Source organism: Pandoraea sp. XY-2, assembly GCF_004193915.1.
Lineage (GTDB): Bacteria > Pseudomonadota > Gammaproteobacteria > Burkholderiales > Burkholderiaceae > Pandoraea > Pandoraea cepalis.
This window is the reverse complement of record NZ_CP030849.1, coordinates 863,846-920,750: the sequence shown is the minus strand read 5'-3', so window position 1 is coordinate 920,750 and position 56,905 is coordinate 863,846. Positions and strand designations below refer to the sequence as shown.

48 protein-coding genes, 1 other RNA gene and 8 pseudogenes (2 of these 57 cut by a window edge) are annotated in these 56,905 nt (G+C 64.3%); 14 read left to right on the top strand and 43 right to left on the bottom strand.

The genetic code is table 11. From position 1 onward, the window contains the following. The 9 genes and pseudogenes from DRB87_RS24120 to DRB87_RS04175 form a co-directional block, all read right to left on the bottom strand. Positions 1-200 (bottom strand): annotated as a pseudogene (locus DRB87_RS24120) (type III secretion system domain-containing protein) (its annotated part extends 274 nt beyond the left edge of the window); the annotation flags it as partial. Further along, positions 158-940, bottom strand: a complete 783-nt coding sequence (gene sctJ, locus DRB87_RS04210) for a type III secretion system inner membrane ring lipoprotein SctJ (protein ID WP_206100067.1) — start codon at positions 938-940, stop codon at positions 158-160. The gene sctJ and the pseudogene DRB87_RS24120, both read right to left, overlap by 43 nt. Positions 941-996: 56 nt before the next feature. Continuing rightward, the gene (sctI, locus tag DRB87_RS04205; RefSeq protein WP_130024979.1) at positions 997-1,353 is read right to left on the bottom strand and encodes a type III secretion system inner rod subunit SctI; all 357 of its coding nucleotides are present in this window, start codon (positions 1,351-1,353) and stop codon (positions 997-999) included. Further along, positions 1,350-1,772 carry a DUF1039 domain-containing protein gene (locus DRB87_RS04200; protein ID WP_130024978.1) on the bottom strand — a complete coding sequence of 141 codons (423 nt, stop codon included), beginning with the start codon at positions 1,770-1,772 and terminating at the stop codon, positions 1,350-1,352. Before DRB87_RS04200 ends, sctI begins: the two co-directional genes overlap by 4 nt. Beyond that, positions 1,769-1,987 (bottom strand): type III secretion system needle filament subunit SctF, encoded by a 219-nt coding sequence (gene sctF / locus DRB87_RS04195; RefSeq protein WP_130024977.1) that lies wholly within the window; start codon positions 1,985-1,987, stop codon positions 1,769-1,771. The genes DRB87_RS04200 and sctF overlap by 4 nt, the downstream gene beginning before the upstream one ends. After that, positions 1,984-2,784: a helix-turn-helix transcriptional regulator gene (locus DRB87_RS04190; RefSeq protein ID WP_240756173.1), complete on the bottom strand. Its 801-nt coding sequence runs from the start codon at positions 2,782-2,784 to the stop codon at positions 1,984-1,986. Before DRB87_RS04190 ends, sctF begins: the two co-directional genes overlap by 4 nt. A gap of 224 nt (positions 2,785-3,008) precedes the next feature. After that, complete coding sequence (locus tag DRB87_RS04185; RefSeq protein ID WP_130024976.1) at positions 3,009-4,610, bottom strand: FMN-binding glutamate synthase family protein; 1,602 nt, start codon at positions 4,608-4,610, stop codon at positions 3,009-3,011. A 70-nt stretch (positions 4,611-4,680) separates the two neighbouring features. Further along, positions 4,681-5,834 (bottom strand): annotated as a pseudogene (gene mnmA / locus DRB87_RS04180) (tRNA 2-thiouridine(34) synthase MnmA). Next, positions 5,831-6,306 (bottom strand): annotated as a pseudogene (locus DRB87_RS04175) (NUDIX hydrolase). Before DRB87_RS04175 ends, mnmA begins: the two co-directional pseudogenes overlap by 4 nt. A gap of 460 nt (positions 6,307-6,766) precedes the next feature. On the opposite strand from DRB87_RS04175, the gene DRB87_RS04170 reads away from it, so the two are divergent. The 5 genes from DRB87_RS04170 to DRB87_RS04150 all read left to right on the top strand — a co-directional run bounded on the left by DRB87_RS04170 (position 6,767) and on the right by DRB87_RS04150 (position 11,786). Beyond that, the gene (locus DRB87_RS04170; protein WP_130024975.1) at positions 6,767-7,897 is read left to right on the top strand and encodes a Re/Si-specific NAD(P)(+) transhydrogenase subunit alpha; all 1,131 of its coding nucleotides are present in this window, start codon (positions 6,767-6,769) and stop codon (positions 7,895-7,897) included. A gap of 15 nt (positions 7,898-7,912) precedes the next feature. Next, the gene (locus DRB87_RS04165) at positions 7,913-8,239 is read left to right on the top strand and encodes an NAD(P) transhydrogenase subunit alpha (RefSeq protein ID WP_130024974.1); all 327 of its coding nucleotides are present in this window, start codon (positions 7,913-7,915) and stop codon (positions 8,237-8,239) included. Further along, a complete protein-coding gene (locus DRB87_RS04160; RefSeq protein ID WP_130024973.1) occupies positions 8,236-9,678 on the top strand; it encodes an NAD(P)(+) transhydrogenase (Re/Si-specific) subunit beta in 1,443 nt (480 codons plus the stop codon). Before DRB87_RS04165 ends, DRB87_RS04160 begins: the two co-directional genes overlap by 4 nt. A 102-nt stretch (positions 9,679-9,780) precedes the next feature. Beyond that, positions 9,781-10,542, top strand: a complete 762-nt coding sequence (locus tag DRB87_RS04155) for a 5'-methylthioadenosine/adenosylhomocysteine nucleosidase (RefSeq protein WP_130024972.1) — start codon at positions 9,781-9,783, stop codon at positions 10,540-10,542. A gap of 155 nt (positions 10,543-10,697) precedes the next feature. Beyond that, positions 10,698-11,786, top strand: coding sequence for a hypothetical protein (locus tag DRB87_RS04150; RefSeq protein WP_130024971.1), 1,089 nt, complete (start codon positions 10,698-10,700; stop codon positions 11,784-11,786). 81 nt (positions 11,787-11,867) lie between these two features. Here DRB87_RS04150 and DRB87_RS04145 read toward each other — a convergent pair whose 3' ends face one another. The 5 genes from DRB87_RS04145 to edd all read right to left on the bottom strand — a co-directional run bounded on the left by DRB87_RS04145 (position 11,868) and on the right by edd (position 17,807). Continuing rightward, complete coding sequence (locus DRB87_RS04145; RefSeq protein ID WP_130024970.1) at positions 11,868-13,199, bottom strand: class I SAM-dependent RNA methyltransferase; 1,332 nt, start codon at positions 13,197-13,199, stop codon at positions 11,868-11,870. Positions 13,200-13,248: 49 nt separating this feature from the next. Next, entirely contained in the window at positions 13,249-13,782 is a 534-nt protein-coding gene (locus DRB87_RS04140) for a gluconokinase (RefSeq protein WP_017235666.1), read from the bottom strand. A 70-nt stretch (positions 13,783-13,852) separates the two neighbouring features. Next, entirely contained in the window at positions 13,853-15,208 is a 1,356-nt protein-coding gene (locus tag DRB87_RS04135) for a GntP family permease (protein WP_017235665.1), read from the bottom strand. A gap of 103 nt (positions 15,209-15,311) precedes the next feature. Beyond that, positions 15,312-15,938 (bottom strand): bifunctional 4-hydroxy-2-oxoglutarate aldolase/2-dehydro-3-deoxy-phosphogluconate aldolase, encoded by a 627-nt coding sequence (gene eda / locus DRB87_RS04130; RefSeq protein ID WP_130024969.1) that lies wholly within the window; start codon positions 15,936-15,938, stop codon positions 15,312-15,314. Positions 15,939-15,974: 36 nt separating this feature from the next. Then, positions 15,975-17,807 carry a phosphogluconate dehydratase gene (gene edd / locus DRB87_RS04125; protein WP_165385404.1) on the bottom strand — a complete coding sequence of 611 codons (1,833 nt, stop codon included), beginning with the start codon at positions 17,805-17,807 and terminating at the stop codon, positions 15,975-15,977. Between the two features lie 301 nt (positions 17,808-18,108). Here edd and DRB87_RS04120 point away from each other — a divergent pair. Then, positions 18,109-18,953: pseudogene (locus tag DRB87_RS04120) on the top strand (MurR/RpiR family transcriptional regulator). A 63-nt stretch (positions 18,954-19,016) separates the two neighbouring features. Here DRB87_RS04120 and DRB87_RS04115 read toward each other — a convergent pair. The 3 genes from DRB87_RS04115 to DRB87_RS04105 form a co-directional block, all read right to left on the bottom strand. Next, positions 19,017-19,997, bottom strand: a complete 981-nt coding sequence (locus DRB87_RS04115; protein WP_130024968.1) for an NAD(P)-dependent oxidoreductase — start codon at positions 19,995-19,997, stop codon at positions 19,017-19,019. 72 nt (positions 19,998-20,069) lie between these two features. Continuing rightward, positions 20,070-20,690, bottom strand: a complete 621-nt coding sequence (locus DRB87_RS04110; protein WP_130024967.1) for a 2-hydroxychromene-2-carboxylate isomerase — start codon at positions 20,688-20,690, stop codon at positions 20,070-20,072. A gap of 106 nt (positions 20,691-20,796) precedes the next feature. Next, a complete protein-coding gene (locus DRB87_RS04105) occupies positions 20,797-21,213 on the bottom strand; it encodes a CopD family protein (RefSeq protein ID WP_130024966.1) in 417 nt (138 codons plus the stop codon). A 301-nt stretch (positions 21,214-21,514) separates the two neighbouring features. On the opposite strand from DRB87_RS04105, the gene ruvC reads away from it, so the two are divergent. From ruvC to DRB87_RS04090, 3 genes and pseudogenes are all read left to right on the top strand, one after another. Continuing rightward, positions 21,515-22,057, top strand: coding sequence for a crossover junction endodeoxyribonuclease RuvC (ruvC, locus tag DRB87_RS04100; protein WP_130024965.1), 543 nt, complete (start codon positions 21,515-21,517; stop codon positions 22,055-22,057). A 111-nt stretch (positions 22,058-22,168) separates the two neighbouring features. After that, positions 22,169-23,239 carry a Holliday junction branch migration DNA helicase RuvB gene (gene ruvB, locus DRB87_RS04095; protein ID WP_026132306.1) on the top strand — a complete coding sequence of 357 codons (1,071 nt, stop codon included), beginning with the start codon at positions 22,169-22,171 and terminating at the stop codon, positions 23,237-23,239. A 138-nt stretch (positions 23,240-23,377) separates the two neighbouring features. Beyond that, positions 23,378-24,261: pseudogene (locus DRB87_RS04090) on the top strand (oxygenase MpaB family protein). Between the two features lie 40 nt (positions 24,262-24,301). Here DRB87_RS04090 and DRB87_RS04085 read toward each other — a convergent pair. The 4 genes from DRB87_RS04085 to tyrS all read right to left on the bottom strand — a co-directional run bounded on the left by DRB87_RS04085 (position 24,302) and on the right by tyrS (position 27,649). After that, positions 24,302-25,003, bottom strand: coding sequence for a histidine phosphatase family protein (locus tag DRB87_RS04085; RefSeq protein WP_130024964.1), 702 nt, complete (start codon positions 25,001-25,003; stop codon positions 24,302-24,304). 77 nt (positions 25,004-25,080) lie between these two features. Beyond that, positions 25,081-25,707, bottom strand: coding sequence for a YbhB/YbcL family Raf kinase inhibitor-like protein (locus DRB87_RS04080; protein ID WP_130024963.1), 627 nt, complete (start codon positions 25,705-25,707; stop codon positions 25,081-25,083). A gap of 177 nt (positions 25,708-25,884) precedes the next feature. Continuing rightward, the gene (gene dtd, locus DRB87_RS04075; protein WP_130024962.1) at positions 25,885-26,352 is read right to left on the bottom strand and encodes a D-aminoacyl-tRNA deacylase; all 468 of its coding nucleotides are present in this window, start codon (positions 26,350-26,352) and stop codon (positions 25,885-25,887) included. A 52-nt stretch (positions 26,353-26,404) separates the two neighbouring features. Continuing rightward, positions 26,405-27,649: a tyrosine--tRNA ligase gene (gene tyrS, locus DRB87_RS04070; protein WP_017235652.1), complete on the bottom strand. Its 1,245-nt coding sequence runs from the start codon at positions 27,647-27,649 to the stop codon at positions 26,405-26,407. 199 nt (positions 27,650-27,848) lie between these two features. Here tyrS and DRB87_RS04065 point away from each other — a divergent pair, with 199 nt between their 5' ends. Both DRB87_RS04065 and DRB87_RS04060 read left to right on the top strand, forming a co-directional pair. Continuing rightward, on the top strand, positions 27,849-29,219 hold the full coding sequence (locus tag DRB87_RS04065) for a M23 family metallopeptidase (RefSeq protein ID WP_130024961.1): 1,371 nt from the start codon (positions 27,849-27,851) through the stop codon (positions 29,217-29,219). A 93-nt stretch (positions 29,220-29,312) separates the two neighbouring features. Next, positions 29,313-30,461: an anhydro-N-acetylmuramic acid kinase gene (locus DRB87_RS04060; protein WP_130024960.1), complete on the top strand. Its 1,149-nt coding sequence runs from the start codon at positions 29,313-29,315 to the stop codon at positions 30,459-30,461. A 99-nt stretch (positions 30,462-30,560) separates the two neighbouring features. On the opposite strand, the gene erpA is transcribed toward DRB87_RS04060, so the two are convergent. From erpA to rplM, 4 genes are all read right to left on the bottom strand, one after another. Beyond that, positions 30,561-30,926 (bottom strand): iron-sulfur cluster insertion protein ErpA, encoded by a 366-nt coding sequence (erpA, locus tag DRB87_RS04055; protein WP_017235649.1) that lies wholly within the window; start codon positions 30,924-30,926, stop codon positions 30,561-30,563. Between the two features lie 97 nt (positions 30,927-31,023). Next, positions 31,024-32,067 carry an N-acetyl-gamma-glutamyl-phosphate reductase gene (gene argC / locus DRB87_RS04050; RefSeq protein WP_017235648.1) on the bottom strand — a complete coding sequence of 348 codons (1,044 nt, stop codon included), beginning with the start codon at positions 32,065-32,067 and terminating at the stop codon, positions 31,024-31,026. A gap of 183 nt (positions 32,068-32,250) precedes the next feature. After that, positions 32,251-32,646: a 30S ribosomal protein S9 gene (rpsI, locus tag DRB87_RS04045; RefSeq protein WP_010805092.1), complete on the bottom strand. Its 396-nt coding sequence runs from the start codon at positions 32,644-32,646 to the stop codon at positions 32,251-32,253. Positions 32,647-32,656: 10 nt separating this feature from the next. Beyond that, positions 32,657-33,085, bottom strand: a complete 429-nt coding sequence (gene rplM / locus DRB87_RS04040) for a 50S ribosomal protein L13 (RefSeq protein WP_010805091.1) — start codon at positions 33,083-33,085, stop codon at positions 32,657-32,659. 637 nt (positions 33,086-33,722) lie between these two features. On the opposite strand from rplM, the gene DRB87_RS04035 reads away from it, so the two are divergent. Then, positions 33,723-34,145, top strand: coding sequence for an OsmC family protein (locus DRB87_RS04035; protein WP_026132304.1), 423 nt, complete (start codon positions 33,723-33,725; stop codon positions 34,143-34,145). Between the two features lie 88 nt (positions 34,146-34,233). Here the strand turns inward: DRB87_RS04035 and rnpB are convergent. The 3 genes from rnpB to pyrC form a co-directional block, all read right to left on the bottom strand. Then, positions 34,234-34,642, bottom strand: an RNA gene (gene rnpB, locus DRB87_RS04030) — RNase P RNA component class A. A gap of 215 nt (positions 34,643-34,857) precedes the next feature. Next, entirely contained in the window at positions 34,858-35,640 is a 783-nt protein-coding gene (locus DRB87_RS04025; protein WP_130027712.1) for a DUF3025 domain-containing protein, read from the bottom strand. A gap of 44 nt (positions 35,641-35,684) precedes the next feature. Beyond that, the gene (pyrC, locus tag DRB87_RS04020; protein WP_130024959.1) at positions 35,685-36,722 is read right to left on the bottom strand and encodes a dihydroorotase; all 1,038 of its coding nucleotides are present in this window, start codon (positions 36,720-36,722) and stop codon (positions 35,685-35,687) included. A gap of 194 nt (positions 36,723-36,916) precedes the next feature. Between pyrC and DRB87_RS04015 the strand changes: the two are divergent. Further along, positions 36,917-37,746, top strand: a pseudogene (locus tag DRB87_RS04015) (class II glutamine amidotransferase). Positions 37,747-37,821: 75 nt separating this feature from the next. Here DRB87_RS04015 and DRB87_RS04010 read toward each other — a convergent pair. From DRB87_RS04010 to DRB87_RS03980, 7 genes and pseudogenes are all read right to left on the bottom strand, one after another. Beyond that, positions 37,822-38,547 (bottom strand): amino acid ABC transporter ATP-binding protein, encoded by a 726-nt coding sequence (locus DRB87_RS04010; protein WP_130024957.1) that lies wholly within the window; start codon positions 38,545-38,547, stop codon positions 37,822-37,824. Further along, a complete protein-coding gene (gene gltK / locus DRB87_RS04005) occupies positions 38,544-39,224 on the bottom strand; it encodes a glutamate/aspartate ABC transporter permease GltK (RefSeq protein ID WP_130024956.1) in 681 nt (226 codons plus the stop codon). Before gltK ends, DRB87_RS04010 begins: the two co-directional genes overlap by 4 nt. Next, positions 39,224-39,964 carry an amino acid ABC transporter permease gene (locus DRB87_RS04000; RefSeq protein ID WP_130024955.1) on the bottom strand — a complete coding sequence of 247 codons (741 nt, stop codon included), beginning with the start codon at positions 39,962-39,964 and terminating at the stop codon, positions 39,224-39,226. Before DRB87_RS04000 ends, gltK begins: the two co-directional genes overlap by 1 nt. Positions 39,965-40,073: 109 nt before the next feature. Further along, on the bottom strand, positions 40,074-40,982 hold the full coding sequence (locus tag DRB87_RS03995; protein WP_017235638.1) for a glutamate/aspartate ABC transporter substrate-binding protein: 909 nt from the start codon (positions 40,980-40,982) through the stop codon (positions 40,074-40,076). Positions 40,983-41,145: 163 nt separating this feature from the next. Then, a pseudogene (locus DRB87_RS03990) lies at positions 41,146-42,431 on the bottom strand (Glu/Leu/Phe/Val dehydrogenase). A gap of 209 nt (positions 42,432-42,640) precedes the next feature. Next, positions 42,641-43,597 carry a LysR family transcriptional regulator gene (locus DRB87_RS03985; RefSeq protein ID WP_130024954.1) on the bottom strand — a complete coding sequence of 319 codons (957 nt, stop codon included), beginning with the start codon at positions 43,595-43,597 and terminating at the stop codon, positions 42,641-42,643. A gap of 160 nt (positions 43,598-43,757) precedes the next feature. Further along, complete coding sequence (locus DRB87_RS03980; RefSeq protein ID WP_017235635.1) at positions 43,758-45,662, bottom strand: ABC transporter ATP-binding protein/permease; 1,905 nt, start codon at positions 45,660-45,662, stop codon at positions 43,758-43,760. Between the two features lie 213 nt (positions 45,663-45,875). On the opposite strand from DRB87_RS03980, the gene DRB87_RS03975 reads away from it, so the two are divergent. Next, positions 45,876-46,295: an acyl-CoA thioesterase gene (locus tag DRB87_RS03975; RefSeq protein WP_017235634.1), complete on the top strand. Its 420-nt coding sequence runs from the start codon at positions 45,876-45,878 to the stop codon at positions 46,293-46,295. A 98-nt stretch (positions 46,296-46,393) separates the two neighbouring features. Here DRB87_RS03975 and DRB87_RS03970 read toward each other — a convergent pair whose 3' ends face one another. From DRB87_RS03970 to aspS, 8 genes and pseudogenes are all read right to left on the bottom strand, one after another. Further along, complete coding sequence (locus tag DRB87_RS03970) at positions 46,394-47,161, bottom strand: enoyl-CoA hydratase (protein ID WP_130024953.1); 768 nt, start codon at positions 47,159-47,161, stop codon at positions 46,394-46,396. A gap of 170 nt (positions 47,162-47,331) precedes the next feature. After that, positions 47,332-48,531 (bottom strand): acetyl-CoA C-acyltransferase, encoded by a 1,200-nt coding sequence (locus tag DRB87_RS03965; RefSeq protein WP_130024952.1) that lies wholly within the window; start codon positions 48,529-48,531, stop codon positions 47,332-47,334. A gap of 17 nt (positions 48,532-48,548) precedes the next feature. After that, a pseudogene (locus tag DRB87_RS03960) lies at positions 48,549-50,932 on the bottom strand (3-hydroxyacyl-CoA dehydrogenase/enoyl-CoA hydratase family protein). Between the two features lie 77 nt (positions 50,933-51,009). Continuing rightward, positions 51,010-52,797, bottom strand: a complete 1,788-nt coding sequence (locus tag DRB87_RS03955; protein ID WP_130024951.1) for an acyl-CoA dehydrogenase C-terminal domain-containing protein — start codon at positions 52,795-52,797, stop codon at positions 51,010-51,012. A 48-nt stretch (positions 52,798-52,845) separates the two neighbouring features. Further along, positions 52,846-53,439 carry a TetR/AcrR family transcriptional regulator gene (locus DRB87_RS03950; RefSeq protein WP_130024950.1) on the bottom strand — a complete coding sequence of 198 codons (594 nt, stop codon included), beginning with the start codon at positions 53,437-53,439 and terminating at the stop codon, positions 52,846-52,848. Positions 53,440-53,647: 208 nt separating this feature from the next. Beyond that, positions 53,648-54,805 (bottom strand): cardiolipin synthase ClsB, encoded by a 1,158-nt coding sequence (clsB, locus tag DRB87_RS03945; protein ID WP_130024949.1) that lies wholly within the window; start codon positions 54,803-54,805, stop codon positions 53,648-53,650. An 18-nt stretch (positions 54,806-54,823) separates the two neighbouring features. Next, the gene (gene nudB / locus DRB87_RS03940) at positions 54,824-55,288 is read right to left on the bottom strand and encodes a dihydroneopterin triphosphate diphosphatase (RefSeq protein ID WP_130024948.1); all 465 of its coding nucleotides are present in this window, start codon (positions 55,286-55,288) and stop codon (positions 54,824-54,826) included. A 176-nt stretch (positions 55,289-55,464) separates the two neighbouring features. After that, positions 55,465-56,905, bottom strand: partial view of an aspartate--tRNA ligase gene (aspS, locus tag DRB87_RS03935; RefSeq protein WP_130024947.1) — the 3' portion only. Its footprint extends 362 nt past the window's final position; 1,441 of the gene's 1,803 nt are visible here — the last part of the coding sequence; the start codon falls outside the window, past its right edge; its stop codon occupies positions 55,465-55,467.

The window sequence follows — 56,905 nt, the reverse complement described above, 5'->3', positions numbered from 1 at the left end:
ACCAGACCGTCGATGGACGCGCGGCACGCGGCGTGTCGCTGGTAGGTTTCTCGCCAAGGCAACATATCGAACACGTGCCACCAACCGACGTCCATTTGCATGCCGGGCTGCCAGATCAGGCGTGCAAGTTGGGTAGCGCCGCCGGAGTACGCGGGCGTCACGATGCCTTCGATACGCGGGCGCGCAAACGCGGCACCCATGATGCGCGCCGACGCCACGCCACTACCGCGGCAGCGGCCACCCCGATGCACGCGGCCACGACCATGCCCCACGCCACCGTCGGCAGCCCGCGTCCGCGATCCGTCAACGGGCCCGCGGGCGCACCTGTCGACGCGTCGACGGACGCACGAGGCAAGCGATAATCGGCGGGCTGCAACACGATGCTGATGCGCTCGGGCGTCACCCCCGGCACGCTGTCGTGAACCAGGCTGCGAATATCCGTCATACGCTGCGTCATATTGATCTCGGGGCTGTACTTCACGAAGACGGCCACGCCGGGCGGCAAGGTCGTGCGCCCTGCGGAATCCGTCGGCACCTGCGCGATCGAGACTTCGGCCACCATCACACCGTCGAGCGACGCGAGCATGCGCTCGAGTCGCTGCTCCTTGAGATAGATCAGCTTCGCCTGCTCCTGCACAGGCGAACTGACGAGTTGTCCTGGTGGAAAGACATCCTCGACGGACGCGCGCTTCTGGCGCGGCAAGCCGTGCTGGCGCAGCACCTCGACACCGCGCACGAAATCGCTGCGCTCGATGCGAACCGTCATGCCCGCGGTGTCGGCGCGCTTGTCGGCCTGCAGCCCGGACACCAGCAATAGCGCCAACATCTGGTTGGCCTCGGTCTCGCTCAGCGAGCGATGCAGTTCGACCTTGCACCCGGCGAGCGAGATCACGAGCAGGCTGCCCAGCAGCCATCGGCCGCGCCAACGGATTTGTGCCACGGACGGAGTGCGTCTCGCCGATCTCGCCAGGACGTCGACGATGCGACGGCCGCGCGTCATTGCATATGCACCAGCTTGTTCACCCCTTGCGTGGCGGCGCCCGCGACCTTCGCCACGAACTCCAGTGCCAGCACGCGCTCGGTCAGGACTCGTTGCATCGCGAGCATGCGGGCCGGATCGTCCAGCGTGCGCTCGTCGATCGCTACCCGCTCGGCCAGGCGTTCGGTGTTGCCCGCGAGCTTGCCCGCTGCGCTGAGCAGATGATGCTCCGGCAGCGACGGCGCGCTCGCGAGGGCCTGACCGAAATGAACGGCGTCGTGCTCGCTGGCGTTGACCGGTACGAGCGCGGCGTTCGCTGGCGTTGCAATGGCAGACGCGTGCGCAAGTACCGCAGGGATCTGAGAAGTGGTCATGACGAGGGAACGGGAGGAGGAGAGGAGGACGAAGAGGACGAAGAGGACGAAGAGGACGAAGAGGACAACGCGGGCAACGTCGGCGACATCGCGTTGGCGGACTGGCTGGCGTCCATCGCGTCAAGCCAGCGGGCAAGCACGTCGCCCGTCGGGTTGGCGTCATGCCCGGCCGCCACGATCTTGGCGAGGTGGGCGCGCGCCGCGCGCGTATCGCCGAGCGCGATGAGAAGCGCCGAGTGCAGCCATTGACGCGTCTCACGATCCGTCACGAGCGACGGCAAGGCATGCAGGATCACGCGGGCTTGCGAGTGCATGCCGTGATGTGCACCCGCCAGCGCCAGTTCGACGACGATTTGCCGGATCGACGCGTCCAGCCATGAATCGGCGGCGTTGTGCAACACAGGGTCTGCGCACGTCATGCGATCTTGGCGATGATGCCCATCAGCGTGTCCTTGATGAGCTTGAGCGTTGCGCTATGCAGCCCGACCATTGTCGAGAACTGCTGCAACTTGAACTGGACATCGAGCATATCCCGAGGGTCGTCGGCTTTCCCTGCGCGCACGGCCTGCGTCGCTTGGTCCGACAGGCTCCGCACCCCTTCGGACATGCCGCGATGGATTTCCTCGACGTTCATTGCACGCCCCTGTCGGTGAGGGCACCGTGCCCCGCGACCAGATCGGCGCGCATGGCGGCATAGGCATCCGCTTGCGGCATGGCGACACGGCCGCCGCCGCGCTGCGGCGGCGTGCCCAGCCGGATTTCCGTCGGCGCGCAATCGAAGCGCTTGCGGAACGTGTCGGTGAAGTGCGCATGGTTGGTGAAGCCGCACTCAAGCGCGATGTCGAGTACTTTGTGACGCGTGGACAGCAGCAGATCGCGCGCCAGCCGAAGGCGTCGCTCCAGCAGCCACTGCTTCGCGGGCATGCCATACGTTTGCTGGAACAGGTAGCGAAACTTGCGCAGCGGCATGCCAAACTCTTCGGCGAGCCGCCCGACCGGCCACGGCCGGTGAAAATTGGCTTCGACGAAATCGAACAGCGAATGGCTGCCCGCGATCGTCTGACGCAACATGGCCGAGAAGTACCGCTGATCGCGACACAGGCAATAGACGTAGAAGAAACGCAGCATCGCCATGCGGTCGACGTTTTGCAACGTCATGGCCACGTCGACCATGCTGGGCTCGAGAATCAGCGTGCGTGCCGCCTGTCGATGAAAAACGCCGAGCGGACGGCGGTCGAGCAGATCGACGACATCGGGGTACAGCGCCTGCAGGTCGCAGGCGTGAAAATCGTGTGACATCACCGGCCCTGGGGCATCGATCGTCGCATCCGAATGGGTGGCGGTCATGCCGCCGGCCGGCAGCGTGTGTACGAGACCGTTCACATTCAGTTTGATGTCGTGGTGGCTGATCAGAAATCGCACCGTACTCATAGGCTCCTCCTCTGACGACGGGCGGTCGCCGGGATGACAAAGTCGAAGGCCACACCATAGGCGAGTCCGCCCGCGAGCATCATCCGGTGGAGACCTTAATGTGCGATGCCTGACCTCGGCGTTATCGTATTTGGGAAGAAAACTGTCGGGAAACGTAAAAAAACCCGGCGCAGCATCACGTCGGGTTGTGGTGGAAGCCTCTTGCCTGGGCTTGCGCCGTTCGGTCAGGTGACCTCAGCCGGAGAGAAACTGTCGGCGCGCGCCATCGGCCAGTATTTTTCGTAGAGCTGGTAACGGAACTGGCCGCGCAGCAGATCGCCCGGCGCAAGGTACTTGAGCGATTCCGACATCAGGCGAATCTCGTTGGTCGACACACGCTCGACGATGTGATGCGCTCGCAGGTCGGACGGATGCGACAACCCCGCCGCCTGAATCAACTCCTGCAACGCATGCAACGTATGCGCGTGGAACTGGTGCACGCGCTGCGCCTTGTCCGGCACCACCAAGGCGCGCTGACGCAACGCATCCTGCGTTGCGACGCCCGTCGGGCAGCGGTCGGTGTGACATTTCTGCGATTGAATACAGCCGATCGCGAACATGAAGCCGCGCGCGGAATTGCACCAGTCAGCGCCGATCGCCAGCGTGCGGGCGATGTCGAATGCCGTAACGATCTTGCCCGATGCACCGATGCGGATCTTCTCGCGCAACCCGGCCCCCACGAGCGTGTTGTGCACGAGCAGAAGTCCTTCCTGCAGCGGCGCACCCACGTGATCGGTGAACTCGAGCGGCGCGGCGCCCGTGCCGCCTTCCGAGCCGTCCACGACGATGAAGTCGGGCAGGATGCCGCTCTCGAGCATCGCCTTCACAATGCTGAAAAATTCCCATGGATGGCCGATGCACAGCTTGAACCCGGTCGGCTTGCCTCCCGAGAGCGTGCGCAGACGCTCGACGAATTGCAGCAACCCAAGCGGCGTCGAGAACTCACTGTGACGCGACGGCGAAATACAGTCCTGCCCCATCGGCACGCCGCGCGTGGCGGCAATCTCCGGCGTGATCTTGGCCGCGGGCAGCACGCCGCCGTGTCCCGGCTTTGCGCCTTGCGAGAGCTTCACCTCGATCATCTTCACCTGAGGCGTGGTCGCCTGCGCCGCGAATTTCTCGGCGTTGAAGGTGCCGTCGTCGTTGCGGCATCCGAAGTAGCCCGAGGCCACTTCCCAGATCAGGTCGCCGCCCTGCTCCCGGTGATGCGGCGAGATGGAACCCTCGCCGGTGTCATGAATGAAGTTGCCGAGCTTCGCACCGCGATTGAGTGCACGGATGGCGTTGGCCGACAGGGCACCGAAACTCATGGCGGAGATATTGAAGATCGACGCCGAATACGGCTGTGCACGATCCGCGCCAATGGTGATGCGAAAGTCGTGATCCTTCAGGACAGTCGGCGCGAGCGAGTGAGCAATCCATTCATAGCCCGTCGCCTTGACATCGATCTCGGTGCCGAACGGCCGGCTGTCGACATCGCCCTTGGCGCGCTGATAGACAATGCTGCGCTGGGCACGCGAGAAGGGTGTCTCTGACGTATCGTCTTCCACGAAATACTGGCGAATTTCGGGGCGGATGAACTCGAACAGAAACCGGAAGTGTCCCCACAGCGGGTAGTTGCGCAGCACGGCGTGACGCTGCTGCACGATATCCCACACGCCGAGCGCCACCAGCGCCGCGAACGGCAACGGCCAGAGCGGATGCCAACCGTCGAACAGCACGCCCGCCAACGTTGCCAGGAGCAACGCCACGACGAGCCACAGAGCCAGGAATCGGCGCGAGAACATGAAATCTCCTTGCTTTAGGGGGACACTCGCCGGCACGCGGCCGGGGGTCCCCCGGCGAGCGCCGGCGGATTCAATGCGTATTGAGGATGGCGTGTTTGGCGGCCACGGCGGCCTGGGGGTTAGCGCTGCCGGCGTCGGCCGGCGTCGTGGCCGCGATGATGCCGCCGCCCAGACAGACCTCGCCGTCATACAGCACGGCCGATTGCCCCGGCGTGACAGCCCACTGCGCCTCCGAGAACGACAACGTGAGCGCGTCGGCGTCGGCACGCACCACTTCGCATGCGGCGTCGGCCTGCCGGTAGCGAGTCTTGGCGCCGCAGCGCGTGCCCTCGGCCGGCGGCTCGCCCGCGACCCACGACAGGTCTTCGGCATCGAGCGTGTCCGAGAGCAGCCACGGATGATCGTGGCCCTGAACCACATACAACGTGTTGCTCGCCATGTCCTTGCGCGCCACGAACCACGGCTCGCCGGAGCCTTCGCGGCTGCCCCGAGTCCGATGCCCTTGCGCTGGCCCAGGGTGTAGAACGCCAGGCCCACGTGCTCGCCCACGACCGCACCGTCAGGCGTTTTCATCGGGCCCGGTTGGGTCGGCAGGTAGCGATTGAGGAAGTCGCGAAATGGTCGCTCGCCAATGAAGCAAATGCCGGTCGAGTCCTTCTTCTTCGCGTTCGGCAATCCAATCTGGGCGGCAATCTCGCGAACCTTCGTCTTCGGCATTTCGCCGAGCGGAAACATCGTGCGTGAAAGCTGCTGCTGGTTCAGCCGGTGCAGGAAGTAGCTCTGATCCTTGGTGTGGTCGAACGCCTTGAGCAGCTCGAAGCGCCCATCGCGCTCGCGCACGCGGGCGTAGTGGCCCGTGGCGATGGTCTCGCCGCCCAGCGCCACGGCGTGATCGAGAAACGCCTTGAACTTGATCTCGGCGTTGCACAGCACATCGGGATTGGGCGTGCGGCCCGCCGAATACTCGCGAAGGAATTCCGCGAACACGCGGTCCTTGTATTCGGCGGCAAAGTTCACGGCTTCGACGTCGATGCCGACCAGATCGGCGACCGAGACCACGTCGATCCAGTCCTGCCGGGTCGAACAGTATTCACTGTCGTCATCGTCTTCCCAGTTCTTCATGAACAGTCCGACGACGTCATAGCCTTGTTGTTTGAGCAGCCATGCCGTGACCGACGAATCCACGCCGCCCGACATGCCTACCACTACGCGTTTTTGACTCATGTGTTGCCTTGCCCGCCGGTGCTCGCCGGATGGGTCAAAAGTAGAGCGAGGTCGTAACGTACCCCCGCAGGTAATCGTCCATGCAGCGCTCGAGAATCGGCGAGCGATGGCGCGCGCGCTGGGTACGCACTTCGTCCGGTGTCAGCCAGACGGTGCCGACAATGCCGTCGTCGAGCGTGCGCGACGCATCGAAGTCGCCCAGCGTGCCGGTGAACGCGAAGCGCAGATACGCGATGTCGCCGGGGCCGGGGGCGAGATAGATGCCCAGCAGATGCTGGGGCGCGAACGCATAGGCCGTCTCTTCCAGCACTTCACGGCGCACCGCGTCGAGAATCGACTCGCCCGGCTCCAGATGACCGGCCGGTTGGTTGATCAACAGGCCCTCACGCTTTTGCTCTTCGACAAACAGAAAACGGCCGTCGCGCTCGACGACCGCGGCGACCGTCACGTTGGGCTTCCAGCGTGCATTCATGACGCATCCTTGCGGGACGGGGGGACCGGACGGGCCCGATGGACCGTGGCCGGCGGTTGGCCCACGCGGTCGGTCCGAGACGTTACCCCGATAAAAGCAGCATTTTACCGTCTGGCGGGGTTTGGCGCTGAAGACCGGTGAGCGTCGTGACCGTGGCGGGCGAGACGACCGACCGGTCGGTCGGCCACCGCGACCGTGATCCCGGCCCTGTCGGCATATCCATATGCGGTTTCGTGCAATAGGCGCGTCTGTCATCTTCGGGTAAGCTTCCAGCACCAGCAATGTGCAGCATGCAGTGGCAGTACCGCATCACCGGTTTGTGCAGTAGTTCGATTGCAGTGGTTTGTGCAGGACTAATGTCATCAGCGGCGAAACAGGTAATGCGCCTGCCCCGGCAGCGCACGCGCTGCGGCTCCTTGGCCGCTGATGAGATCAGTTCACAAACCCAAGGAGAGACGTAATGAGAATCGGCATCCCCGCCGAAACGCTTACCGGCGAATCCCGTGTCGCGGCCACGCCCGAGACGGTGAAGAAGCTGGTCGCGTCAGGACATCAGATCGTGGTCGGACGCGGTGCAGGAGACGCCGCAAGTGTGCCCGACGCGGCCTTCGAAGCCGCCGGCGCCACATTAGGCAACGCCGCCGACGCCCTAGGTGCAGAACTCGTACTCAAGGTACGGGCCCCCTCCTCCGAGGAACTCGCACTCATCCCGCGCGGCAGTGTCGTCGTCGGCATGCTCAACCCGTTCGATGCGGAGAACAATGCGCGCATGGCGGCCGCTGGCGTGACGGCCTTCGCCTTGGAAGCCGCGCCGCGGACCACGCGTGCGCAAAGCATGGACGTGTTGTCCTCGCAGGCCAACATCGCCGGCTACAAGGCCGTGATGCTTGCCGCCAATCTGTATCAGCGCTTCATGCCGATGCTCATGACGGCCGCCGGCACGGTCAAGGCCGCGCGTCTGGTCGTGCTGGGCGCCGGCGTCGCCGGATTGCAGGCCATCGCCACGGCCAAGCGTCTCGGTGCGGTCATCGAAGCGTCGGATGTGCGTCCCGCCGTGCGCGAGCAGATCGAATCGCTCGGCGCCAAGTTCATCGACGTGCCGTTCGAGACCGACGAGGAACGCGAGATCGCCAAGGGCGTGGGCGGCTATGCGCGCCCGATGCCGGCGGCATGGCTCGCCCGTCAGTCGCAACTCGTGCACACGCGTCTCACGCAAGCGGACATCGTCATCTCCACCGCGTTGATTCCGGGGCGCGCCGCGCCGACGCTCATCGCCGAAGACACCGTCAAGGCCATGAAGCCCGGCTCGGTGATCATCGATCTGGCGGCAGGGCGCGGCGCGAACGGCGGCGGCAATTGCCCGTTGTCGGTGGCCGACGAGGTCGTCAAGGTGCATGGCGTGACGATTGCGGGCTACACCAACCTCGCGGGCATGGTGGCGGCCGACGCCTCGGCGCTGTATGCCCGTAACGTGCTCGACTTCCTGAAGCTGGTGATCGACAAGGAAGGCAAGCTCGTCATCGATACCAACGACGACATCGTCAGTGCGTGCCTGATGTGCCGCGACGGTCAAGTGCTGCGTGCGGCATAAGGGGGAGACACGACCATGGAAATGATCAATCACACGGTGATCAATCTGATCATCTTCGTGCTGGCGGTGTACGTCGGCTATCACGTGGTGTGGAACGTCACGCCTGCGCTGCACACGCCGCTCATGGCGGTGACGAACGCGATCTCGGCCATCGTGATCGTGGGCGCGATGCTCGCGGCCGGGCTCACGGAAGGCGCGCTCGGCAAGACGATGGGTGTCGTGGCCGTGGCGCTTGCGGCGGTGAACGTGTTCGGGGGCTTCCTCGTCACACAGCGCATGCTCGAGATGTTCAAGAAGAAAGACAAGGCGCCCGTCAAGGCGGCCGAGGGGGACAAGCAATGAGTATGAATCTCGTCACGCTGCTGTATCTGGTCGCGTCGATCTGTTTCATCCAGGCGCTCAAGGGCCTGTCGAACCCAAAGATGGCGCGACGCGGCAATGCGTTCGGCATGATCGGGATGGCCATTGCGGCCCTCACCACGATTGCGTTGATCTTTGAACTGCGACGTCTGATGGGCGGGAACTACTCGGGTCTCGGGTTGATTCTGGGTGGGCTCGTGGTCGGCGGTGGCATCGGCGCGTTCGTCGCGCGCAAGGTCGAGATGACCAAGATGCCGGAGCTGGTCGCGGCCATGCACTCGCTGATCGGTCTGGCGGCCGTGTGTATCGCGGTGGCGGCGGTCGCGGAACCGGCGGCATTCGGCATTGTGCCGGCCGGGGAAACGGTGCTGCCTTCCGGTAATCGGATCGAGTTGTTCATCGGTACGTTCGTCGGCGCGATCACGTTCTCGGGGTCGGTCATCGCCTTCGGCAAGCTCTCTGGCAAGTACAAGTTCCGTTTGTTCCAGGGCGCGCCGGTCCAGTTCACGGGCCAGCACACGATCAACCTGCTGCTCGCCATCGCGATGCTCGGCTTCGGTGTCATCTTCTTCCTGTCGCAAAGTTGGCTGCCGTTCGTTCTGATGACGGCCATCGCGTTCGTGCTCGGTGTGCTCATCATCATCCCGATTGGCGGCGCGGACATGCCGGTCGTCGTGTCGATGCTGAACTCGTACTCGGGCTGGGCGGCCGCCGGTATCGGCTTCTCGCTGAACAACCCGATGCTCATCATCGCAGGCTCGCTCGTGGGTTCGTCAGGCGCCATCCTGTCGTACATCATGTGCAAAGCCATGAATCGCTCGTTCTTCAACGTGCTTCTCGGCGGGTTCGGTGCAACGCCGGGCACGAGCCCCGCGGGCGGCGAGCAACAACAACGGCCGGTAAAGTCGGGGTCGCCTGACGACGCCGCGTTCCTGATGAGCAACGCCGAATCGCTGGTGATCGTGCCGGGTTACGGCCTGGCCGTCGCCCGCGCGCAGCACGCCCTGAAGGAGTTGACCGACAAGCTCACCGAGAAGGGGGTGAATGTGCGCTACGCCATTCACCCGGTGGCGGGGCGCATGCCGGGTCACATGAACGTGCTGCTCGCCGAAGCCGAAGTGCCATACGATCAGGTGCTGGAGATGGACGAGATCAACGGCGAATTCGGCCAGACGGACGTGGTGCTGGTGCTCGGCGCGAACGACGTGGTGAACCCGGCCGCGAAGAACGATCCGACGTCGCCGATTGCCGGCATGCCGATTCTCGAGGCGTACAAGGCCAAGACGATCATCGTCAACAAGCGTTCGATGGCGGCGGGCTACGCCGGTCTCGATAACGAGTTGTTCTACCTCGACAAGACCATGATGGTCTTCGGCGACGCGAAGAAGGTTGTCGAAGAGATGGTCAAGGCCGTCGACTAACGCGACACGTTCGTCATCGGCCGCACTGCGGGGCTGCACCGGAAGTATGCGGGCAGCCCCGCGCTACAATGCGCGCTCCTCATTGCTCCCAGGAACCGCGCCATGACGCTCGGCATTGTCGCCGCTCTGCACGAAGAAATTACCGATCTGCTCGCCGAGATGGCGCCCGGCGCGCACGTCGAGTCCGTCGGTATGCGTGAGTACCACGTGGGCAAGCTGCATGGCCATGACTGTGTCGTCGTGCTCGCACGTGTCGGCAAGGTCGCGGCGGCCGCCACGACCACCGCGCTGATTCACCGGTTCGCGATCGACGAGCTCGTTTTCACCGGCGTGGCGGGCGGGCTCGCGCATGGGTTGTCGGTCGGCGACATCGTCGTGGCCGACACGCTCGTGCAGCACGACATGGACGCCAGCCCCCTCTTCCCTCGTTTCGAAATCCCGCTGCTCGGCCGCAACGCCTTCGCCAGCGCACCGCCGCTGCGCGACGCCCTCGCGAGAGCGGCGCGCGACTGGCTCGCCGAGGAGATGGCGACGCAAGTGCCCGTCGCGCTGCGCACCGAATGGCAGATGAGCGCCCCACGCGTGCATGTCGGGCAAATCGCGAGCGGCGATCAGTTCGTCTCCAGCGCGGGCGAGGTCAGCCGGCTGCGCGACGCGCTGCCGCAAACCCTCGCCGTGGAGATGGAAGGGGCTGCCGTGGCTCAGGTGTGCCATGAGTACGGCGTCCCGTTCGCCGTGATGCGCACGCTCTCAGATAGCGCCGACGACACCGCCCACGTCGACTTCCCACGCTTTCTGCGCGAGGTGGCCAGCCATTATTCGCACGGCATCCTGCGCCGCTTCCTGACCGAACGGCGCGCATAATCCGGGGACCCTGCGCGAACACTCCGGGCGCCTCGCCGTCTGCCGCGTCGAGGCGTCCGTCCCCGTTTCGACAATTCCGGCGCACGATCTCGACACCTCGCACCGGACGCCTTCCCGACAATGCCATCTCTTGCATTGTCCGAAGGAGAGTTCCGATGAACGTGGAAAATCATCATGCCGGCACAGTCGCCACGGCGCATCTGAGTACGCCGGCACTCGCGCCGATCTATCGAACGCTGTGCTGGAGCGACGTCATCCAGATTCGCGCGCTCAACCCCAAGTGCAATCCGACGAAGGAGGCGATAACGGTAGCGGCCGAGCACCCGGATTGCGTGTTCGGACGCGAAGTCGCGCCCTATGTCGGCAAGACGGCCATCGGTGAACCGGCACGCAACGCGCAACAGCAAATGGCGCTGCGTCGGCTCGCCGTGCTGGAAGACCATGAGGTGACGATCGATTTGCTGCGGGATACAGGCTTGCCCAGTGCCATTGCCTCCGATCTCGTGCAACGGCTGTGCGCACGACCGATGGGTTGGTCCCTCTTCGAGCGGCTCGTGATCACGCCGACGCTGAACGACTGGGCGCGATCCGTGCTGGAGCGCCACGAGCCCGTGCACGTGGCCGACGATGTGCTGACGCTGCGCATCCTGCAGGCGTTCGGCCATGACGTCGCCGTGCCGTGGACGTTCGATGTCACCAACAAGTGGGTGTATTTCTACAGCGTATCGCCGGGTGACACGGGGTGCCTCACGCGACTCCTCAATACGGCCACGCGCGATCGACCGGACGATAGTGTCCGGCGCGAGGCATGCCGCAAGGCCTATCAGGCGCTGGCGTACACGCACTACGGTGCAGACGGCCAACTCTGGCCGCATTGGGAGGTGAGAGGCGACATCTGGGAGATCTATCCGGATCCGCGCAGCGAAACCTTCCATGACGACATCGTGTCCGATAACGCCGTCACCTGCGAGACGGAGCGTTGGCTCAGAAACGTCACGCCCGTCGGATTCATGAATGTTTCCGGCCACTCGCCGCGCACCGGCCTCGACTACGAGAGCGATCTGTCGGACCCGGACAACGTAACCTGCGATCCTGAGCGCGCGCGCGTCACACCGAGCGAACTGCGCATACGCCTCGCGACCTTGGCTGCGCAGCGACGCGGAGCGACGTCGGCCGCGCTGCCGGCACCGCCCGCCCCAGCGTCAGGCCCGCGTATCGCGTGGTCATCGGCCACCGACCAGTAATCGCGTGGCGCACGTCGCGCACAAAACAAAAGACCGGCAGGCGCCGGTCTTTTTCTTGTAACGTCGAATGCGCAGCGTCGCTTACGCTTGCGGTGCGCCCGCCTCGTCCTTGCCTTCGCCCTTGCCCTCACTTTCTCCGCGCTTGCGCACCGAGCCGGCAATCAGGTCGAAGCGAAACAGACGGCATTCGAGCGCGCCGTTGAACAGCGGTGTGCGACGCGATTCGCGCAGACGCATCTGTCCGGGCAGGCTCATGTCGGCCGTCAGCAGGTAGGCACTCCAGCCCGTGAAGCGCTGCTTGAGCGCGTCGCCGAAGGCGCGGAAGAACGCCGCGTCGACACCGTCCGGCTGATTGCGCTGAAACTGACCGCCACGATTGCCCTGCATGTCCGGCGATTCGTCGCCGTCATCGGCTTCGCGCGATCCGCGACGTCCGCGCACTTCGATACGCTCGCCGTACGGCGGATTCGCGACGATGATGCCGGGTCGATCCACCGGGGGCGACATATCGCGCGCATCCACCTGCTTGAGGCCGATGTCGCCCACGCCCGCACGCTCCAGGTTGGCGCGGGCCTTGGCCAGCATATCGCCCGAGATGTCGCTGCCGAAAATCGTCGGCGGCACGCCGCGCACTCGCGCGTCGCGTTGTGCCTCGGTGGCCTGCACCTTCAGCGTCTGCCACGCCGTGATGTCGTAGCCCTTGAGTTTCTCGAAGCCGAAGCGGCGCTCGGCACCCGCGGGCACGCCCAGCGCAATCTGCGCCGCTTCCGCGAGGAAGGTGCCGCTGCCGCACATCGGGTCGTACAGCACCATGTCGGCCGCCGTGTCGGTGCGCCAGCCGGCCAGACGCAGAATGCCGGCAGCCAGGTTCTCGCGCAGCGGGGCCGCGCCCTTGTCCAGACGCCAGCCGCGCTTGAACAACGCTTCGCCCGAAGTATCGAGATAGAGGGTAGCGTCGGTGGCGGTCAGGAAGGCGAACACCCGCACGTCGGGCTGCGACGTATCGATGTTCGGCCGCGCGCCGGTCTTCTCGCGCAGGCGGTCGCACACGGCGTCCTTGATCCGCAGCGTGACGAATTCGAGGCTGCGCACCGGCGCCTTGATGCCGGTGACGTCCACGCGCAGCGTCTGCTGCGACGAAAACCACTCTTCCCAGCGCTGCGCGAGCGCGAAGGCGTAGATGTCCTGCTCGGTCCGGTAGGGCTGCTGGGCGATGCGAAGCAGCACGCGGCTCGCGATGCGTGAATGCAGGTTGGCGGCCATGCCGGCTGCCCACGGACCGGCGAAATGCACGCCACCGGGCACCTGTTTGCCCACCGACACGGGCGCCAGACGTCCCAGCTCTGCCAATTCGGCGGCGAGCGCCTCTTCCAGTCCGCGAGGACAGGGCGCGAAGAATTCGAAGGAAGCCATTTCGATGCGTACGACCGGCACGCGAAGTGCCGGCGGAGGGAATAAACCGCTATTGTACGCGCGCCGACCCGGCCGGCGTCAGCGCCGCGCCACCGGGGCAGGCGGCGAGTTTGTGCAACAGCGTCTCGACGATGGCGTCGGGCGACTCGCGGATGTCGATCACCAACGCGTCGCGCGGCTCTTCGAGCGTGTCGAACTGGCTTTGCAACAGCGCCGGGTCGAAGAAGTGCCCGCCACGCGACGCCAGGCGCTCGCCGATCACCTCGGGGGCCCCCTTCAGATAGACGAACACGACGTCGCCGTCGTGCTCGCCCAGCACGTCGCGATAGCGCGAGCGCAACGCCGAACACGCGAACACGTGGTGACGCCCCGCCACGCGGCGCGCGACGATCGCCTCGCGAATCGCCGCCAGCCACGGGGCGCGGTCGTTGTCGTTAAGCGCCTCACCGCGCCGCATCTTTTCGATGTTCGCGGCGCTGTGAAACGAATCCGCGTCGGAAAACCCGCAGCCCAGACGCTCGGCAAGTCGTTGCCCGACCGTGCTCTTGCCGCTGCCCGATACGCCCATTACCACGACGATCATGGCTCGCCTCCTTGTAACCGGCTGACTCGCGTCAGCGTATTGACGCTGTTGCACGCCCTGCATCGCTACCTCACACCACCGTGGCGAGGCCGAGCGTCAGCAGCAACGCCACAACCGAAATGATCGTCTCGCACACCGTCCAGGTCTTGAAGGTCTGCGGCACGGTCATGTTGAAATATTCCTTGACCAGCCAGAAGCCGCCGTCGTTGACGTGTGACAGGATCAGCGAGCCCGCGCCCGTGGCCAGCACCATCAATTCCGGTTTCACGGTGGCACCGGCGGCCGCCGCGATCGGCGCGACGATACCGCACGCCGTGGTCATGGCCACCGTCGCCGAGCCCGTCGCGATGCGAATCAGCACCGCCACCAGCCAGCCCAGCAGCAGCGGCGAGAGGTGGGCGTTCGTCGCGACATCGACGATCGCCTTCGACACGCCGCTGTCCATCAGGATACGCCCGAAACCGCCGCCCGCTCCCACCACCAGCGTGATCGTGGCGATCGGCGCCAGACACTCGTTGGTGAACTTCAGGATATGGTCGCGATTGAAACCGCGCTGCTTGCCGAACGTGAAGAAGCTCACGAGCGTGGCGATCAGCAACGCCATCACCGAGTTGCCGATCAGGCGCAGAAATTCGTTGGCAAACGTCTTCGGCGCGAAGAACAGGTCGGCCCAGCTACCGATGAGCATCAGGATCACCGGCAGCAGAATCGTGAACAGCGTGATGCCGAAGCCCGGCAGTTCGTTCAGCGCACGGTCCTTTTCGACGAACTGCGAGAGCAGCGGATTGTCCGGATTGGGCACCACGTGGCGCGCCATGAGCTTTGCGAACAGCGGGCCGGCAATGGCCGCCGTCGGAATGCCGACGATCAGCGCGTACATGATGGTGTGACCGATGTCCGCGTTGTAGGCGGTCACGGCGAGCAACGCGGCCGGGTGCGGCGGAATCAGGCCGTGCACGACCGACAGGCCCGCCACCATCGGAATGCCCACGAGCACCATCGACGTACCGGTCCGCTTGGCGACGTTGAACGCAATCGGAATCAGCAGCACGAAACCGACTTCGAAGAACACCGGCAGACCGACGATGAACGCGATCACGACCATCGCCCAGTGCACGTTCTTCTCACCGAAGGCGCCGATGAGCGTGCGCGCAATGCGCTCGGCCCCGCCCGACTCGGCCATCATCTTGCCGAGCATCGTGCCAAGCCCCACCACCAGCGCGATGTGCCCCAGCGTGTTGCCCACACCTGTCTCGAACGCCTTGACGATTCCCCCCATCGGCATGCCCACCGCCAGCCCGAGCACGAGCGAGACGACGATCAGCGTGATGAACGGATTCAGTTTGAAACGCGCGATCAGCAGAATCAGCGCGATTACCGCGACTAGCGCGTACACCAGCAGCAAGTTGCCTTGCACCGCGACCATGGGGGTCTCCTCGTTTGGCTAGATGGGCGAATGCCCGAAGGGCTTGCGCCCGATTATTGGAATTGTTGGATGTGATGCGTTGCTTCGATGAAACCGGTGTTGCCTAGCGGCGCGGCAAGGCAGTCGCCGCGCGCGCGAGACGCGTAATGCCGTCCCAGTCCTGCGCGTCCACGAGCGCCTTGGGGGTGAGCCACGATCCCCCCACGCACACCACATTGGGTTGCGCGAGATACGACGGCGCCGACTCGGCGCTGATACCGCCCGTCGGGCAGAAACGCACGTGCCGGAACGGCCCGTAAAGCGCCTTGAGCATCGGTACGCCCCCCGACGGTTCGGCCGGGAAGAACTTCACCGTGTCGTAGCCATCGGCGAGTGCCGCGAGAATATCGGACGGCGTCACCACGCCCGGCAGCAACGGCAGACCTGCTGCCCTGGCCGCCGCGCCCAGCGCGCTCGTGTAGCCCGGCGAGACGCCGAAGCGCGCGCCGGCCGCCACGGCCTGCGCCATTTCTTCCGGGCGCGTGAGCGTGCCCACGCCGACAATCAGTTCGTCGGACAGCCCCGCCACATGGCGAATGACGTCCATCGCGGCCGGGGTGCGCAGCGTGATTTCGAGGACCCGCACGCCGCCCGCGAGCAGCGCACGCGAGACCTGCTCGCCCTGCTCGACGCTGTCGAACTGGAGCACCGGAACCACGGGGCCGGCACGAACGATGTCATTGATGTCCATTACGTTTTCCTTGAATGCAGCGACGTGACCGGCACGTCACTCAGAACCGAAGAACACGGACGCGCCGGCTTCTGCCGCGCCCACCGCCGCGCGCATGTGACCGAAGAGCAGACGCCCGGTGTCGTCGCCCGAGACCGGCACTTCTGCCATCTCACGCGCCTCCCACGCCTGCGGGGCCACCTCGGCGTGCAGCATGCCGGCGTTCGCGTCGAGCACGATCAGATCGCCGTCGCGCACCCGTGCCAGCGGGCCGCCGCCCGATGCTTCGGGCGACACGTGAATCACGGCGGGCACCTTGCCCGAGGCGCCGGACATCCGGCCATCGGTCACGAGTGCCACCGCAAACCCTTCGTCCTGCAAAACACCGAGCAGCGGGGTGAGGCGGTGCAGCTCGGGCATGCCATTGGCGCGCGGCCCCTGGCCACGCAGCACCACGACCACGTCGCGACGCAATTCACCGGCGTCGAACGCGGTCTGAACCGCTTCCTGCGACGCAAATACGCGTGCCGTTGCGGCCACGCGCCGATGTTCCGGCTTGACCGCCGACACCTTGATGACGCCGCGGCCCAGATTGCCGTGCATGAGCCGTAATCCGCCATCGGGGGCGAACGGTTCGGCATGGCCGCGCAGGACGTCACGATCACCACTGTAGGCGCTACCGGCGCGCCACGCCAGTCCATCGGGCGACAGCCACGGCTCGGCGCGGTAGCGCGCGAGGCCCGGACCGGCCACGGTCTTGACGTCGTCGTGCAGCAGGCCCGCGTCGAGCAATTCGCCAATCAGGAAGCCCATGCCACCCGCCGCGTGGAAATGATTCACGTCGGCCTTGCCGTTCGGATAGACGCGCGCCATGAGCGGCACCACGGCCGACAACGCGTCGAAATCGTCCCAATCGATGATGACGCCCGCCGCGCGGGCCATCGCCACCAGATGGAGCGTGTGATTGGTGGAACCGCCCGTGGCCAGCAGGCCGACGATGCCGTTGACGACGGCACGCTCGTCGACCACATGGCCGATCGGGGTGTAGTCGGGCGTGTCGGCGCCGATGGCCAGCACGCGCGCGAGGGCGGCGTCGGTCAATGCGTCGCGAAGCGGCATGTGCGGATGCACGAAGGCCGCGCCCGGCAGGTGCAGGCCCATGATTTCCATCAGGAGCTGATTGCTGTTGGCGGTGCCGTAGAACGTGCAGGTGCCTGCGCCGTGATAGGCCTGCGCCTCGGCTTCGAGCAGCGCGTCGCGGCCGACCTTGCCCGTGGCATACGCCTGGCGGATCTTGGCCTTCTCGTCATTCGACAAGCCGCTCGTCATTGGCCCGGCCGGTACGAAGATCGTCGGCAGATGACCGAATTGCAGCGCGCCGATCACGAGGCCCGGCACGATCTTGTCGCACACGCCGAGCATCAGCGCGGCATCGAACATGTTGTGCGAGAGTGCGATGGCCGTGCTCATGGCGATGATCTCGCGCGAGAACAACGATAGCTCCATGCCCGCGTTGCCTTGCGTGACGCCGTCGCACATCGCCGGCACACCGCCCGCGACCTGCACCGTGGCACCGAGCTTGCGCGCGGCTTCGCGCAAACGCGCCGGATACGACTCATACGGCTGATGTGCCGAGAGCATGTCGTTGTAAGCCGTGACGACGCCGACGTTCGGACGACGCTGCTCGCGCAGGACGAGCTTGTCATTGGCCGGCATGGCGGCGAAACCGTGCGCCAGATTGGCACAGGACAGCGCGCCGCGCTGCGGGAAGCGTCCAGCGCTGGCGTCGACGCGAGCCAGATACGCCGCACGCGTGTCGCGGCTGCGCGCGGCAATGCGCGCCGTGACGGCCATTACGGTCGGGTGCAGGGGCTTCTTTTGCTCAGACATCATGCCGGGGAACGGAAATTGCGACGCACCCGGGACAGGTGCGATTCGGAGCGGAGTTTAGTAGAAATTCTACAGAGCATCAATCGAAAGACATCCGCATCCGGGCTTGTCCCTAGTGTTATCCGATAGTTACGCCGAATTTTACCGTATCAAGAAACATCACACCACAATATGAAATGCTGATTTTCTGTAGTTTTTGTACATGAACGCCGCAACTTGCACTCGCGCCGATCCGCGCCCGCGCTGCGGCGCCGGGACCTGCGGGTGCTATAGTGGGCGCCTGCTTTTGTCGACGCCTGCCATGCTGAACCGAATCAAAGCCACGCTGACCCAATTGCGCCCGTCCGAGCGCAAGCTCGCGACCTATGTGCTGGATGCGCCGCGCGAAGTCGTCGATCTGTCGATGAACGAACTCGCCGAACGCGCCAGCGTCAGCCAACCGACGATCGCCCGGTTCTGTCAGGCGGTGGGTTGCAGCGGCTATCGGGAGTTCAAGATCCGGCTGGCGCAGGGCATCGCACAAGGGGTGCCGTTCGTACACCGCGACGTGCGCCCCGACGAACCGGTGCCGGGCATCGCCAGCAAGGTGCTCGACCGCACCATCGGCAGTCTCATGCAGGTTCGCAACAATCTCTCGCCCGACAGCATCGGGCAAGCCATCGAGCTGCTTGCCGGGGCACGGCGCATCGAGTTCTACGGTGCGGGGCGTCGGGGATTGCCGCACAGGACATGCAGCACAAGTTCTTCCGGCTCGGGGTGCCAGCCGTGGCATATAGCGACCCGCACGTCTACGGAATGTCGGCCGCGCTGCTGCGACAAGGGGATGTGGTGGTGGCGATCTCCAACACCGGGCGCACGCAGGATCTGCTTGAAGCCGTCCAGTTGGCGCGAACGGCGGGCGCGAGCGTGATTGCAATCACGCACAGCAACTCGCCGCTGGCGCGGCAGGCGAGCGTGGCGCTCTTCGCCGATGTCGACGAAGACACCGACGTCTACTCGCCACTGACCTCGCGTATCGCGCACCTGGCCATTGGCGACGTGCTCGCCGTGGGCATGGCGCTGCGCCTGGGCGATCGCCTGCCCGCCCAACTCGCCCGCGCGAAGGAAGTCATCAATCGCCGCCGGACGACGAACGAAGGGAGATAGCCACGGCTATCGCCTCACCCTCGTCATTTCGCGTCGCTTAAGGTCAGCGCCTATGCCGCGCGCTCAGCGCTGCTGTGCCTGCGGATTGACGGCGTTCCGTAGCGGCTTGCCGGTCAGCGCAGCGACGAGGTTGTCCGCCGCGCACGCGGCCATGGCATGGCGCGTCTCGTGTGTTGCCGAACCGATATGCGGCAGTGCGACCACTTGCTTCATCTTCAGCAGCGGCGAATCGACCGATACCGGCTCGCGCTCGAACACGTCGAGACCGGCGCCACGCAGATGGCCCGACGCCAGCGCATCGATCAGCGCCGCCTCGTCGATCACCTTGCCGCGCGCCGCGTTGATGAAAATGGCGCCCGGCTTCATCTGCGCGAATTCGTTCGCGCCGATCAACCGTTCCGTCGCCGGCGATAGCGGCACGAGCGTCACGACAAAATCGGCTTCGGCCAGCAACGCCGGAAGCGCCCGGTGCCGAGCGCCGTAGGCCTGCTCCGCAGCCTCGTTGCGCGAACGGTTGCTGTACAACACCTGCATGCCGAAACCGAGCGCGGCACGACGCGCGACCGCGCCGCCGATGCGTCCCATGCCGACGATGCCAAGCGTCTTGCCCTGCACGTCGGTACCGAAATGCGCCTCGTCGAGACTCGCCGTCCAACCGCCCGACTTCACCAGTTCGGCCAGTTCGACGACGCGCCGGGCACTCGACAGAATCAGGGCGAAGACGGTATCCGCCGTGGTTTCCGTCAGCACATCGGGCGTGTTCATCAGCACGATGCCGCGACGCGTGAGATCGGCCACGTCGAATTGATCGTAGCCCACGGAAATGGTGGCCCAGGCCTTGAGCCTGGGTGCGGCGTCCAGCAATGCGGGCGTGACGTTCATGCCCCCGCCGATGGCGCCCTCGGCGCGGCCCAGCGCCGCCATGAATGCCGCGCGGTTGCCGTCGTTCACCCCGTCGAATTCCGTCAGCGTAAAGGTTTCGGCCAACCGCGCACGCACGTCCGGCGGCACGCTCTTGTACAGCACCACTTCCGGAAGACTCATCCTCTTCACTCCTTGGGGGGGTTGCCGCTGCCCGCACCCGCGGGCGACGGACCCCATGATCGGTATGTCGGATCAGCGCCGAGCGCCCTGCGCGTCGGCAAAAGCCCGTTCGAGAAAATCGAGACGGTCCTGGCCCCAGTAGGGCTGGCCGTCGAACACGAACCACGGTGCGCCGAAGACGCCGGCGCGTTCGGCGTCGTCAGTGTTGGCGTCGTAGGCCGCCTGCACGCCGGCCGTCTTCGACGCCGCGAGCAGCGATGCGCCGTCGAGCGACAGGCTGTCGGCGATCGCCTGCAACGTTGCCTCGTCGGCGATGTTGCGCTCCTCGGCCCACAGCGCCGTCGAAATGGCCGCCGTCAGCGCGAGCGCCTTGTCCGTGCCATGCGCGAGTTGCGCGGCGACGATCAAACGCGCCGCCGGATCGCCCGCCACCGGAAAGTACTTCGGTTCCAGGTTGAGCGGCACGCCGAGATAGCGGGACCAGCGCGCCAGCTCGACCAGACGATACGCTTGGCGCTGCGGCGCACGCTTGGCCAGCGGCAGGCCGCCCGAGCCGGCGAAGATGCGGCCGATATCCATCGGCTTCAACTGGATCTGCACGTCGTAGCGACGTGCCAGTTCGACAAAGCGGGCCTGCCCCATGTAGACATAGGGCGACGGCGGCGCCACGAAATAATCGCAGGTCAGACTCACGGCAGACTCCTCTCGGCTATCGGTGTTGGGCGCGGTTGGCCGCGCGATGGTGCAGTGGCCAGTGCTGGCGATGCGCGACGACGTGGGTGAACCATGACCCGGCGCGTCAGAACGGCTTGACGACCACGAGGATCACCGCCGCGAGCAGCGCCAGCACCGGGAATTCGTTGAAATAGCGATACCAGCGATGCGAATGTGTGTTGCGACCGGTTTCGAATTTGCGCAGCAGACGACCGCACGCATGGTGGTACCCCAGCAGCAACACCACGATGAGCAGCTTGGCGTGCAACCAGCCGCCGTAGCGTCCGATCCCGTAGTACAGCCAGAGGATCAGTCCGAAAGCGAGCGCGGGCACCGCCAGAATCGTCATGAAGCGATAGAGCTTGCGGGCCATGAGCAGCAGACGCTGCGTGGCGGCGGGCTCGCTCTCCATCGCGAGGTTGACGAAGATGCGCGGCAGGTAGAACAGGCCGGCGAACCACGAGGCGACGAAAACGATATGGAGCGCTTTGATCCAGAGCATCGGGGACGGGCGGCCCGCACGCAGGCCGTCGAATATTTTGAACAGCAAACAATGTACAACAATCCGTCGCACCGCGAAGGGCAACGTCCCGCGCATTCAGGCCCGGGCACCGCGACAAATCGACGCGACGCGGCCTGCGGCGTCATCGCGCACCGGGTTGTGATCCGCTGGGGTGCGGCGTCATCGCGTCTCACCCGATGAAACACACCTTGAGCGACGCCCTCGCGCGGCTGTGCCAGAATACGGGCCATATTGGCGTCTTCGCCCCGCATCGGTCGGTTTTCCGACCATTGGCCCCCGCATGAGAATACTTGGCATCGACCCCGGGCTGCGTGTCACTGGCTTCGGTGTGCTCGAAAAGCACGGCAGCCGTCTGCAGTACGTGACGAGCGGCGTCATCCGCACCGGCGAAGGCACGCTGCCCGCGCGGCTGCGCATCATCTTCGAGAGCGTGGCGGAACTGGTCGACACTTATCGGCCCGATCAGGCCGCCATCGAGAAGGTGTTCGTCAACGTCAATCCGCAATCCACGCTGCTGCTCGGACAAGCGCGCGGCGCGGCGATCACAGCGCTGTCAGTCGGCGGGCTCGAGGTCTTCGAATACACGCCGATGCAGCTCAAGCAAGCGGTAGTCGGCTACGGTCGCGCCCGAAAGGAGCAGGTCCAGGAGATGGTCACCCGCCTGCTCACGCTCACCGGCACCCCGGGCAAGGATGCGGCCGACGCGCTGGGCGTCGCCATCTGCCATGCGCACAGCGGCGAGACGTACGCGGCACTGGCCGGCGTCGCCCCGACCCTTGCGGCCAAGGGCCTGCGCGTGCGGCGCGGCCGCCTGGTCGGCTGAGCCTCATCGCCGTCACCGCTGCCGGCACCGCTGCCGACACCGTCCTCCTACGCCGCGCAATCTCCCGCTGCCCGCCCCGGCACGCGACGTCCGAAGCGCTACAATGCAGCCATGATCGAAACCGACAAACTCGCCGCCGAGCGCATCATTGCGCCGACCCCGGCCTCGCCTAACGAAGAAGCCTTCGAGCGCGCGCTGCGTCCCAAGCTGCTCGACGAATATGTCGGTCAGCGCAAGGTGCGCGGCCAGTTGGAGATCTTCATCGAGGCCGCGCGCAAGCGCTCGGAACCGCTCGACCACGTGCTGCTCTTCGGGCCGCCGGGCCTGGGCAAGACGACGCTCGCGCACATCATCGCCCGCGAAATGGGCGTGCATTTGCGCCAGACGTCGGGGCCGGTGCTCGAACGTCCGGGCGACCTCGCCGCGCTGCTGACCAATCTCGAAGCCAACGACGTGCTGTTCATCGACGAAATCCACCGGCTCTCGCCCGTCGTCGAGGAAATCCTGTATCCGGCGCTCGAGGATTACCAGATCGACATCATGATCGGTGAAGGCCCTGCGGCGCGCAGCGTCAAGCTCGACCTGCAACCGTTCACGCTCGTGGGAGCGACCACGCGCGCCGGCATGCTGACGAATCCGCTGCGCGACCGCTTCGGGATCGTGGCGCGTCTGGAGTTCTACACGGCCGAAGAACTGACCGGCATCGTGCGCCGCTCGGCCGGCCTGCTCGGCGCGGCCATCGTCGACGACGGCGCTTTTGAGATCGCCCGTCGCGCGCGCGGCACGCCGCGTATCGCCAACCGGTTGCTGCGGCGTGTGCGCGACTACGCCGAAGTGAAGGCCGACGGGCGCATTACCGCCGCCGTGGCCGACGCCGCGCTCTCGATGCTCGACGTCGATTCGGTCGGCCTTGACGTGATGGACCGCAAGCTGCTCGAAGCCGTGCTCCACAAGTTCGACGGCGGCCCCGTGGGCGTGGACAACCTCGCCGCCGCCATCGGCGAAGAGCGCGACACCATCGAAGACGTGATCGAGCCGTACCTGATCCAGCAGGGCTTCCTGCAACGCACGCCTCGCGGGCGCGTCGCGACACTTGCCGCGTATCGTCACTTCGGACTGGCCGCCCCCGGCAGTGCGCCGGACAGCAGCTCGCTCTGGTCGCCCGACGCCACCGGCAAGTGAACCCTGCCGCTTTGACATCGCCACACTGAACCTCGCATGCCCTCGCACGACGACCTCCCGACTCCGCCTCCGGCAACGCCCTTGCGGCCTGCCGGGCCGGTCGTGGGCGTGTCGGGACGTGTGCGGCATGCCATTGCGATGCGGCTGGTGAGCCTAACCTCAGGCCCCGGCGCTCCACGACTGAACTACGACACCCCGGCTGGCGACCCCGGCCTGTTCGGCCCGGACGCCGCCTGCTGGCACGTGCATGGAGACTTCACGTCGATGATGATCGGCGGCATCAGCGCGCTGCTGATGCAGTCGCTGCACCCGCTCGCGATGGCCGGGGTCTGGGATCACTCGACCTTCCGGCAGGACGTGATCGGCCGTCTGCGCCGCACGGCGACATTCATTGGCGGCACGACCTTCGGCAATACGGCAGACGCCCACGCCCTGCTCGAACGGGTGCGACGCATCCACCTGCAGGTCAAGGGCGTTGCCCCCGACGGGCGCCCCTACGCCGCGTACGATCCCGATCTGCTGACGTGGGTGCATGTGGCCGAGACGTCGAGCTTCCTGCGCAGCTATCTCGTCTACAAGGATCCGGCGTTCGCCCGCAGCGAGCAGGATCGTTATTACGCGGAAGTCGCGCGCATTGCGGTGGCCCTCGGCGCTCGCGACGTGCCGACGAGTGTCGCGCAGATCGACGACTATCTCGCCGCCATGCGTCCGGCCTTGTGCGCGAGCGAGCGCACCGACGAAGTCGTGCGCGTGTTGCGCAATCTGCCCGCGCCGTTCACAGGCGCGCGCCTGTTCAGCGGCGTGTTGTTTCGCGCAGGCATCGATTTACTGCCCGACTGGTCGCAGGCGATGCTCGGCTTCGGGAAGGGGCGACGGTGCGCCGCCTGACGGTGCGGCCCGCGGTGCGTCACACGGCGCAGGTCGCGCGCTGGTCCATGCGCAACAGCGTGGCGCACCGCGCGCGTCGCCGCGCATTGGCGACGCCCGATGTCGTGGTTGTGCAGTCATCGCTGGAACGCTAGGCACGTCCGCACTACGGCCCTTGCGCAACCTGCCCGCCCGTTACACCACGCGGGGATCGACGCGATCCATGGCGGCAGCGCCCTCCGGCCTGTCGTTGCTTTCGTCGCGCACGGCGGCGTCCAGATGCGCGACATCCCCCCAACACAGCACGTGCCAGCCCTGGCCATCGTAGGCCAGGCGGTTCACGCTCGCGTTGAGCAGCGGATAGGCACGCGGCTCGGTCAATGCAAGCCGCGTTGCGAGCCGATAGCAGCAATCGAGCACGCCGCCATGCGCCACCAGCGCCAGATGCTTGCCCGCATAGTCGTGCAGCAGTTGCGCGACGGACTCGGTGATACGCGTGTAGAAGCCTCGCGTGGACTCGCCGCCGGGAATCACGAAATCGGGATCGCGGCTCTGCCAGCGCGCATAGTCTTGCGGAAATTCCGCCTGGATCTCGTCCGGCACACGGGTTTCGAAGACCCCGTAGTGACGCTCCCGCAAACTCGCGGTGCGCACCAGAGGCAAGCCGCACGCGCGTGCGACGGGTTCCGCCGTCTGCACCGCTCGCTGCAAATCGCTCGTGAGCACGTGGTCAAAAACGCGCCCGCGCGCCGCCACCTCGCGCGCGATACGCTGCCCCAACAAGACCGCCTGATGCTCGCCCTCGGTCGAGAGCGGGATATCGGTATGGCCTTGAATCCGTTTGGCGCGGTTCCAGTCAGTCTCACCGTGGCGAATCAAAGTCAGGGTCGTGGTCATGCCGGTCATCGATGCGATTGCTTGTTACGTGTGGCGTGTGGCGTGAGTCAAAGCGGGCGAGGTCAGACGGCGTGCCGTCAGGCCAGCGCCGGATTGAGCGTGTAGGTGCCGGTCACGCGCGCCTGCCCAAGCACGTGCGGCTGAATCGCCGCGAGCACGTCGTCGCCCCCGAAACGGCCGTCGAGCGGCACACGCGCGATATCGAGCGCGTACACGGTGAAGTGGTAGTGGTGCACGATCGTGTCGTTCCACGGCGGGCACGGGCCGTCGTAGCCGTAGTAATCGCCGCGCATGCTCTCGTCGCCCGCAAACCAGGCCGTGTAGTCGTTGATGCCGTGACGCATGCCGTCGAGCGCGTCCGGGCCGAACTTGCCGCGTGGCGTAACGTGGTTGCTGTGGCCGGCCGCCGGGATCTCGGACACCGACGCCGGCACGTCGACGAGCACCCAGTGATAGAAATCGACGCGCGGCAGAGTCGCCGGCACTTCGCGACCTTCCTGGTTGACGTCGTCGCCCTGGCTCGGTACGTCGCTGTCGGTGCAGATCACGACAAACGAACGGGTACCGGCCGGCGCATCGGACCACGCCAGATGGGGATTCTTGTTCTGCGACAGCGCCACGTGCGCCTGTGCATCCGGTTTGCCGAAGGCGAACTGTTCATCTATCGCCGCATTGTCGGCAAACGAGTCACTCCAGACTTTCATCGGTTTCTCCCAAGCATTGTCGTTTCGGAACTCGACGACGGTATCACACCGATGCGAATCGCGTGCGGGCGCCCCGCCACATCCAGACGATTCCGAGCAATTTTCGGGATAGAACCTGGGCGGATGCGGTCGGCGCTGCAGGTAACGCGCGGCATCGCCGGCGCACGCCGCCGAACGTCAACCAGCGTCGGGACGCGTCTGAAGCCAGAACGTGACCGGTCCGTCATTCACGAGCGAGACGCGCATGTACGCGCCGAATTCGCCCGTTTCCACGATCGGATGGCGCGCACGCGCCTGCATGACAAAATGGTCGAAGAGCCGCTTGCCGTCGGCCGGACTGGCCGCCGGGGTGAAGCTCGGCCGGGTGCCGCTGTGGGTGTCGGCCGCCAGCGTGAACTGCGAGACGAGCAGCAAGCCGCCCGCGGCACCGTTGCCATCGAGACTCGAGACGCTGCGGTTCATCTTGCCCGCCTCGTCAGAGAACACGCGATAGCCCAGCAGCTTCGCGAGCAGTTTGTCCGCGCTCGCCTCGGTGTCGCCACGCTCGGCACATACCAGGGCGAGCAGGCCCGGACCGATGGCGCCCACCGTGCGGCCATCGACCGTCACGGCGGCTTCGAGCACCCGCTGGATGAGCGCGATCATCGCCCGACCCGCGCCAGCACGCGCACCATCAGCAGCGATCGGGCGGCGACGCTCAAGCGAGCGTCACGCGCGCGAAGCGGCGCTTGCCGACCTGCACGACATAGGTGCCGGCGTCGATCTTCGCGCCCTTGTCGGACACGGCCTCGCCGTCGATCCGCACGCCGCCCTGCTCGATGTTGCGGTTGGCTTCCGACGTCGACGGCACCAAGCCGGCCTGCTTGAGGAGCTGAGCGATCCCCAGCGGCGCGCCTTCAAGGGAAACTTCCGGAATGTCGTCCGGCACGCCGCCCTTGGCGCGCGCGTTGAAGTCCTCGAGCGCGCGCTCGGCATCGGCCTGCGAATGGAAACGGGCCACGATCTCCTGCGCGAGCAGCACCTTCACGTCGCGCGGATTGCGCCCGCCTTCGACGTCCTTGTGCAATTGGGCGATCTCGTCGAGCGTACGGAACGAGAGCAGCTCGTAGTAACGCCACATCAGATCGTCCGAGATACTCATGAGCTTGCCGAACATCTCGCTCGGCTTCTCGCTGATGCCCACGTAATTGGCCTTGGACTTCGACATCTTCTCGACACCGTCCAGCCCTTCGAGCAGCGGCATCGTCAGAATGCACTGCGGCTCCTGACCGTATTGCTTTTGCAATTCACGGCCCACGAGCAGGTTGAACTTTTGGTCGGTGCCACCGAGCTCCAGATCCGACTCCAGGGCCACCGAGTCATAGCCCTGCATGAGCGGATAGAGGAATTCGTGGATGGCGATCGGCACGCCGCCCTGGAAGCGCTTCGTGAAGTCCTCGCGCTCGAGCATGCGCGCCATGGTATAGCGCGACGCGAGCTTGATCATGCCGTCCGCGCCCAGCTTCATCGACCATTCGCTGTTGTAGCGAATTTCGGTCTTGTTGCGGTCGAGCACCAGCGCGGCCTGTTCGAAATAAGTCTTGGCGTTCGACTCGATCTGCTCGCGGGTGAGCGGCGGACGCGTGCTGTTACGGCCCGACGGATCACCGATCAGCGACGTGAAATCGCCGATCAGGAAGATGACCGTGTGCCCCAGATCCTGCAACTGGCGCATCTTGTTGAGCACCACGGTGTGGCCGATGTGGATGTCCGGCGCCGTGGGGTCCAGCCCCAGCTTGATACGCAGCGGCTTGCCGGTCGCTTCGCTGCGCGCCAGCTTCTGGAGGAACTCCTCTTCCACGAGCAGCTCGTCGCAACCGCGCTTGGCGATCGCCAGTGCGGCCCGCGCGGCGTCGGTCACGGGATACTTCTTTTCCGAGGTGAGTGCGTGTTCACTTGTCATAACATCATTGTCCAGACTGGTTCAGGGTTTCCCTTGAGCAGTCAGTAAAGGCGGAGGCCGCGGTAGCTCTGCTATAATCGCGGCTCAATTCTCGGCTCGGGCCGAAGCGACGCCGGGTTGCCCCGGAATTCCGACAGGCAATCTCGAAGCGTGCCGCTCCGCCCGGGCTTTTTTCGTAAGTTGCGCAGAATTTTACGTGATGTGGCCAAAACTCCGTGATTTTTTTGCGCGTGAACTGCTGACGCTGATCGATCCCACGCAGCCCAAGCACCGTCGCAGGAAGGTGCAAATCGTGGCAACGGTCGGTTCTGCCCTGACGTTGGGAATGGTGACCGCTTTCGGCGTGGCACCGATGGTGCCCGACGCGGCCCGCAACGGTGCGAGCGTGACATTGCCGCTCACCTTCCCCGACCTGGCCAAACAGATTCAGCAGCTCGACGCGCAATCCCAGACCTTTATTCATCAAGTGGCCCTGCGCCGCGGCGAAACCCTGGGCGACATGCTCTCGCGGCTGTCGATCCAGGACCCCGCGGCCGAGCGGTTCATTCGTGAGAACGCCGTCGCCCGTCGCCTGATCGGCGTGCCCCCAGGGAATGTCGTGCAGGCCGAGACCGACGACGATGGCAAGCTCGTCTCGCTCTCCACCGTGTTGTCGAATGGCAGCACCGCGGCCCAGCAACTGGTGATCGACCGCAACGACGGCGGACGCTTGCGCGCCCGCATGGAGCAGTTGGCCAACGATACCGAATGGGCCATGCGCTCCGGTGCCATCGCGGGCAATTTCTTCACGGCGATGGACGATGCGGGCGTGCCCGATGCCGTCGTCGCGCAGATGGTGAACATCTTCTCCGGGGTGATCAACTTCCAGCGTGACGTTCGCCGCGGCGACCGCTTCCGCCTCGTGTACGAGGTGATCAAGCAGCAGGATCGCACCGTGCGCACTGGCCGTGTGCTGGCGATCGAGTTCATCAATCAGGGCAAGACACACCAGGCCATCTGGTACGCCGATCCGAAGGGCGCGCCCGAGGGCGCGTACTACGGCTTTGACGGTCGCAATCTGAAACAGGCTTTCCTGCGCACGCCGGTCGAGTTTTCGCGGATTTCGTCGGCCTTCGGCGGTCGCGAGCATCCGTTCCAGCACAAGTGGAAGCAGCACGAAGGCGTGGATCTGGCAGCGCCTATCGGCACGCGCGTGTTCGCGGCCGGCGACGGCGTGGTCAAGTTCGTCGGCAAGCAAAACGGTTACGGCAATCTGGTCGAGATCGATCATTCCGGCAATTACCAGACGCGTTACGCCCACCTGTCCGGCTTCGGACAAGGCATGAAGCCCGGTACGCGTGTCACCCAAGGCCAGGTCATCGGCTTCGTCGGACAGACGGGCTGGGCCACCGGCCCGCACCTGCACTATGAACTGCGCTTCAAGGGTGTGCCGCTCAACCCGTTCTCAACGGACGTGGCGGCGGTCGCGCCGCTCTCGGGTCCGCGTCTGAAGCTATTCGACATGTACGCCGAGAACCTTCTCAAGCGCATCGATCTGATGCGCACCGTACAGGTCGCCGAGCGCGATTGAGGTATGCTGGAGACCGCACTGTGCGGGGAGATAGGTGACTCACCTGTGCCCCCTCCCGGTGCGGATTCGATTTCTCCGGCCCCCGCTCCGCCCATGACCGACACCGCTCGCCACCTCGACGCCCCAGCATCTCCCTCTTATTTCATCGGCCTGATGTCCGGCACCAGTCTCGACGGTGTCGACGGCGTGCTCGTCGCGTCAGCCAGCGGGCAGGTGCTCGCAGAAGCCTATCTGCCTTTTCCAGGCGATCTGCGTGAAACGTTGATGGTGTTGCAAGCGCCCTCGGAAAACGAGCTGCACCGCGAAGCGCTGGCGGCGAACGCATTGGTAAGCGTCTATGCGGACTGCGTGCGCGAATTGCTCACGGCCGCCGGATTGCCGGCGTCCGCTATCGCGGCCATCGGCGCTCATGGGCAGACGATCCGCCACCGTCCGGGCGAGTTCGATGGAATCGGTTATACGCGCCAACTCAACGCGCCCGCACTGCTCGCGGAATTGACCGGCATCGATGTCGTTGCAGACATTCGCAGCCGGGATGTCGCCGCCGGCGGCCAGGGTGCACCACTTGTGCCCGCCTACCATCAGGCGGTGTTTTCGGATGCCGGGCAAACGCGCGTCGTCTGCAATCTCGGCGGCATCAGCAATGTGACGATTCTGCCGGCGGCGGCATCCGGCCAGCCCGTCTGCGGCTTTGACTGCGGCCCGGGCAATGCACTGCTCGATGGCTGGGCCGCCCGTCATCTCGGAACCTCGTACGACGACGCAGGCGCCTGGGGCGCCAGCGGACACGTCGACGAGGCCTTGCTGAGCCACTTGCTGAGCGAACCGTACTTCCGTCAGACGCCGCCGAAGAGCACCGGTCGCGACCTGTTCCACGCGAACTGGCTGGATACCCGACTGGCGGCCGCTCCGGGCGTGTCGCCGGTGGATGTCCAGGCCACGCTCGTCGCGCTGACCGCGCAGTGTGTCGCCGACGACGTGTTGCGTTACGCGCCCGACTGCCGAGGCTTTTACGCCTGCGGCGGCGGAACGCGCAATCGTGCACTCATGCAAGCCATCGCGGCGCGTTTGCCGGGTGTAACCGTCGCGACGACCGAGGCGCTCGGCGTACCGCCGCATCAAGTCGAGGCCCGCGCCTTCGCCTGGCTCGCGCAACGTTGCCTGGTCAGGCAACCGGGGAATCTTGCGTCAGTCACCGGCGCGCAGGGCCCTCGCATTCTCGGCGCGATCTATCCGCACTGAGCCAGGCGCACCCATCGCACCAGGAAATCGACGGAGCAATAAGAAAGGGCCCTTGCGGGCCCTTTCTCGTACTGCATCCAGATACGGCTTTCGTGCCGTTCAGACCGAGAACGAAGAACCGCAGCCACAAGTCGTGGAAGCGTTCGGGTTCTTGATCACGAACTGCGCGCCATTGATGTCTTCCTTATAGTCAATCTCGGCGCCGACGAGGTATTGATAGCTCATCGAGTCGATCAGCAGCGACACGCCGTTCTTGTCGAGCACGGTATCGTCTTCGTTGACGTCTTCATCGAAGGTGAAACCATACTGAAAGCCGGAGCAACCGCCGCCCTGCACGAAAACGCGCAGTTTCAGCTCGGCGTTGCCTTCCTCGTCGATCAGTTGCTTGACCTTGTCCGCGGCGCTGTCGGTAAAGACCAGGAAAGCGGGCATTTCCGTGACGGCGGCCTCAAGCGGTGCGTTCATCGCAAATCTCCAAAAATCGGTTCGGTACCATTCTAGTCTCTATTCCCAGATTGTGCCGACGGCAGAAAAATCAAGGGCTTAGAGACCATAAATACCGTTACGGCAGTACGGGAATATGGGTCAGCCCCATGTTCTCCGGCAAGCCGAACATCAGGTTCATACACTGCACGCCCTGACCGGACGCGCCCTTGACCAGATTGTCCTCGACGACGAGGATCACCAGCGTATCTTCATTGCCCGGACGATGCACCGCCATACGGACATAGTTCGATGCGCGCACCCAGCGCGTTTCCGGCATCGAGCCGGCCGGCAGCACGTCCACGAACGGCTCGCCGGCGTAATACGTCTCGAACAGCGCCTGGAAATCGGTGTCGCGCGCTTCGGGCAGGATCGTCGCGTAAAGCGTCGAGTGGATGCCGCGAATCGTGGGCAGCAGGTGCGGCACGAACGTCAGGCCCACGTCGTAGCCCGCGATCGCCTCCAGACCCTGTTTGATTTCCGGGTGATGGCGATGGCCCTTCACGGCGTAGGCCTTGAAGTTGTCGGCCGACTCCGCAAGAATCAGCGACGTCTCACCCTTGCGACCCGCACCGCTTGCCCCCGACTTGGCATCGGCGATCAGGTGTTTGGGATCGACCAGCTTGCGACCACCGGCAAACAGCGGCGCATAGCCTAGTTGCACGGACGTGGGGTAGCAGCCCGGCAGGCCGATGACGCGGGCGCTCTTGATCTTGTCGCGGTTGATTTCGGGCAGGCCGTAGACGGCTTCTTCGAGAATGTCGGGGCAAGCGTGGGGCATGCCGTACCACTTTTCGAACGTGGCGATATCTTTCAGGCGGAAATCTGCCGCCAGATCGATCACGCGCACACCGGCGGCGAGCAGCTCGCGCGCCTGCGCCATGGCCACGCCATGCGGCGTGGCGAAGAACACCACGTCGCAATCGGTCAGGCGGGCGTCGTCGGGCGTGCAGAATGCCAGGTCGACACGGCCTCGCAGGTTCGGATACATATCGGCGACCGGCGTACCCGCTTCCTTGCGCGAGGTGATCGCCGTCAACTTCACTTCCGGGTGCTGTGCCAGCAAACGGAGCAGCTCCACACCGGTGTAGCCGGTGCCGCCTACGATACCTACCTTGACCATGTCCTACCCCTTTCAATCGGAACCGCGATTCTATCAAGCTTCCACGACACGTGTGGGACGGCAACGCGCCTGACGCCTGCGCGAGTCACACGCGCCAAAGGCGACGCACAATAGAAAAAAGGCCGCACGAGGCGGCCTTTCCTTGCATCCGCCAGAGGCAGATGCGAACAAGCACTCGGGCGATTAACGCTTCGAGAATTGCTTGCGACGGCGAGCCTTGTGCAGACCCACCTTCTTACGTTCGACTTCACGGGCGTCGCGCGTAACGAAGCCAGCGGTCGACAGCGTCGGCTTGAGCGTCGCGTCGTAGTCGATCAGTGCGCGGGTGATACCGTGACGAACCGCACCGGCCTGACCCGTTTCACCGCCGCCGGACACGTTGACCTTGATGTCGAACGTTTCAGCGTGGTTGGTCAACTCGAGCGGCTGACGAACGATCATCAGCGACGTTTCGCGAGCGAAGTACTCTTTGATCGGCTTGCCGTTGACGACGATGTCGCCCTTGCCAGCCTTGATGAAGACGCGAGCAACAGCGCTTTTGCGACGGCCGGTGCCGTAATTCCAATCGTTTTTGAACATGGCGTGGCCCTTAGATCTCGAGCGACTTCGGTTGCTGCGCTTCGTGCGGATGGTTACCGTCGGCGTAAACCTTCAGCTTCTTGATCATCGCGTAGCCCAGCGGACCCTTCGGCAGCATGCCCTTCACGGCCTTCTCGAGCGCACGGCCCGGGAAACGCTCTTGCATTTTGCCAAACGTGGTTTCGTAGATACCGCCCGGGTAACCCGTGTGACGGTAGTACTTCTTGTCGGTTTGCTTTGCGCCCGTAACTTTCAGCTTGGCAGCATTGACGATGATGATGTAATCACCCGTGTCAACGTGCGGCGTGAATTCCGGTTTGTGTTTGCCGCGCAGACGGCGTGCCACTTCGCTGGCGACACGGCCGAGGACTTTGTCCGTCGCGTCAATCACAAACCATTCGCGCGTCACCTCTGCCGGCTTAGCGGAAAACGTCTTCATGATCGATCCAAATAAAATACATTTGCCCCATTAACATCAACTTCCTGCTTGTCTGCCGGCCGCGTCCTCGCGATTTGCATCGCATGGCGCAGTCCTGTGCTTGCAGGCTCTCCCTGATGTATCTTCCGTGGGCATTTCCGGAAAAGCCGTTGATTATACAGAAAAAACCACTCGTCGGTAAACGGCGTTTCCCGACGCACAAAAAAAAACCCGAACCTCATGGGTCCGGGTTAAATCCACCAAAGGAGGAGGGTGGAGGAGACACTGGCAGAATTGCTGTGAAGCACAACAACCAATGACTGCAGTCTAGCAAAGCCGATGGTGCGACGCAAGAAAATTTATAGTGCGAAATCAATAACCATAATGCGGAACGCTAGAGGAATGAGAGGCTGACAATTATTTCCATTTAAATCAAATAGTTACCACCAAAACACCTTACACCGCAACCCGACAAGTAGAGTCCAGTATCTAACTTTAGGGTTTATCCGCCTGAAACATCGATCAAAAAAGCGCCAATATTGCGACGCAGCAACCCGTGCTGCCCAGGTCGGCATCCCAAGGTCGCGCTGAGCGTCGTACGCGCCTTGGCGGAAGCCGTTACAATTTTCGCTTGAACGGGATATCGGGGTTTCGGAATATGGAATGCAAGGTGAGTTGGATGGGCCAGGACGGTATGGCTTTCGTCGCCCAGACGGGAAGCGGACACATCGTCGCGATGGACGGTGCCCCGGAGGGTGGCGGTCACAATCAGGCGCCGCGTCCGATGGAAATGCTGTTGGTTGGCACGGGCGGATGCACGGCGTATGACGTCGTGCTGATTCTCAAGAAGAGCCGGGCCGAAGTGAAGGATTGCAACGTCACGCTCAAGGCCGAGCGGGCCAGCGAAGATCCGAAGGTCTTTACCAAGATTCACTTCCACTTCACGGTCACGGGCCGCAACCTGAACCCCGCCACGGTGGAGCGCGCGGTGACCCTCTCTCACGACAAGTACTGCTCGGCGTCGATCATGCTCGCGAAGACGGCGGAGATCACCCATAGCGTCGAGATCGTCGAAGGCTGAGCACCGGTCGGCCCTGCCATTTCTCGCCGACACGATGACATTGGAAACACAAAAGGCTCCCAGCGGGAGCCTTTTGTGTTTTGTTCGGATGCAGAGCCGGCCGATAAGCCGGATTCTGTGAACGCGACTCGCGCCGCGCCTGACAATCATTCCTCTAGGCGACGCATCACTGCGCCGCTCAAGCTTCCTACCCGCAGGCTCCCGGGGCCCCGTTGCCGGCATGCGCACAAGGCGCATGCCGTTCACCTGCCTATTTGGAATTGCTCCGGGTGGAGGTTACCGTGCCGTGTGCGTTGCCGCACGCCGCGGTGCGCTCTTACCGCACCGTTTCACCCTTACCTGATCCGCCTGGCTTGCGCCAGGGGCCATCGGCGGTCTGTTCTCTGTTGCCCTGTTCCGCGTCTCACGACGGATGGCCGTTAGCCATCACCCTGCCCTGTGGAGTCCGGACTTTCCTCCCCCTCCCAAAGGGAGGCGGCGATTGTCTGGCCGACTCTGCGGGCCGAAGTGTATCACGCGCGCCGCCGTGCCGCCGCCCTACCTCCGCCCCCTACCTCCGCCCCCTACCTCCGCCCTACCTCCGCCCTACCTCCGCCCTACCTCCGCCCTACCTCCGCCCTACCTCCGCCCTACCTCCGCCCTACCCCGGCCCTACTTCCGCGCCCAACTCTGCCTGACGTCCGCCCTCCCGGCCCACGCGCCACCGGGACCCTCAGCTCGTCCGACGCCGGCCAGGCCGGAAGACCGAGGTGTCCCGATAATAGGCGGGGTCGTGGTTGGCGGGCCACCAACCGGGAATGCCCAGCACCGGCAACGGCGCGAAGTCGCGTGTTGTGAGCGGCCCACTGGCGAGCCCCGGCGCGATCCGGACGTCGAGCCAGGCGCGGCGCACGAGGGGTGTCCAGCCAAAGTAGGCTTGTGGCACGTCCACGATCCACGCGTGCGCGGTCACTGCCGGGTACGGGGCAACGAGCTTCTCCAGTAACGCATGTCCGAAAGGCTGCACCTCGCAGGCGCGCCCCCAGTCGGCACGCCGTGCAACGAAGAGCGTGTGCCAGTCAAACGCCCGAAGCGCCCCGCCCAGCGCCGGGTCGCTACACGCGAAGAGGACGGCATTTTCGTCGAAGAGGGTGGCGGCATCGCGCGTGGCACCGCGCGTGGCTTGCACACCGTCGACGGCGATGGCGGCGGCCTGACGAGCGTTGAGCGCCGCCTTGCCGCGCGGATAGGTCAGCCAGATCAGCGCATTGAAGAAGTCATGCAGATTAGGGCGCGTCGGCACCCCGCCTGTGTCCGCGATGAAGGCCTCGTAGGCGGTGTCGGCGGGAAGCGCCTGCGGGGCGACGAATCGCAACGCCCGCCCCCGCCCACTCACCTGCCCGGCCGCCGCCGCTTGCGCCGACAGCGCCTCGCGCCAGTCGGCGCCCGCCAAGGCGTCCCGCCCCCGCTCGGCGACCGCGTCGAACCAAGGCGCGTGCCAGTCGATCGCCGGCAAGCCTGTCCACGTGGACGCCAAAGGCGCCGACGCGTCCTCCGGACTCACCCCTTGAGCTTCCAGCCGATGACTTCGCCGCCGCGCAGCGGCACCACGGTCGCATCGCCCATCGGCAGCTCCGCCGGCAGCTGCCAGTCTTCACGGACCAGGGTGATCTTGTCGGTATTGCGCGGCAGTTCGTAGAAATCCGGGCCGTGGAAGCTGGCGAAGCCTTCGAACTTGTCGAGCGCGCCGGCCTTGTCGAACGCCTCGGCGTACAGCTCTACCGCGTGCAGCGCCGTGTAGCAACCCGCGCAGCCGCAGGCGGCTTCCTTCGCCTCGCGTGCGTGCGGGGCACTGTCGGTACCGAGAAAGAAGCGCGGGCTGCCTGACGTAGCCGCCTTCACGAGCGCGTCGCGATGCGTCTCGCGCTTGAGCACCGGCAGGCAGTAGTAGTGCGGCCGGATCCCGCCCGTGAAGATCGCGTTGCGGTTGTACAGCAGATGGTGCGCGGTGATTGTGGCGGCGATGGGGCCGTCGGCCTGCGCGACATACTCGGCGGCGTCCTGGGTCGTGATGTGTTCGAACACAACCTTGAGGCCCGGGAAATCGCGGCGCAACGGCGACATCACACGATCGATAAAGACCTTCTCACGATCGAAGATGTCGATGTCGGCGCTCGTCACCTCACCGTGCACGAGCAGCGGCATGCCAACGTCCTGCATCGCTTCGAGCGCGCCGCGGCACTTGGCCAGATCGGTCACGCCGGCGTCGGAGTTCGTCGTGGCGCCGGCGGGGTAGAGTTTCACCCCATGCACGAAGCCCGATGCCTTGGCGCGACGGATTTCGTCGGCGGCCGTGTTGTCGGTCAGATACAGGGTCATGAGCGGCTCGAACGCATTGCCGGCCGGGCGCGCCGCGAGAATACGCTCGCGATACGCGGCGGCGAGTTCGGTCGTGGTGACCGGCGGCTTGAGATTCGGCATGATGATCGCGCGCCCGAACTGGCGGGCGCTGTCGGGCAGCACGCTCTTGAGCACGTCGCCATCGCGCACGTGCAGGTGCCAGTCATCGGGGCGGGTGATAGTCAATTCGTTGATCATGGGCGTTTTCCGGGAGCTGAGGGAGACGGCTAGCCCATGAGACCGTCGCCGCGCGGTGACGCGTCGGCGCGACGGACCGATTGGGCGGGAATGTACGTACACAGGGGCCAGTGCTATGCTTGTGCAACCCCATATTGTACTGGTTGCGGCGCTCCGACACGACGAGCGCAACCCATCTTCGATTGACCCGCCCCATGTGCCAACTGCTCGCAATGAATTGCGCGGAACCGACCGACATCACGTTCTCATTTACCGGTTTCGCGGCGCGTGGGGGCGGTACGGATCACCACGCGGACGGCTGGGGCATCGCATTCTTCGAAGACAAGGCCTGCCGGCTGTTCATCGATCACCAGGCCGCCGCGAACTCGCCCATCGCCGAGCTGGTGAAGAAATACCCGATCAAGTCCAAGAACGTCATCGCGCATATCCGCAAAGCGACACAGGGCATCGTTGAGCTGGAGAACTGCCACCCGTTCCAACGCGAGTTGTGGGGACGCCACTGGATCTTCGCGCACAACGGCGATCTGCACGACTACGATCCGTTTCTCTCGGGCGTCTATCAGCCCGTGGGGACGACCGACAGCGAGCGCGCCTTCTGCGACATCATGCAGGGCCTGCGCAAGCGCTTCCCCGGTTCGCAACCGCCACTCGACGAGTTGTTCCACGCGGTCGAGGACATCACGCGTACGATCACGCGCCACGGCGTATTCAACTTCGTCCTCTCGAACGGCCAGGCGCTGATCGCGCACTGCTCGACACGGCTGCACTTCATCGCCCGCCAGTGGCCGTTCACGAAGGCGCATCTGATCGACGCCGACTGGGAAATCGATTTTTCCAAGTTCACGACGCCAGCCGATCGCGTGGCGGTGATCGCCACGGCACCGCTCACCGACAACGAAGTCTGGACGACGTTCGCGCCGGGTGAATTGATTCTCTTCGAGAAGGGGGGCCGTCGCTGCGCACCGTAGTGCCGATTCCCGAAGCCGTTCGTCTGCGCAACGAGCAGAACACTGCCTGCCAGTAAGGCCGCGACGACGCCGACGAGCATAAAAAAAGCGTGCCCGAAGGCACGCTTTTTTCATTCCACCCGCACCAACGATCAGTGCAGGATCTTGGCCAGGAAGTCCTTGGCGCGGTCCGACTTCGGATTCGCGAAGAACTCGTCCTTCTTGTCGTCTTCGACGATGATGCCTTGATCCATGAAGATCACACGGTTCGCGACCTTCTTGGCGAAGCCCATTTCGTGCGTGACCACCATCATGGTCATGCCTTCCTGCGCCAATTCGACCATCACGTCGAGCACTTCGTTGATCATTTCCGGGTCGAGAGCCGAGGTCGGCTCGTCGAACAGCATGGCGATCGGGTCCATGCACAGGGCGCGAGCGATGGCCACGCGCTGCTGCTGACCGCCCGAGAGCTGGCCCGGGAACTTGTGGGCATGCGCCGTCAGTCCCACGCGCTCCAGCAACTTCAGGCCCTTGTCACGGGCGGCGTCCTTGCTGCGACCGAGCACCTTGACCTGCGCGAGCGTCAGGTTTTCGGTGATCGACAGGTGCGGGAACAATTCGAAGTGCTGGAACACCATGCCGACGCGCGAGCGCAGCTTGGCCAGGTTCGTCTTCGGATCGGCAACCGATGTGCCATCGACGATGATCTCGCCTTGCTGGATCGGCTCCAGACCGTTGACGGTCTTGATGAGCGTGGACTTGCCCGAACCCGACGGGCCGCACACCACCACGACTTCACCCTTCTTGACTTCAGTGGAGCAGTCCGTGAGCACCTGGAACTGGCCGTACCACTTGGAGACGTTTTTAAGGGTAATCATTTCGCCAACCTCTTCTGAAGACGTTTAACCGACATCGAAACCGTGAAGCAGATCACAAAGTAGACCGCTCCGGCAAACACAATCATTGCGGGCAACGTGCCGTCACGCTGGCCCACCTGGTACGCCATGCCGAAGAAGTCGGCCAAGGCGATCGCGTATACGAGCGAGGTGTCCTGGAACAGAATGATGCCCTGGGTCAGCAACAACGGCACCATGTTGCGGAACGCCTGCGGCAGCACCACAAGCGCCATCGCCTGCCAGTACGACATGCCCAGCGCGTAGGCGGCGGACATCTGGCCCCGCGATACGCTCTGGATACCCGCGCGAATGATTTCCGAATAATACGCCGCTTCGAACAGCGAGAAGGCGACGAGTGCCGAGACCATCCGGATGTCCCAGGTCGGCGGCACATCGAGCACCGAACGCAACACCTGCGGCACGATCAGGAAGAACCACAGCAGCACCATCAGCAGCGGAATCGAGCGGAACAGGTTCACGTACAGATCCGCAAACCATTTCAGCACGGTCACGCCCGACAGACGCATCATCGCGAGAATCGTACCCCAGACGATGCCCACGACCACGGCGAGCACCGTGATCTGCAGCGTGGTGATCATGCCCTTGACGAGCAGCGGCATCGCGTCGATCGCGCCGCCCCATGCGAAGATCTCACCCATTATTTGCCCCCGATGTAGCCCGGCAGGCGGGTCTTGGCTTCGATGAAGCGCATGAGCACCAGCACCGCGACGTTGATGATCATGTACGCGATCGTCACAGCAATGAAGGACTCATAGCTATGCGCCGTGTAATCGATGAGCTGCTTGCCCTGCCCGGTCAGTTCGAGCAGGTTCACCGTCGAGATCACGGCCGAGTTCTTGAAGATGTTGACGAATTCCGAGGTGACCGGCGGGATCACCACACGGAAGGCCACAGGCAGCAGTACGAAGCGGTACGTCTGCGGCAGCGTGAGCCCCATGGCCAGACCGGCGCTCTTCTGGCCCTTGGGCAGCGAATTGATACCGGAGCGCACCTGCTCACACACCCGGGCCGCCGTAAAGAGCCCCAGGCCGACCACGCCGGTGAGCAGCGAGACGTTCGCCGGATTGAGCGCGAACAACCACGTGCGAACCGATTCCGGCAGGAAGTCGGGCGCCACGTAGTACCAGAAAAACAACTGAATAAGCAACGGGATGTTCCGGAACAACTCGACGTAGGCCGTCGCGAAGCCGGATATCCATTTGTTGGGGATGGTGCGCATCACGCCGAGCACGGAGCCCACGATGAGCGCAATGATCCAGCCGCCGAGGCCAACTTCAAGCGTGAGCTTGAAGCCCGAGAGCAACCACCCGAAATAGGTCGTCCCCTCGCCCGTTGCCACAGGCTGGAAGAAAAAACTGAAATCGAGACCGAGAGCCATGATCTCCCCTTTTCTACTTGTCTTGCTTAAAAAGAAGCGGAAGGATTGGCTCCTTCCGCTTCGGCATTACGCACTGATGGTGCTCGGCGACTCGTGAAGCCTGCGAGGCTTACTTGGCGCCTTGAACGTCAGCGTGGTCGTTCGGCGACTTCCACAGCGCGGCCATCTCGGCCGACGGGGGGAAGTCCATATTCACGCCGCCCAGCGCAGCGATCGGCTGCTGGAACCACTTGGCGAAGTCCTTCTGCGCCTGGCCCGACTTCTGGTAATCGGCAACGGCCTTGTCCACCAGCTTCTTGAAGGCCGGATCGTCCTTGCGCATCATGCAGCCGTAGGCCTCATACGATTGCGGCTTGCCGACAATGCTGTAGTCCTTGGCGTCCTTGAACTTGGCGCGCTCGCCCGCGAGCAGGGCGTCATCCATCATGAACGCGACGGCACGGCCCGAGTGCAGCGTGATAGCGGCTTCTCCGTGGTCCTTGGCGCTGATGATGTTCATGCCCATGTTGTCCTTCTGGTTCATCTCGCGCAGCAGACGCTCGGAGGTCGTGCCCGCCGTGGTCACGACGTTCTTGCCCTTGAGGTCGGCGAAGTCCTTGATGCCCGAGCTGTTCTTCGCCAGCAAACGCGTGCCGATGATGAAGAACGTGTTCGAGAACGCGGCCTGCTTCTGACGCTCGGCGTTGTTCGTGGTCGAACCGCACTCCATGTCGATCGTGCCGTTCTGAACCAGCGGAATGCGGTTCTGCGACGTGATCGGCGTCTGCGTGACCTTCAGGTTCGGCAGCTTGAGCTCCTTCTTGACTTCGGCCACGACGGCCATCGCCACATCATTGGCATAGCCAACGACATTGTGGTTATTGTCATAGAACGAGAACGGAATGGACGATTCGCGGTTACCCAGCGAGATGACGCCGGTGTCCTTGATTTTCTTGAGCGTACCGGTTTCCTGCGCCTGGGCAGCACCTGCCATCAAGCCAACACAGCACATCGCCAATGCAATTTTCGAGAGGGTCATTCTTTAGTCTCCTTGGCAAAAACAGATGCATTTTAGCACCGCATTTGCCCATTTTTTTATTATCGAATGTTCGGAACGTACGTCTTTCTTAACGCAAATCGCCCCGAACATTCTGTTTTACGCATTATTGCGTATTACTACTTAGCCGGACAGCACCGCCTGATCAGGGGTACAGACCGCGCATCTCGCGGGCTTGCAGAATCCGGGTACACGCCACGATGAATGCGGCAGTACGCAGCGAAACCTTATGCTCCTGCGCCACATGCCACACGCCATCGAACGCTTCGCGCATGATGCGCTCCAGACGGTGGTTGATCTCTTCCTCGGTCCAGAAGAAGCTCGAGAAATCCTGCACCCACTCGAAGTACGAGACCGTCACGCCGCCGGCGTTGGCCACCACGTCCGGCACGACAAGAATGTTCTTGCTGCGCAAAATGTCGTCGGCCGCCGTCGTCGTCGGGCCATTGGCCCCTTCGACCACGATCTTCGCGCGGATCTTGTCGGCGTTTTTCTCGGTGATCTGGTTTTCGAGTGCCGCCGGAATCATGAACTCGCAGTCCAGCGACCAGAACTCGTCGTCCTTGATGGTCTCAGCCGCCGGGAAGCCGCCCACGCCGCCAGTTTCGGCCACATGCTTGAGCAGGTTCGGCACGTCGAGGCCGTCGGACTTGTAGATCGTACCGGTGTGATCTTGCACGCCGATGACATGCGCACCAGCCTCGTGGAACAGACGGGCGGCAATGCCCCCACGTTGCCGAAGCCCTGCACCACCACGCGTGCGCCGCGCACGTCGAGTCCCAGACGGCGGGCCGCCTCGCAACTCACCACGAACACGCCGCGGCCCGTGGCTTCACGACGGCCCAGCGAGCCACCCAGCGAAATCGGCTTGCCGGTCACCACGCCGGTGGCCGTGGACCCCTCGTTCATCGAGTAGGTATCCATCATCCACGCCATGATCTGCTCATTGGTGTTGACGTCCGGCGCCGGAATATCCTTCGTCGGCCCGATGATGATGTTGATTTCGCTGGTGTAACGACGCGTCAGGCGCTCGAGCTCGCCGCGCGAGAGCTTGCGCGGGTCAACGCGAATACCGCCCTTGGCACCGCCGTAAGGCACGTTCACCGCCGCGTTCTTGACCGACATCCAGGCCGACAGCGCCATGACTTCGGACAGCGTGACATCCTGGTGGAAACGCACACCGCCCTTGCCGGGGCCGCGTGAAGTATTGTGCTGGACACGATAGCCCTCGAAATGGGCGATGGTGCCGTTGTCGAGTTCGATCGGGCAGTCGACGATCAGGATGCGCTTGGGACGCTTGAGGGTTTCGACCCAACGCGACAATGTGCCCAGGTAAGGCGTGACGCGGTCGACCTGTTGAAGGTAGTTGCCCCACGGACCGAGATCATCGGCCTGCAGGTAGGAAGGCAAGATATGTGACGTTTGCGACATTATGGAATTCTCCGGCTTCAATCTGCGCCGCACGCACATACCGTGCTTGCGACACGAATGGCTGGCACTTTACCGAGAACCCCCGAGAACAATCCAATGCCGAATAAACATGCAACTATGCAATTCGTGCATAGTTATACCAGCCGCATGAAATCATCGCGACCTTCCGCGAATCGACGCGCATCGCCCCGATCCGGCACGAACGCCGGTCAGCCTTTGATCTGATCGCGCACGGCTTGCCAGAACGCCTCGACCGCATCGCGCTTGGTCAGCTCGCGCCGGTTGCTGGCATCGGTATAGGCCAGACGGTCGCGATACAGGCGAATTTCCATGTCCAGATGCCATGGGGACGCCGCCTTGCCCGAGGGCGCGAGATCGACCAACTCGCCGCGCGCGACCGAATCGATCACGGCGCTTTCCGGTAGAAAGGCCACACCGTGTCCGGCGAGCACCATCGCCTTGAGCGCCTCGGCCATGTCCGTCTCGTACACCTTGTCCAGATGCAGCCGGTTCGAGGCGTCGCCGGCAAGCAGGTCGGTCATCCGGCCGAGATAGGCATTCGCCGTGTAGGCGAGGTAGGGCACCGGCGCGTCTGGCGTGCCAGGCAACTTGAAGCGGGGGCGCTTGTGCGGCGTCGGGGCGCTGTAGGGGCTGAACCGCTCGCTGCCGAGCACGATCATCTCGTAGCGCGCCGCATCGAGTTGCAAGGGCTGGCTCGGATGGTAGTAGCACATCAGGAGATCGCAGCCTCCATCGGTCAGCGACATCGCCGCGTCGTGCACGTTGAGCGCACGCAGACGGCTGCGTAGCAGGCCCAGACGCTTCTCCAGCGCCTTGAGCCATCGCGGGAAGAACGTCATCGACAGCGTGTGCGGCACGGCGAAATCGAGTACCGAATGGTCGGCCGAGCGCTGTTCGCGCAGCAAGGCGCGCGCCTCCTGCGCTTGCGAGAGCAATGCCAGCGCCTGCTCATAGAACACTTCGCCGGCCGCGGTGAGGCGCGTGGGGTAACTCGATCGGTCGATCAGTTCGCTGCCGAGCCACGCTTCGAGCGACTGAATCCGGCGCGAGAACGCGGGCTGCGTCACATGGCGCAACTCAGCCGAACGACTGAAACTGTTCGTCTTGGCGAGCGACACGAAGTCCTCGAGCCATTTGATTTCCATGCGGCACTCCCGCGTCGGCGATGTCAGCGCGCTAGTCTACTCAATCGTCCGGCCGGCGCACAGGCCCGCGTCCGCGCCAGTCGTCCAACTGCCCAACTGCCCAACGGCTCAACGGCCCAACCGCCCTGCCTTCCGCCCGACGGCCGAGTCGCCGCGCCCCTCAGGACACCACCGTGGCGAAGTGCGACGCCTCGGCATCGCCCTCCCCGTCGCGACGCTGCTGTTGCAACGCCCACATCTGCGCGTAGAGTCCTTCGGCACGCAGCAGGTCGTCGTGCGTGCCGCGCTCCACGATGCGGCCCTTGTCGAGCACGATGATCTGCGCGGCGTGCACGACCGTCGAGAGGCGGTGCGCGATGACGAGCGTCGTGCGTTCACGGGCGATGTTGCGCAACTCCGCCTGAATCGCCTGCTCGGAGCGCGAGTCCAGCGCCGAGGTCGCCTCGTCGAAAATCAGGATGTGCGGATTCTTGAGAAGGGTGCGCGCAATCGCCACGCGCTGCTTCTCGCCGCCGGAGAGCTTGAGCCCGCGCTCGCCGACCATCGACTCATAGCCGGCCGGCAGGCTCTCGATGAAGTCGTGGATATGCGCCGCACGGGCCGCGGCGATGACCTGCTCGCGCGACGCCGACGGATTGCCGTACGCGATGTTGTAGTAGATCGTGTCGTTGAACAGCACGGTGTCCTGCGGCACGATACCGATGGCCGCGCGCAGCGAATCCTGCGTAACGTCGCGAATGTCCTGCCCGTCGATGGTGATGCGCCCCGCCGCCGCGCCGGGGAAGCCGACGTCGTAGAAGCGGAACAGCAGGCGTGAGAGCGTCGATTTGCCCGAGCCGCTGTGTCCGACGACGGCCGTGGTCGTGCCCGCCGCCACGGTGAAATCGACGTCGTGCAGAATTTGGCGCGACGCCTCGTACCCGAAATTCACGTGCTCGAAACGCACGGTGCCGCCATGACAGACGAGCGGCGCCGCACCCGGCGGATCGGCGACTTCGCGATTCACGTCGAGCAACGTGAACATGCGATCCATGTCGGTCATCGCCTGTTTGAGTTCGCGATAGATCACGCCGAGGAAATTCAGCGGAATGTAGAGCTGCAGCATGAACGTGTTGACGAGCACGAGATCGCCGAGCGTCATGCGCCCACTCATTACGCCTTGGGTGGCATGCCAGAGAATCAGGATGAGTCCGGTCGCGATGATCGCCTGCTGCCCGAAATTCAACACCGAGAGCGAGTTCTGCGACCGAATCGCCGCCGCACGATAGCGCTTGAGGTTCTCGTCGTAACGCTGCGTCTCGAACGCCTCGTTGCCGAAATACTTCACCGTCTCGTAGTTGATCAGCGAATCGATCGCGCGCGCGTTGGCTTTCGAGTCGAGTTCGTTCATGGTGCGACGAAAATGCGTGCGCCACTCCGTGACTTTCACCGTGAACACGATGTAGAACGACAGTGCCACGAGCGTGACGATGGCGTAAAACGCGTCGTAGCGCACGACGAAGAAGCCGAGCACGAGCGCCACCTCGATGAGCGTGGGCAGAATGCTGTAGAGCGAGTACGAGATCATCGACTGGATGCCCCGCGTGCCGCGCTCGATGTCGCGACTCATGCCGCCCGTCTGACGCTCCAGGTGAAAGCGCAGCGACAGCGCGTGCAAATGGCGAAACACCTTGAGGGCGATTTGCCGCACCGCGCTTTCCGTCACCTTCGAGAACAGCATTTCCCGCAGTTCGGTGAAGAGCGACGTGGACAGGCGCACCACCCCGTATGCCACGACCAGCAGACCTAGCCCGCCCACGACGATCAGGCTCGCATCGCCCGATGCGCGCGCCGTGGCGGAGAAGGTCGCCACGGGGCCGAGCCCGTCGACGATGTGCTTCATGATGATGGGCACGCCGAGGTTGGCCACCTTCGCCATGACGAGGCACGACAGCGCCAGCGTGACGCGTCCGCGGAATTCGAGCAGATACGGGAACAGCGATTTGATGACTTGCCAGTCGCCGCGGGGGGGGCGAGCGGCGTCGGAGGCCGTCGGTGCAGGCTCGGCCGAAGAGTAACGTCTCATGATGGGGAGGGGCGGCGTCCGGCTCGTTCGAGGGCTTTCCGCTAAAATCGTCGATGGCGTATTTTCGCAGAACCCGGCGTCTCATGCTGAGCCGACGCCGGGGCGGCTCTCCCGCCCGTGGAAACCCGAAGAAGGACCGGCAGCGGCGTGCCGTCGCCGTCTTTCTCGCGGTTTCCGACTTTCGCAGTCTTCCCGGCTCACGCAAGGATCCTCATGAGTACCTCGACTGCTGCCCTCACGGCCCTGCCCGAAGAAAAAGAACTGGCGTTGCGCGTGCTGCCGATGCCTGCCGACGCCAACGCCCACGGCGACGTATTCGGCGGCTGGATCATGTCGCAGGTCGACATTGCCGGCTCGATCCCCGCCGCACAGCGCGCCAATGGCCGCGTGGCGACCATTGCCGTCAACTCGTTCCTGTTCAAGGAGCCGGTGTTCGTGGGCGACTTGCTGAGCTTTTACGCGACGATCGTGAAGACCGGCAATACGTCGATCACCGTCTACGTCGAGGCCTATGCGCAGCGCATGCGCCTGTCGCACGAGATCGTCAAGGTCACCGAGGCGATGGTCACGTACGTGGCGACCGACGAAGATCGCCGTCCGCGCCCGCTACCCAAGCTCGACACGGCGAGCTGAGCGTCCGCCAACGAAAAAACGCCGCCGTCTCGCAGAATGAGGCGTGCGGCGGTGATGCGCCTGCTGTGCCGCCGAGTCTTCCCGGCGACGGCGGGGCGTTATGAAAACTGACTGAAATCCGGCTTGCGCTTCTCGAAGAACGCCGTGAACGCCTCACGCGCTTCCGGAGAGACGAGCCGTTTGCCGAATTCCAACGCCTCGTCGCGAATACGCGCCTGCACCGCTTGCGCGCTGTCGCCCTTCATCAACTGCTTGGTCACGCGCAGCGACCCCGCCGGCATGGCCGCGAGTTGCGCGGCGCGCTTCGCAGCGTAGTCGGCCAGTTCGTCCGCCGGCACAACACGGTTGACGAAGCCCATCGCGACGGCCTCGTTCACGTCGAACGGCTCACCGAAAAGCAGCTTCTCGGCGGCACGCTGGTAGCCCGCCACGCGCGGCAGCAGCCAGCTCGACGCCGCCTCCGGACACAACGCCAGTTGCGAGAACGGCAGCGAGAAGCGTGCGGTTTGCGTGGCATACACCACATCGCAGTGCAGCAGCAGCGTCGTGCCGACGCCTACCGCATTGCCTGCCACGGCCGCCACAATGGGTTTGGTTGCCTGGCTGATCGCACGCAGGAACTGGAACACGGGGGCGTCCTCGTCCTTCGGCGGGTTTTTCAGGAAATCTTCGAGATCGTTGCCCGCCGAAAAAGCCTCAGGCTGCCCCTGGATCAGCATCACGCGCAACGACGGATCGGCCTCCGCCTCGGCAATGCCTTCGGCCATTGCCTGATACATCGCGGCGGTAATCGCATTCTTCTTGTGCGCGCGGTTGAAGGTCAGCACCTGCACCGCGCCCTGGCGATGCACCAATACGTCTTCCATCTCGTGGGTCTCCTCGGGTGTTCCAGGCATCTGGCGACGCCGGGTCACTGCCCGTCGTAGATGACAACGCCGGGGGCGGTCGCGCTGTTGCGAAACCGCACCCCGGCGCCCTGGGCCGTCGTCCGCCGCATGTCTGACGACTGCCCGCCGACGGCCTGCGGCGCGCCCGCTTACATGCGCTCGAGAATCCCCGCCGCGCCCATGCCGGTCCCCACGCACATGGTCACCATCCCGTACTTCAGGTTGTGACGGCGCAGCGCGTGCACCACGGTCGCGGCGCGGATCGCACCGGTTGCGCCCAGCGGGTGGCCCAGCGCGATGGCGCCGCCCATCGGGTTGACCTTGCGGGTATCGAGATCTAGATCCTTGATGACGGCAAGGGCCTGCGCGGCAAACGCCTCGTTCAATTCGATCCAGTCCATGTCCTGCTGCGACAGGCCCGCCGCACGCAGTGCCGCGGGAATCGCTTCCTTCGGACCGATACCCATGATCTCGGGCGGCACGCCGCGCACGGCGAACGACACGAAACGGGCGAGCGGCGTGAGGTTGAACTGCTTGAGAATCTTCTCACTCACGACGAGCAGCGCGCCGGCACCATCCGACGTCTGCGAACTGTTGCCGGCCGTGACCGAGCCCTTGTTCGCGAACACCGGACGCAGTTTGCCCAGCCCTTCGATCGACGTATCCGGACGCGGGCCTTCGTCGAGCGACAGCGTGCGCGTCTTGATCGACACTTCGCCAGTCGCCAGGTTCGGAAAGCGTTCGACGATCTCGATCGGCGTGATCTCGTTCGTGAATTCACCGGCCTGTTGCGCCTGGATCGCCTTCTGGTGCGAGGCCAGTGCGAAGGCGTCCTGCGCGTCGCGCGTCACGCCCCATTGCTGCGCCACCTTCTCGGCGGTCAACCCCATGCCATAGGCGATGCCCACGTTCTCGTCGCGCTCGAAGATCGACGGCGAGAGCGACGGCGTGTTGCCCATCATCGGCACCATGCTCATGCTCTCGATACCCCCGGCGAACATTGCGTCGGCTTCGCCCACGCGAATGCGGTCCGCCGCCATCGCGAGCGCGGTGAGGCCCGAGGCGCAGAAGCGGTTGACGGTCACCCCGCCCACCGTGTTCGGCAGACCCGAGAGCAGTGCGCCGATACGCGCCACGTTCAAGCCCTGCTGGGCTTCGGGAATGGCGCAGCCGATGATGGCGTCTTCGATCACTTTCGGATCGAGATCCGGCACCTGCGCGAGCGCGCTCTTGAGAATGGTCGCGAGCAGGTCGTCCGGACGCGTGTTCTTGTAGCTGCCCTTGGGTGCCTTGCCGATCGGCGCGCGCGTGGCGGCTACGATATAGGCGTCTTGCAGTTGTTTGCTCATGTCAGTCTCCGATCGGCTTAGTTGCGCACCGGCTTGCCGGATTGCAGCATGCCCATGATGCGTTCCTGGGTCTTCGACGTGCCCAGCAGGTCGACGAAGGCGCGACGCTCGAGCGCCAGCAGCCATTCTTCGTTCACGAGGCTGCCGCCCTCCACGTCGCCGCCGCACACGGCTTCGGCGATGCGCGAGGCGATCAGGAAGTCGTGCGCCGAGATGAAGTTGCCGTCTCGCATATTCACGAGCGACGCCTTGATGGTCGAGATCCCCGAGCGACCGGCTACAGGAATGCCGGCCGGCTTGAGCGGCGGACGATAGCCGGCAACGGCCAGCGCACGCGCTTCGTTACGGGCGACCGACAGCAGTTCGTGCACGTTGTACACGATGGTGTCCGTCGGCTTCAGATAGCCCATGTCGCGGGCGTCGAGCGCCGAGGCCGAGACCTTTGCCATCGCCGCGTTGGTAAACGACTTGGTGACGAACTGGAGATACTGCACGCTCCCCGCCGAGGTCGCGGCGTCGGCCGCGCGGATCGCCGCTTCCTTCAGGCCACCGCCGGCCGGCACCAGGCCCACGCCGACTTCCACGAGACCGATGTAGCTCTCGAGCGCCGCCACGCGCTTCGCGCTATGCAGCAACAGCTCGCACCCGCCGCCCAGCGCAATGCCGGAGACGGCCGAGACGACCGGCACCTGCGCGTACTTCACACGCATCATGCCGTCCTGGAACTTCTTGATGAACGGCTCGATGCCCTTCGCGCCGCCCATCATGAACGCGGGCATGGCCGCTTCGAGATCGGCGCCGGCAGAGAACGGCCCCCCGGCGCACCGAGTTTGAGCGACGTGGGCTGCCATACGACCACACCGCGATATTGCTGCTCGGCCAGATCGATCGCACGGGTCAGCCCGTCGATGACGGCCGGCCCGATGGTGTTCATCTTCGACTTGAACGAGACGATAAGCACGTCGTCCTGCCCTGGGGTCTCGTCGACCCACAGGCGCACGGCGTCGTTCTCCTCGATGGTCTTGCCGAATTTGCGCGGGTCGGCGCTGGCATCGCCCACGAGCGAGGCCGGGAAGACCTGACGCTGATACACCGGCAGCGTGCTGCGCGGTACAAACGCATCTTTGGCCGGCGCATACGAGCCCGCCGCCGTGTGCACACCGCCCGCCTCGGCGACCTTGCCGCTCGTCACCCACTTGGGCAGCGGCGCGCTCGAGAGCGCCTGACCGGCGTCGATGTCTTCCTGCACCCACTGCGCAATGTCCTTCCAGCCCGCAGCCTGCCAGTCCTCGAACGGACCGGTGCTCCAGCCGAAGCCCCAGCGAATGGCGAAGTCGACTTCACGTGCGTTGTCGGCGATCTGCTCGAGATACACACCGATGTAATGGAACACATCGCGGAACACCGCCCACAGGAACTGTGCCTGCGGGTTCGTCGATTCGCGCAGCAGACGCAGACGCTCGGCCGGCGCTTTCTTCAGAATGCGCACGACCATCTCGTCGGCCTTCTTGCCCGACTCGACATACTCGCCCGATTGCGGGTCGAGCACCTTGATGACCTTGCCTTCCTTCTTGTAGAAACCCGCACCCGTCTTCTGACCCAGCGCGCCCTTTTCTACAAGTGCCTTGAGCACCGGCGGCGTGGCATACGTCGCGGCGAACGGGTCGTCCTTGAGGCCGTCCTGCATCGTCTTGATCACGTGCGCCATCGTGTCCAGACCGACCACGTCGGCCGTGCGGAACGTGGCCGACTTTGCGCGACCCAGCTTGCTGCCGGTCAGGTCATCCACCACATCGAACGGAATGCCGTACTTCTGCGCTTCGGCGAACACCGCCAGAATCGAGAACACGCCCACGCGGTTGGCGATGAAGTTCGGTGTGTCCTTCGCGCGAACCACGCCCTTGCCGAGCGTGGAGGTGAGAAACGTTTCGAGCTGATCGAGGATGGCCGGCGCGGTGGTCGCGGTCGGAATCAGTTCGACCAGATGCATATAGCGCGGCGGGTTGAAGAAGTGCACGCCGCAGAAGCGCGACTTGAGGTCGGCGTCAAAGCCTTCCGAGAGTTCGGTGATCGACAGACCCGACGTGTTCGACGCGAAGATCGCATGCTTGGCCAGATGCGGCGCGACCTTCTTGTACAGGTCATGCTTCCAGTCCATGCGCTCGGCAATCGCTTCGATCACCACGTCGCAGCCGGCGAGGGTTGCAAGGTCGTCCTCGTAATTCGCCGCTTCGATGTATTGCGCGTCGGCCTTGTCGGCGAACGGCGCGGGGCTCAGCTTCTTCAGGCCGTCGATGGCACGCAGGACGATGCCGTTCTTCGGGCCTTCCTTGGCCGGCAGATCGAACAGCACGACGGGCACTTTCGCATTGACGAGGTGCGCGGCGATCTGCGCACCCATCACGCCGGCGCCCAGCACAGCGACCTTGCGTACGACCAGGGGTTTGTTGGTTTGGCTCACGGTGATCTCCTCCGCTCTCAGAACAGGTCGACGTCGACTTCCATCAGCGTCTTCGCACCGGCACGGGCCATGCGGATTTGCGACGCGGTCTCCGGCAGCAACTTGGCGAAATAGAAACGCGCCGTGGCGAGCTTCGATTCGTAGAACTTGTCGCCGCTGCCTTGCTTGTCAAGCGCGATGCGCGCCATGCGTGCCCAGAAGTAAGCGAACACGAGATGGCCGACCACGCGCTGATACGGCACCGAGGCGGCGCCCACTTCGTCTGGATTGGTCATGGCCTTCATGCCGATTTCCATCGTCAGCTTCTGCACCTTGTCGCCGATGTCCGCGAGCGGATTGACGAACTCCTGCATTTCCTCCTTCGTGCCTTCGGCCTCGACGAAGTCCTGCACGAGCTTGCCGAACTTCTTTAGCTTCGCCCCCATGTCGCCGAGCACCTTGCGGCCCAGCAGGTCGAGCGCCTGAATCGAGTTCGTGCCCTCGTAGATCATGTTGATGCGTGCATCGCGCACATACTGCTCCATGCCCCACTCGGAGATGAAGCCGTGGCCGCCGTAGATCTGCATCGCGTGGTTGGTGCACTCGAACGCATTGTCGGTCAGGAAAGCCTTGATGATCGGCGTGAGCAGCGCGACCAGATCCGCCGCCTCGCGGCGCTCGGCTTCGTCACCATGCGACAGTTCCTTGTCGATATGCAGCGCGGTCCAGTACGAGAACGCACGACCGCCTTCCACATAGGCCTTTTGCGTGAGCAGCATGCGCCGCACGTCCGGATGCACGATGATCGGATCCGCCGGCTTGTCGGGGGCCTTCGGGCCGGTGAGCGAGCGCATCTGGATGCGCTCCTTCGCGTACACCAGCGAGTTCTGGTAAGCGACTTCCGTCAGGCCCATGCCCTGCATGCCCACGCCCTGACGCGCGGCGTTCATCATCACGAACATGGCATTCAAGCCCTTGTTCGGTTCGCCGACGAGCCAGCCGCGCGCGCCGTCGAGGTTCATCACGCAGGTGGCGTTGCCGTGAATGCCCATCTTGTGCTCGATCGAGCCGCACTTGATGCCGTTGCGCTCACCCGGTGCGCCATTCGCGTCGGGGATGAACTTCGGCACGACGAACAGCGAGATACCCTTCGTTCCCGGCGGCGCGTCCGGCAGGCGGGCCAGCACAAGGTGGACGATGTTGGCGGCCATGTCGTGCTCGCCGGCGGAGATGAAGATCTTGGTACCGGAGATGGCGTACGAGCCATCGCCATTCGGCTCGGCCTTCGTGCGCAACATGCCCAGATCGGTGCCGCAATGCGGCTCGGTCAGGCACATCGTACCGGTCCATTCGCCCGATACGATCTTCGGCAGATAGGTGGATTGCTGCTCAGGCGTGCCATGCGCATGCAGGCACTCGTAAGCGCCGTGCGACAGGCCGGGATACATCGTCCAGGCCTGGTTGGCGGAGTTGAGCATTTCATACAGGGCGTTGTTGACGACCTGCGGCAGCCCTTGGCCTCCGAATGCGGGGTCACACGCCAGCGAGGGCCAGCCGGCCTCGACGTATTGCTGATAGGCCTGCTTGAAGCCGGTCGGCGTCGTGACCACGCCATCGCCTTCGTACTTGCAGCCCTCGCGATCACCCACCTGATTCAGCGGGAAGACGACTTCGCTGCAGAACTTGCCGGCCTCTTCGAGCACCTGGTTGATGGTGTCGGCATCGATGTCCGCGTGTTTCGGCAATGCCTTCAATTCGTTTTCCACGCCCAGCAGTTCGTGCAAAACGAACTGCATGTCGCGCAGCGGCGCGTTGTACTGTCCCATGACCTACTCCTCCGAACAAATCGAATTGAATCGCGGACGGCTCGCGCCTCACCCGCGCTGATAAGACGAAATCAGTTTTTCCAGCGCCACCCGGGTCATCTCGACTGCCCCCGGCTCCCGGAGGAACCGCGCGTCATGATGCAAGCCAAGTGTCAGGCTGTACATTTCAAAGAGCATCAGACGCGGATCGGTGTCCTCGCGCAGATGCCCCTCCTCCTTCGCTTGCGTGATCGCGCGCAGCAGGGCCGATCGCCACAACCGCACGCTCTTCACCAAGGCCTCGCGCACCGGACTGGCCGCGCGATCGTCGTACTCGACGGCACCGCTGATATAGATACAGCCCGTCGTCACCTCGCGAATGCGCTTGTCCATCCAGCGATCCACCAGCGCCCTGAGTCGCGGCAAGCCGCGCGGGGCTTCCATCCCGGGGGCGAATACCTCGTCCTCGAAACGCCGGTGATATTCGCGCAGCACTTCAATCTGCAAGTCCTCGCGCGAACCGAAGTGCGCGAAGACGCCGCTCTTGCTCATCTGCATACGATCAGCCAGCAAGCCGATCGTCAGCCCCTCAAGTCCATCGCGCCCCGCAAGTTCCAGCGCGGCATTCAGGATGGCGGCTCGTGTCTGTTCACCCTTTCGCATATGTTTGGCATCGCTTTGGTTATCCGTTCTCCGATGCTAACCAAAAAATCGAACGGCCGTCCTATTATTGAGGGACGCCCATGGGCGAACAAGGAATTTATTAGATCGGAATACCTAATCGGTAGCCGTCGGAAGGGGGGCGGCGACGTCGGCACAGGGCCGAGGGCAATGAGCAACGGCGGATCATCCGTCGGCATCCGCCCGAGAATCAGTCGTATTTGCCGCGCGTGAGGAGCCGCATCGTCAGGCGATAGAGGCGATACGCCATCCACTGGCGGAAGCGCCGCCAGCGCGAGCGTGCGCCGTAGCGGGCGGGGTCGATGAGACGCGCCTCGTCAAAGGCTCGGCGGATATGGTCGCGCAGTTCGATGACCAGCGGGTCGTCGAGCACCACCACGTTGGCTTCGTGATTCAGGAACAGCGACAGCGCATCCAGATTGGAGGAGCCGACCGTCGCCCATACGTCGTCGACGACAGCCACCTTGCCATGCAGTTGACGCACGTCGTACTCGCCGATGCGCACGCCGGCATCGAGCAACTTCGCGTAAAGCCAGGGCACCGCGGCGTCGAGCAGGCGGAACTCGTTGCGGCCGATCAGCAGATGCACCGCCACGCCGCGTTGGGCCGCCTGCGTCAGTGCACGTCGCAGCCGGCGGCCGGGCACGAAATAGGGATTCGCGAGCCAAACCTCGTGGCGCGCGCGGCCCAGCGCCATCAGATACGCCTTTTCGACCGCGCGACGATTGTGCAGGTTATCGCGTGCCACGAAAGCCGCCTGACCGGCGTAAGGGGCGTGCAAACGCCCACGTTGCCCGCGGCGACGATGACGGAACGGCGTCCCCAGATACCCCGGCGCGAGGCGCAGCCACTGAATGTGAAACGCGATGGAGATCTCAGTGACGAGGGGACCGCGGCATTGCACGGCAAAGTCCCAGCGCGGATCGTCCATGCGGGTGTCGCCACCGGCGTTGTCGTCGTCGATGATGTTGATGCCGCCGACGAATGCCACCGTGTGATCGACGATGGCCAGCTTGCGGTGCGTGCGCGAGAAACCGAACTTGCCGAACAGTCTCGGATTGTAGATGCGATACGCCACACCGCTCTCGCGCCAGTCGGCGAGAAACGGCAGTCGGCGGCTCGTGCCGATGCCGTCGAGGATGACGCGTACCGCAACGCCGCGTTGCGCGGCGCGTTGCAGCGCTGCGGCGACTTGCTGCCCCGCCTCGTCGGCCTCGAAGATATATGTCTCGAGCGCCACGTCGCGGGTGGCGCGGTCGATGGCGGCGATGAGGGCTGCGAAGTAGCGCTGACCGAGATAGAGCAGCGTCAGATCGTTATCGCGGGAAAACGGCAGGTACTTGCTCATCGGCGCGCCGTGCCGCGGCTAGCGCACGCGCAACGGCAACTGCCGGATGGCATCGCCGTTCGACGGTGAGAAACAACGCGCGGCGGCCGCTTCCCACGGCAGCCAGGCGTAGGCGACGTGCTCGCGCGGCGAGAGCGTCACGGCGGTGTTCTGCGGCACGCACAAGCCGAACCAGTGCTCCGTATTGCGCGTCACGCCCGGTGCATAGCGATGGGCCCAACGCGGATAGATGTTGTACTGAATTTCGTGCTGCCAATCGGTCAGCGCAGCGGCGGGCACCGGGGTTCCGTTTGCCACGCGAATACCGGTCTCCTCGAAGACTTCGCGCACGGCCGTCTCGAGCAGCGGTTCGTCGAGCCGGTCCTTGCTGCCGGTGACCGACTGCCAGAAGTTCTCGGCGTCCGCACGCTCGATGAGCAGAACGTCGAGCGCCGGCGTATAGATCACGACGAGCACGGATTCGGGAATCTTGAAGGGTTTCATGCAGGTGGCGATTCGAGAACGGCACCGAAGAGCGGCACCGATGACGCATTGTATAGGGCAAACGCCGGGTGTTGCGGCATGCGCGATGCCCCCGAAAAACGAAAACCCCCTCGCCTGACGGCAGAGGGGGTTTTCAGCCTTGCGTGCGGGGCCGACGAGCGGCCCCGTGAGCCACGTCAGGCCTTGGGCGCTTCCGGCTGGCGCAGACGGATATGCAGGTCGCGCAGTTGACGCTCGTCGACCGACGACGGTGCCTGCGTGAGCAGATCCTGCGCACGTTGCGTCTTCGGGAACGCGATCACGTCGCGGATCGAATCGGCACCGGCCATCATCGTGATGACGCGGTCCAGACCGAACGCGATGCCCCCGTGCGGCGGCGCGCCGTACTGGAGCGCGTCGAGCAGGAAGCCGAACTTTGCCCGGGCTTCTTCCTCGCCGAGATTGAGCGCACGGAACACCTTGCTCTGCACGTCTTCCTGGAAGATACGGACCGAACCGCCGCCGATTTCCCAGCCGTTGAGCACCATGTCGTAGGCCTTGGCCAGACACTTGCCCGGATCGGTCTCGAGGTAGTCGATGTGCTCGTCCTTCGGGCTCGTGAACGGATGATGGCACGCGACCCAGCGGGCATCTTCCTCGTCGTACTCGAACATCGGGAAGTCGACGACCCACAGCGGACGCCAGCCGGCTTCGAACAGGCCGTGGCTCTTGCCGAATTCCGAGTGACCGATCTTCAGACGCAGCGCGCCGATGCCGTCGTTCACCACCTTGGCCTTGTCCGCACCGAAGAAAATGATGTCGCCGTCCTGCGCGCCGGTACGCTCGAGAATCGAGGCAACGGCGGCGTCGTGCAGATTCTTCACGATCGGGCTTTGCAGACCGTCGCGACCCTTGGCCACTTCGTTGACCTTGATCCACGCCAGGCCCTTCGCGCCGTAGATCTTCACGAAATCGGTGTAGGCGTCGATTTCGCTACGCGAGATCTCCGCACCGCCCGGCACGCGCAGCGCAACCACGCGACCGCCCTCGGTCGTGGCCGGCACCGAGAACACCTTGAAGTCCACGTCGCCCATCACGTCGGTCAGCTCGGTGAATTCGAGCTTCACGCGCAGATCCGGCTTGTCGGAGCCGAAGCGACGCATCGCTTCCGCGTACTCCATGACCGGCACCTTGGCGTCGAGGTCGACGTCGATGGCTTCCTTGAACACGTGACGAATCATGTTCTCGAACAGATCGCGGATTTCCTGCTCCGAGAGGAACGAGGTTTCGCAGTCGATCTGCGTGAATTCCGGCTGACGGTCAGCGCGCAGGTCTTCATCGCGGAAGCACTTGGTGATCTGGTAATAGCGGTCGAAGCCGGCCACCATCAAGAGCTGCTTGAAGAGCTGCGGCGACTGCGGCAGCGCGAAAAACATGCCCGCGTTCACACGCGAGGGCACCAGATAGTCGCGCGCGCCTTCCGGGGTGCTCTTCGTGAGCATCGGGGTCTCGATGTCGATGAAGCCTTGCGCATCGAGATATTTGCGCACTTCCATCGCCACCTTGTAGCGCAGGCGCAGGTTGTATTGCATCTGCGGACGACGCAGATCCAGCACGCGATGTGTGAGGCGCGTGGTT

Excerpts from the sequence above, each read along its gene's own strand:
- sctI (WP_130024979.1), bottom strand. The coding sequence starts at position 1,353 with ATGACCACTTCTCAGATCCCTGCGGTACTTGCGCACGCGTCTGCCATT.
- DRB87_RS04200 (WP_130024978.1), bottom strand. The coding sequence starts at position 1,772 with ATGACGTGCGCAGACCCTGTGTTGCACAACGCCGCCGATTCATGGCTG.
- sctF (WP_130024977.1), bottom strand. The coding sequence starts at position 1,987 with ATGAACGTCGAGGAAATCCATCGCGGCATGTCCGAAGGGGTGCGGAGC.
- DRB87_RS04190 (WP_240756173.1), bottom strand. The coding sequence starts at position 2,784 with ATGAGTACGGTGCGATTTCTGATCAGCCACCACGACATCAAACTGAAT.
- DRB87_RS04185 (WP_130024976.1), bottom strand. The coding sequence starts at position 4,610 with ATGTTCTCGCGCCGATTCCTGGCTCTGTGGCTCGTCGTGGCGTTGCTC.
- DRB87_RS04170 (WP_130024975.1), top strand. The coding sequence starts at position 6,767 with ATGAGAATCGGCATCCCCGCCGAAACGCTTACCGGCGAATCCCGTGTC.
- DRB87_RS04165 (WP_130024974.1), top strand. The coding sequence starts at position 7,913 with ATGGAAATGATCAATCACACGGTGATCAATCTGATCATCTTCGTGCTG.
- DRB87_RS04160 (WP_130024973.1), top strand. The coding sequence starts at position 8,236 with ATGAGTATGAATCTCGTCACGCTGCTGTATCTGGTCGCGTCGATCTGT.
- DRB87_RS04155 (WP_130024972.1), top strand. The coding sequence starts at position 9,781 with ATGACGCTCGGCATTGTCGCCGCTCTGCACGAAGAAATTACCGATCTG.
- DRB87_RS04150 (WP_130024971.1), top strand. The coding sequence starts at position 10,698 with ATGAACGTGGAAAATCATCATGCCGGCACAGTCGCCACGGCGCATCTG.
- DRB87_RS04145 (WP_130024970.1), bottom strand. The coding sequence starts at position 13,199 with ATGGCTTCCTTCGAATTCTTCGCGCCCTGTCCTCGCGGACTGGAAGAG.
- DRB87_RS04140 (WP_017235666.1), bottom strand. The coding sequence starts at position 13,782 with ATGATCGTCGTGGTAATGGGCGTATCGGGCAGCGGCAAGAGCACGGTC.
- DRB87_RS04135 (WP_017235665.1), bottom strand. The coding sequence starts at position 15,208 with ATGGTCGCGGTGCAAGGCAACTTGCTGCTGGTGTACGCGCTAGTCGCG.
- eda (WP_130024969.1), bottom strand. The coding sequence starts at position 15,938 with ATGGACATCAATGACATCGTTCGTGCCGGCCCCGTGGTTCCGGTGCTC.
- edd (WP_165385404.1), bottom strand. The coding sequence starts at position 17,807 with ATGTCTGAGCAAAAGAAGCCCCTGCACCCGACCGTAATGGCCGTCACG.
- DRB87_RS04115 (WP_130024968.1), bottom strand. The coding sequence starts at position 19,997 with ATGAGTCTTCCGGAAGTGGTGCTGTACAAGAGCGTGCCGCCGGACGTG.
- DRB87_RS04105 (WP_130024966.1), bottom strand. The coding sequence starts at position 21,213 with ATGCTCTGGATCAAAGCGCTCCATATCGTTTTCGTCGCCTCGTGGTTC.
- ruvC (WP_130024965.1), top strand. The coding sequence starts at position 21,515 with ATGAGAATACTTGGCATCGACCCCGGGCTGCGTGTCACTGGCTTCGGT.
- ruvB (WP_026132306.1), top strand. The coding sequence starts at position 22,169 with ATGATCGAAACCGACAAACTCGCCGCCGAGCGCATCATTGCGCCGACC.
- DRB87_RS04085 (WP_130024964.1), bottom strand. The coding sequence starts at position 25,003 with ATGACCACGACCCTGACTTTGATTCGCCACGGTGAGACTGACTGGAAC.
- DRB87_RS04080 (WP_130024963.1), bottom strand. The coding sequence starts at position 25,707 with ATGAAAGTCTGGAGTGACTCGTTTGCCGACAATGCGGCGATAGATGAA.
- dtd (WP_130024962.1), bottom strand. The coding sequence starts at position 26,352 with ATGATCGCGCTCATCCAGCGGGTGCTCGAAGCCGCCGTGACGGTCGAT.
- tyrS (WP_017235652.1), bottom strand. The coding sequence starts at position 27,649 with ATGACAAGTGAACACGCACTCACCTCGGAAAAGAAGTATCCCGTGACC.
- DRB87_RS04065 (WP_130024961.1), top strand. The coding sequence starts at position 27,849 with ATGTGGCCAAAACTCCGTGATTTTTTTGCGCGTGAACTGCTGACGCTG.
- DRB87_RS04060 (WP_130024960.1), top strand. The coding sequence starts at position 29,313 with ATGACCGACACCGCTCGCCACCTCGACGCCCCAGCATCTCCCTCTTAT.
- erpA (WP_017235649.1), bottom strand. The coding sequence starts at position 30,926 with ATGAACGCACCGCTTGAGGCCGCCGTCACGGAAATGCCCGCTTTCCTG.
- argC (WP_017235648.1), bottom strand. The coding sequence starts at position 32,067 with ATGGTCAAGGTAGGTATCGTAGGCGGCACCGGCTACACCGGTGTGGAG.
- rpsI (WP_010805092.1), bottom strand. The coding sequence starts at position 32,646 with ATGTTCAAAAACGATTGGAATTACGGCACCGGCCGTCGCAAAAGCGCT.
- rplM (WP_010805091.1), bottom strand. The coding sequence starts at position 33,085 with ATGAAGACGTTTTCCGCTAAGCCGGCAGAGGTGACGCGCGAATGGTTT.
- DRB87_RS04035 (WP_026132304.1), top strand. The coding sequence starts at position 33,723 with ATGGAATGCAAGGTGAGTTGGATGGGCCAGGACGGTATGGCTTTCGTC.
- pyrC (WP_130024959.1), bottom strand. The coding sequence starts at position 36,722 with ATGATCAACGAATTGACTATCACCCGCCCCGATGACTGGCACCTGCAC.
- DRB87_RS04010 (WP_130024957.1), bottom strand. The coding sequence starts at position 38,547 with ATGATTACCCTTAAAAACGTCTCCAAGTGGTACGGCCAGTTCCAGGTG.
- gltK (WP_130024956.1), bottom strand. The coding sequence starts at position 39,224 with ATGGGTGAGATCTTCGCATGGGGCGGCGCGATCGACGCGATGCCGCTG.
- DRB87_RS04000 (WP_130024955.1), bottom strand. The coding sequence starts at position 39,964 with ATGGCTCTCGGTCTCGATTTCAGTTTTTTCTTCCAGCCTGTGGCAACG.
- DRB87_RS03995 (WP_017235638.1), bottom strand. The coding sequence starts at position 40,982 with ATGACCCTCTCGAAAATTGCATTGGCGATGTGCTGTGTTGGCTTGATG.
- DRB87_RS03985 (WP_130024954.1), bottom strand. The coding sequence starts at position 43,597 with ATGGAAATCAAATGGCTCGAGGACTTCGTGTCGCTCGCCAAGACGAAC.
- DRB87_RS03980 (WP_017235635.1), bottom strand. The coding sequence starts at position 45,662 with ATGAGACGTTACTCTTCGGCCGAGCCTGCACCGACGGCCTCCGACGCC.
- DRB87_RS03975 (WP_017235634.1), top strand. The coding sequence starts at position 45,876 with ATGAGTACCTCGACTGCTGCCCTCACGGCCCTGCCCGAAGAAAAAGAA.
- DRB87_RS03970 (WP_130024953.1), bottom strand. The coding sequence starts at position 47,161 with ATGGAAGACGTATTGGTGCATCGCCAGGGCGCGGTGCAGGTGCTGACC.
- DRB87_RS03965 (WP_130024952.1), bottom strand. The coding sequence starts at position 48,531 with ATGAGCAAACAACTGCAAGACGCCTATATCGTAGCCGCCACGCGCGCG.
- DRB87_RS03955 (WP_130024951.1), bottom strand. The coding sequence starts at position 52,797 with ATGGGACAGTACAACGCGCCGCTGCGCGACATGCAGTTCGTTTTGCAC.
- DRB87_RS03950 (WP_130024950.1), bottom strand. The coding sequence starts at position 53,439 with ATGCGAAAGGGTGAACAGACACGAGCCGCCATCCTGAATGCCGCGCTG.
- clsB (WP_130024949.1), bottom strand. The coding sequence starts at position 54,805 with ATGAGCAAGTACCTGCCGTTTTCCCGCGATAACGATCTGACGCTGCTC.
- nudB (WP_130024948.1), bottom strand. The coding sequence starts at position 55,288 with ATGAAACCCTTCAAGATTCCCGAATCCGTGCTCGTCGTGATCTATACG.